We start from the raw sequence: 56,019 nt of genomic DNA, 5'->3' as shown, positions 1-56,019 counted from the left end.
CGTCGTACGCCTCGACCCGCCGGCGGATGCCGGTGAGCCCGGAGCCGTGCGCCTCGTCGGCGTCGCCACGCCCGTCGTCCTCGATGGTCACCAACAGCAGTCCCGGCTCACGGCGCACGGCGACATCCACCTGGCTCGCGCCACTGTGCCGGACGACGTTGGTCAGCGCCTCGGCCACCACGAAGTACGCGGTGGCCTCGACCGAGGCCGCGCAGCGGACGGCCACGTCGACCGCGAGCCGGCAGGGCACCGCGCAACTGCCGGCGAGGCCCGCCAGCGCGCCGGCCAGCCCTCGGTCGTCCAGCACGGGCGGCAGGATGCCCCGCACCACCGTACGCAGTTCGCCGAGCGCCTGTTCCGCAGCGTCCTGCGCCCGCCCGAGGATCTCGTCGGCACGCTCGGGGTCGCGCCGCACGGCTCGCCGCGCTGCTCCCAGCAACACGTTGACCGCGACCAGCCGATTCTGCGTACCGTCGTGCAGCGACCGCTCGATGCGGCGCAGTTCCAGCGCGTGGGCGTCCAGCGCGGCAGCCCGGGTGGCGGTCAGCGCGGCCACCCGCAGCGACAGGTCGATTCCCGGCGGCGGAGGCAGCAGCAATCGGCCCGGCCAGGCCTGGACCCGGGCCAGCGCCGGACCGAATCCGAACGCGGCGACCAGCAGGCCCACCCCGAGCAGGCCCACCAGCAGCGCCTCGGACAGCTCGTCGACACGCCACCAAACGATCCCCGGGGCGCCGTCCTCGGGCGGGACCAGCCGGTACCACAGCGGAAAGGTGATGTCCTGGACGGCGTTGACCGGCAGGGCGAGGCCGACCAGCCCCAACACCAGCCCGATTGTCGAGTGGAGCGTGAGCCAGCCCAGCTCCCGGCGCACGAACGGATCGCGTGCCGCCTCCCGCAGCCCGTCCTGCACCGGCCCCGGCGCGGGTATCGACGTGCCCCAGCGGGACAGCCGACCCCGCTCCCGGTCGGCCACCGAGCGCACCGACCGCAGGGCGCCGGGCACCAGGCGAAGCCCCAGCCCGGTCAGACAGGTCACCGCCACGACCATCACCCAGAGCAACGCGCCCAACGCGAGCAGCGCGGTTCCGAGCCCGCCGACGAGGTGTTCGAGGGCGTCGACCGAGGCGCGCAGCCGGCCCCGCACGTATGCCATCGCCACCCACCTCCCGCGCCAACATAGGTCACGGTGGGCACCCTCGGCAGCGTCCGCGGCGGAAAGTACAGCCTGCTGTACCAGCGGTTGTCGAGCGGGAAGGCTCGTCGCCGGGGGTTACCGCCTCGCCGCCCAGAAGACGTAGACCGCGCCGTACGGCACGGCCTTCGTGGCACCGTCCGTGCAGGCGCCCGCCGGGGCCGCGCCGCCCGAGGTCAAGAGCCGACTGATGTACGCCACATTGCCGAGCATGCCGGTGCCGGTGTGGCTGTCCACCGTCAGCAGCAATTCCGGGATCGTCCCCGCACGCGGGCTCTCCGCCGTCTTCTTGGCGGTGATCAGGGAGTTGTCGCGCTGGGACTGCCAGCTCGGTCCCTTGAAGTGGTGGATCCGACCGCCGGTCCCGAGGAGCTGGGCCTCCGGCACGGAAGCGCCGGTGAACACGCCACCGGTACAGGTGTAGGTCTGCGTTCCCCGGGTGACGACGTACGCGCCGACCGGTCGAGAACCTGCCGGCGGCTTGATCGCTGCGGCGATTCGCGGGATGTCGACCCGGCGGGCGTCGGCGCCGACGGCGGCCGGGGCGGCCACCTCGGCCGCGGACGCCTGATGGGTCACCGCTCCGGCCGCCGCGAGAAGACCGGCCACTCCGACGACCAGGAGTCCCCGGAAACGGGAACGAGACATGCTGGGCATGAGATTCCTCCGATTCAGGCGGGCAGGTTCGCGCCCACCTGAATCTTTTACGGGCGAAATCCGCGCGCCGATCAAAACCGCGTGATATTTGATCGACCGTTCACCCGCAAGGCGTACCGGAAAGGAATTCAGCCGGTGGCGGCCGCCAGCCGCCGGACGGACCCGGCGCGGGCCGCCCAACGCCCGTCCTCGTGGCGTACCGCGATGGGGTGCGCGAAGGCCGCCGAAACCTGCGCGGTCGTGACCGTTTCGTCGGCCGGGCCGGCGGCGACCACGCTGCCGCCGCTGATCAACATCGCGTGGGTGGTCGTGGCCGGAAGTTCCTCGAGGTGGTGGGTGACCATGATCGAGGCGAGGCGGGGGTGGGTCGCGCGGAGAAGGTCGATGGTCTCGAGCAACTGTTCGCGGGCCGCGACGTCGAGACCGGTCGAGGGCTCGTCCAGCAGCAGCAGCCGCGGCTGACTGATGAGAGCCCGGACGATCAGGGCACGACCCCGCTCGCCCTGCGAGAGGGTGGGCCAGCGTTCGTCGGCCCTGTCGACCAGCCCGAACGTGCTCAGCAGGGAATCCGTCCGTTCACGGTCATCCTGGGTCGGCCGCCAGCGTGGCGGCAGGTCCACCGACCCGACGAGCCCGGTCAGGACGACCTCACGGATGGTCAGCGGCGACCGCAGCGGATGGCGGGGGTTCACGTGACCGATCGCCCTGCGCAACTGTTGCAGGTCGACGCGGCCGAGTTGCTGACCGAGGATGCGCACGATTCCCGAGCTCGGATGGGTGAGCGCGCCGCAGAAGCCCAGCAGCGTGCTCTTGCCCGCGCCGTTCGGGCCGAGGAGCGCCCAGTGCTCGCCTTCGCGCACGGTGAGGTCGATGCCGTGCAGGATCTGCTTGCCGTCCCGCCGGAACGTCACGTCGCACAGTTCGACGACGGGGGACGGAGGGAGTGTCTCGGCGGACCTGGCGAGCATGGCCTTCTCTCGGTACGGCAGCGTGCAAGGCACGGCGACGGTCGCCCCTGCACGCTGCCACAGACCGGCCCGCAGGTCAGTGACCGGGGCCACCGCCGCTGAAGTGCTCGCCCGGGTGCGGTCGCCGCCGAGGTAGACCAGGACGGTTCGATGAATCTACACTCGTCTCTGTTAACGCTCACACTCGTCCCAGTGCTGAGGCAGCAACGCCGTGCCGATCCGACGATCGGCGCGAGCCGGGCAACGCCCGGCAGCCGGCGGCTGCTCGGTCCGCCGGCCCCCGAGGTTGCCGGCTGCCCGTGGCGGCCCTACCGATCGGCCAACGCCCTCGGCCAGCTCGACCGATCCAGGGGAGAAGACATGCGAACGAGGGCACGATGGCTCGCGACACTCGCGGCGCTCGGTGTCGTGGTCGCCGGAGTGGTGACACCCATTTCGCCGGCCAGCGCGGAATCCAACGGTGGCGTACGCGTGATGCCTCTCGGTGACTCCATCACCGAGGGCACGCAGGTGCCCGGCGGCTACCGCATCGGGCTCTGGCAGCGTCTCGCCAGTGGCCGGTACACGGTGGACTTCGTCGGATCGCAGTTCAACGGGCCCGCCAGCCTCGGCGACCACGACCACCAGGGGCACCCCGGCTGGCGCATCGACCAGATCGACGCGAACATCGTCAACTGGTTGAACACCCAACGCCCGCAGACCGTCCTGCTGCACATCGGCACCAACGACATCCTGCAGAACTACAACGTGAGCACCGCGCCGAACCGGCTCTCCACGCTGATCGACAAGATCACCACCACCGCGCCCACCGCCGAGGTGTTCGTGGCGCAGCTCATCCCGCTGTCCAACAGCAACCAGGAGAACGCCGCTCGTACGTTCAACGCGGCGATCCCCGGCATCGTGCAGAGCAAGGTCAACGCCGGTAAGCGGGTGCACCTGGTCGACATGCACAGCGCGCTCACCACCGCCGACCTGATCGACGGCGTCCACCCCACCGCCGGCGGTTACGACAAGATGGCCGCCCGCTGGTACAGCGCGTTGCAGTCGGTCCCCGGCAGCATCGGCGACCCGAGCAGCGGCGGCGGCCAGACCACCACCACCCTCGTGGGCACGCTGTCCGGCCGGTGCGTCGACGTCCCCGGCTCCTCCACCACCAACGGCACCCAGATGCAGTTGTGGGACTGCCACGGCCGCACCAACCAGCAGTGGACCTACACGTCCGGCAAGGCCCTGACGGTGTACGGCAACAAGTGTCTCGACGCCGCCGGCTACGGCACCTCGCCGGGCACCCTGGTCACCATCTACGACTGCCACGGCGGCACGAACCAGCAGTGGAACGTCAACGCCAACGGCACCATCACCGGCGTGCAGTCCGGCCTCTGCCTGGACCCCTACAACCAGGGCACCGCCAACGGCACCAAGCTCGTCCTCTGGACCTGCACCGGCCAGACCAACCAGCAGTGGAGCCGTCGATGAAGCGGCTCGATACCGCCAGATGGCTGACGGGGGCACTGGCCGTGGCCCTCGGCCTGGCACTGGCGACGACGACCCGGGACGCGGCGGTCGCGGACAGCCCGTACCAGCGGGGCCCGGACCCCACCCTGGCCAGCGTGGCCGCCACCCGGGGCCCGTTCGCCACGACGCAGGCGACCGTCCCGACCGGCAACGGCTTCAACGGCGGGTACGTCTACTACCCCACCGACACCAGCCTGGGCACCTGGGGCGCGATCGCGATCGTCCCCGGCTACTCCGCCCTGTTCGCCAACGAGGAGGCCTGGATGGGCCCCTGGCTGGCCTCGTTCGGGTTCGTGGTGATCGGCATCGAGACCAACAGCCGCACCGACGGCGCCGACGCCCGCGCCACCCAACTGCTCGCCGCGTTGGACTACCTCACGCGGACCAGCCCGGTCCGCAGCCGGGTCGACCCGAACCGGCTGGGCGTGATGGGCCACTCGGCGGGCGGCGCCGGGACCCTGCTCGCGTCGCTCCGGCGACCCACCCTGAAGACGGCTGTCGGTCTCGCACCGGGCACCCCCGGAAACAACCTGAACATGTCCAGCACCCAGGTGCCCACCATGCTCATCTCCGGCCAGAACGACGGCACGGTCACGCCCTCGTACGTCCAGGGGATCTACAACAGCCTGCCGGCCACCGTCGAACACGCCTGGGCCGAGCTGGCCGGCAACGACCACCTCTCCTTCACCAGGTCGAACCCGACCGAGATGCGGCTCCTGATCCCCTGGTTGAAGACGTTCCTCGACAACGACACGCGCTACACCCAGTTCCTCTGCCCGCTGGCGGACAACCGGGGTGTGTCGCGGTACAGCGCCACCTGTCCCCTGGTGCCACCGGGTGAGCCGACGCCACCGCCCACCACGGGTACGCCCACCACACCGCCCCCGACCACACCGCCCCCGACCACGCCACCACCCACCACGCCGCCACCCACCACGCCGCCACCCACCACGCCGCCTCCCTCGGGTGCCGCCTGCACCGCCACCTACCGCACGGTCAACTCGTGGTCCGGAGGCTTCCAGGGTGAGGTCACCGTGACCGCCGGCACCGCCGCCGTCGACGGGTGGACCGTCCGCTGGACCCTGGGGAACGGCCAGAGCATCAGTCAGGTCTGGAACGGCACCCTGAGCACCAGCGGCTCGGCAGCGACCGTCCGCAACGCGGTGTACAACGGTTCGCTGGCACCGGGCACAACGACGACGTTCGGCTTCCTCGGCTCCGGTACGCCGACCAACCCGTCGCCGACCTGCACCAGCCCCTGAGCAACCGCGCGGGGGACGGCGGTTCTCCGCCTCCCCCGCGTCCTGCGCAGCCGGCCGACAGGGAGTCGCCAACCGGCACGATCAGCGACTCTCATCGCCGAGAGGGACTGGTTCGAGCGCGGGCAGGGGCAGCCAGAAGACAGGGATCATCAGGGCGTAGAAAGCCAGCCCCGCAGCGGGGGCGAACGCGCCGACCGCCGCGCCGAGGAGAGTCAGCAGCGGTCCCGCCAGAAAGCGTCTGCCCACGAGCCTGCCCGCGTGCGCACTGACCCGCGAATTCAACAGCCTCGGTGTACGCAACGCGTACCACCAGAGGGCATTGAAGAAGATCGCGCCCACGCCGAAGGAGCCACCGAAGAACAACACGGCTAGCGGCTCACCCGCTCCGTTGCGGAAGGCTGCGGCGAGTACGGACGCCGCGAACGGCAGGAACGCCACGGTCATCAGCAGCACGGTGTTGAGCAGGAGCAGCCCTCGATCAGCCGCGACGACCTGGTCGAATATGACATGGTGGTTGGCCCAGATCGAGGCGATCAGGAAGAAGCTCAGCACGTACGCCAGGAACGATGGCCACAGCTCGACGAGACCCCGACCCAGGTAGGCGGTGTCCTCCGGCGGGTGGATCTCCAGCACCAGGAGCGTGATGGAGATGGCGAAGACCCCATCACTGAAGAACACGGTCCGGCTGGGGTCTCTGAGAGCGCTGTCCTGCAGCGCAGCCTCGTCCGCCGACCGTGTCCGCCGCCGGAAGTGCCACCTCCTGGACATCAGCCTGTCCAGCAGCCGACCACCAGCGTGCGGAATGGCCGCCCGCTGACAGCCACGCCAAGCCAGGCACGCACAGACGGACAAAGAGCCATAGATGCGACTCTACTGGAGGAATCGCCAACCACCGTCAAGCACGTGGATGCACCAGCCCGTGACCGGTTGGTCAACCTCCGGCACCGGGCGGGGACGGGTGCTCGGGCGGTTTGCCCATGGCGCGAATCGCGTCCGAGGTGGCGATGCCGCCCAGGACGACGACGGCGGTGACGGCCACGGCCAGTGGCGGGACGAGGATCATTGCGGGCGAGACGGCGACCAGCAGGAAGACGCCGATCAGCCGCGAGCGGGACACCCGCGCGAACACCGCGTGTTCGACCAGGGCACGCCCGGCCAGGAAGAGCACCGGTCCACCGAGGATGGCGACGATCCAGGACGCGTCGGTGTGCCCGGACGGATGGGTGATCACGATTTCGTAGCCGACGGCGATGGCAACGGTGCCGACGACCATGAGCATGTGGGCGAGGAACGCCTCCCGGATGAGGTGCGCCGGGTTACGGGCGGCGTCGAGCGCCCCGGGCAGCAGCTGGCCCGCCTTGAAGAGGTACACCCGGAACATCAGCACGGTCGTGGCGAACGAGACGGCGAACGCCGCGGCGGCGCCGCCCTTCTGGAACGACGTGTCGCTGTAGGCCGATCCGGTGGTCAGGATCAGCTCACCGAGCGCGATGATGAAAAACTGTCGGTACCGTTCGGAGATGTACTCCGCCGACACGGGCCACCTCGGTCGGCTGGAGATGTTCCACGGCGCAGGGTAGAAGAGCAGCAACGCCGTGCCGTCGATGGCGATCGCGAGCGCCCACAGCACCGCCCGCGCCGCATCCGGCAGGAGCGCTCCGACGATCCACGGCACGGCGGACATCGAGAACCACAGGAGTACGCCCGCCGCCCGGCTCTGGGCCTCGAGACCCCGCAACGCCGGCACGATGACGAGGCCACGAACGATGTGTACCGCCACGTACGAGCCGGCGAAGACCAGACCCCCGGTACCGAACGCCTGCGGCACCGTAACCGCCATCATCAGGGCGCCGAGCATGGCCGTGTAGACCACAAACTGGACCTGTGGCCGCTCGGAGTTGTAGAGATCGGTGACCCACGCCGTGACGAACCACAGTGACATGAAGGCCATCAGCAACAGCAACGTCTCGCCGACTTCGGCGAGAACCATCCTTCGCTCGGTCAGGTCTTCGACGAGCCGATGAGAGACCCGGTTGAGCGCGAAGACGAACACCAGGTCGAAGAAGAGTTCCAGGAGACTCGGCCGTTGCGGCTGCGCCGACTTGCGAAGCAGCGTTGCTGCGCCTGTCGACATATCGCCGCCCGACTTTGCCCAGATTTATTGCCTATCGGAGATTGATACCACGTGCGAGCGCTGCGGCGCGGGGGTGTCGCCGGACCGGCTGCGGCGCTCGGGTCGCCAGGTCGCCACGAGGGCGGCGGCGAGGAGCAGCTCGGCGATGTCCCCGCCGTAGTACATGAGCTGCGCTCCACCCTGCACCTGTGGGATCGGGGCGTGGATGTCGACCCAGAAACCGCCGTACATCAGTTGCGAGATGACGGCGTGGGTCGCGATTGCGAGACCGAGGTAGACCAGCCGGGTGCGGACCCCGGGCCGCCGGGGCGCGGGGTCGGGGCCGGCGATGACGTAGGCGAAGAGGCAGCCGGAGAGCAGGAAGTGGGTGTGCAGCAGCCAGTGACCGACCGGATCGCCGGCGGCGAGGTGGTAGAGCGGGGTGAAGTAGAGCACGGCGAGGCTGGCGGTGGAGAGCAGGAAAGCCACCGCCGGGTGGGTCAGCACCCGAACCGGAACGCTGTGCAGCAGGGCGGTCAGTTGGCGGGCCCGGGGCGCGGGCAGAGCCCGCAGCACCAGCGTCACCGGGGCGGCGAGCACCAGCGCGAGCGGGGCGTACATGCCGATGAGCAGGTGTTGGGTCATGTGGCCGCGGAAGTCGGTGTGGGCGAAGGGCGCCAGCGGCGGCAGGAGCGCCACGGCCAGCAGGAGCAGCCCGACGGCGAAGCTCGCCGTACGCCAGCGGTTCCAACCCTGCACCGGGTTCCGACGGCGTACCCGCCCCGCCAGGTGCAGATAGAGGCCCGCGCAGGCGAGCAGGACGACGGCGGGCACCACCGTCTCGCCCAGGCCAACCCCCAGCGCCGCACTCTCGTGGTGCGGGTGGGGATCCATCAGACCTCGCGGTCGGAGTCGGCGACCCTGCCACCGCGCTGGAGCAACCAGCCGCCGATCAGCAGCAGCGCGCCGAAGACGAGGAACCCGATGTCCCACCAGAGTTGGTGAGGGCCACCGCGAACATGGTGGATGCCGAGGATCTGATGGTCCACCACGCCCTCGACGAGGTTGAACAACCCCCAGCCCGCGATGATCCAGCCCCAGAGCACGCGGGAGCCCCACACCCTGCGGCGGTCGTGACTGACGCGCGAGTACAGGATGGCCAGGCCAAGCAGCACTGCCAGCCAGCACACGACGTGGAAGATGCCGTCCCAGACGGTGTTCATCTCCAGGCCCGAGACCGTGTGCGGGTTGTAGTACCGCACCCCGATGCGATCCTCGTTCGTGCTGGTGAGCATGTGGTGCCACTGGAAGACCTGGTGCAGGAAGATCCCGTCGGCGAAGCCGCCGAGCCCCAGCCCCAGCACGACTCCGGGCAGTCGGAGGCCGACCCGGCCGAGCTTGCCCTCGTCCGCGGTGGTTGTCATCACCTCTCCGTCCCTCGTACCCGAGGTGGCCCTTTCTCCACGCTAGGGGCAGATAAACGGGATCGAGGCGGAACCGCGGTGATGGACTACGGAGATCTCTTGCTGCGGCACGACCGGGCGCCCGGGAGCTTCCGGACCCCGGCGGGCTGGACGAAGAGTTCCCGCCGGGCTACCGCCGCGCCTCGGGCGTCAAGCTCATACCCTTCGATCCAGACCCACCCGTCGTACGTGATCCGGTCTTCCAGGACACGGATGAGCCGGACGAAGAACGGCCGGGAGAACTGGACGCTGGCCGCCCGCGTGAGGAGCAGGAGGTCACCACTCCTGAATGGGTGCACGACCCACCGCCCGTCGCCAAGCCAGGATCCGCGCTCGGGCCACCGCAGCCCTCGGACACCAGCCGTCCGGGTGGCAGCGACTGCACCTCTGCATCCGGTGGTAGTCGATCACCGTCCAGGAAAGCTCCACCTCGAAGGGCACCGCGCTCACCGCTCACCCTCCGTGCACGGCTCCGCAGGATCGGTTCGATCGAGCGCTTCTCGACGGCGAGGGAGCGGCCAGAGCTTCACGAGGTGGCTCCTACCTGGGCGAATGGCTGACCCTGAGGGTAGTCGATCCTATACAGCCTGTACAGCCCGGCCAGCCTGCCTAGCCCAGGTTACCTGTACCCCACGACCATCCCGTGTAGCGCGTCCATATCGTGTCGATCATGATTGACGAGATGAGCCCGGTCCCCTTCTACATCCAGCTCGCCGATCTCCTCGCCAAGCAGATCGAATCCGGGAAGCTCAAGCCTCGTCAGCCGCTCCCGAGCGAGGCGACGTTGCAGCAGGAGCACGGCGTAGCTCGTGGCACGGTCCGCGCAGCGGTACGGCTGCTGCGGGAACGAGGGCTCGTCGTCACCTTCACCGGGCGCGGGACATTCGTCGCCGAGAAGCCGTAGCCCTTACCCCTCCCGGGCTGCTGGCGGAGATGGGGCAGCCCCAGACACGCACGCCGAGGCCCTGACGACACGCGAACCCGCCCGCGCTGCGTGCGCGGCTCCTGCTGGGCCTACGTGCGGCCCGCTGCCCACGTCGCTCGCGCCCTCACACCGCTCGACAGGTGCCCGCACCTGCCATCCGGCAATGCACTCAGAGATGCACATGTCTGACTGCCCCGGGTAGGGTCGTGCCCGTTGTTTGTTCGATCATTGGGGGGAACGAGTATGAAGCTGCGCAAATTCGCCGCTGTCTTCGCGGCGTTGGTCGGGGTGGCCGCCGCTGGGCTGGTCGGGCCGTCCGCTGCCTACGCTGCGGACAACGGACCGTGGGAGATCTTCCCCGCGAGCGCCGTCGACAAGTGCGTCGAAGTCCAGGGTGGTTCGACCGCGCCGAGCGCGCAGGTCCAGGTCTACACCTGCGCAACCTGGAGCGGGGGCGTCACGCCGCTGCACCAGCGCTGGATCTTCCGGCCCACCTCCGGTGGCTACCAGCGGATCATCAACGGCAAGACAGGCATGTGCGCCAACATCAAGGGCAGCACGGACGCCAACAGCACGAAGATCGTCCAGTACAACTGTGGTGGCAGCACGACGATGAACGACCAGTGGTACCCGCAGTTCGTACGGAAGATCGGCGGCTTCGACTTCTACCAGTTCAAGAGCCGGCTGAACAACACGAAGTGTCTCAACGTGCAGGGCAGCACCACGTCGAACGGCTCCGACCTGATCCTCTACCCGTGCAGCACGGCGGACAACGCCATCTTCTCCTGGGCCCCGGCGGTGCAGGCCTAGGCTGCGACGACGCAGTAGTGGACGCCGAGGGTCAGGCGCGGGACGCCCGCACCTGACCCTCGGCGCGTGGTAGATCGGGGACGGTTGTCGGACGAGCAGCCGAACGCCCGCAAGGGACAGAAATGCGGAGGGCCCGACTTGCGTTTCCGCAGGCCAGGCCCTCTTGATCTTGTGCGCCCGAAGGGACTCGAACCCCTAACCTTCTGATCCGTAGTCCAAAGCTCCGAGCGCATAACCCTACAAATAGAACTCCACCTAAAACTCGTCCGGCCGCAACCCTTTCGGTCCGTTCAAGTCCAAGTGCGCCCTCCCAGGCCCACGCCCTGCGCAAGCAGCCGATCCTGCCGTCCGCTCGATCGGTGGCGACGGGCGCGGCGGCGGTTGGGTCCGCGGCGATCGTGCCGGTGTTGGCGCGCGAGGTGCCCGTGTCGGGAGCACCGCGAGCACTCCTCGTCGCGACGTGGATTCTGGCCTGCACGCTCGCGCCTTCTCGGCAGAGGGATCGTGGAGGGTGGACGGATCTACGTTGATCAGGGCTGGGTGGATGGGACTTCGCTGCCGGCGGGCTGACCGTGCGGGCCACCGTGGGCCTGGGGGATCGCTCGGCGGCCACGTTCCGGGATCGGCCGGGGCGGTGGTGGAGCCGTCGAGGCGCGGACGACGAGCTCGACCGGTTGGTCGGCCGCCGGTGGAAGCTCGACGTCCGGCTTCTCGATGACCTGTACCAGCAGCGCGAGGCCCTGCCGCGCGACCTCGTCGAACGGCTGCCGCACGGTGGTGAGCGGGGGAGTGACGTAGGCGGCGACCGGGATGTCGTCGAACCCGACGACGCTGATGTCCTCGGGCACGCGGCGCCCGGCCTCGAGCTGCGCGCGGATGAGACCGATCGCCATGTCGTCGTTCGCGGCGAACACCGCGGTCACGGTGCCGTCGCCGGCCAGTTCCCGGCCCGCCGCGTAGCCGGACGCGGCCGACCAGTCGCCCTCGACGACCGGCGGCTCGTCCGCGCCGTGGGCTCGCAGCGCCTCGCGCCAGCCGGCGAGACGGTCCCGTGCCGAATACCACCGCTGCGGGCCGGCCAGGTGATGGACGGTCGCGTGCCCCAGCCCCAGCAGGTGCTCGGTCGCGGCCCGCGCGAGCCTGCCCGCGCCGACCCTGGCGGTCACCACCTGCGGCGCGGCGAAGGTGGGCGGCGCGCCGAGGACCAGGACCGGCACGTCGACGCTGATGAGGCCGACGCCCTCGTCGATCGGCTCGGAGATGACGACGCCGTCCACGCCCTGGCCCAGCAGCGACGCCAGGGCGCTCGCGATGCCGCCCGGGTCGCCCTCGATCGTGGCGGCCACCCGCAGCGTGTAGCCCACCTCCCGGACCGCCCGCTCGATGCCCATGAGCCATGACGCCGGCCCGTACAAGGCGCTGCCGAGCGTCACCACGCCGATCGACCGGGTCCGCCCGGAGGCCAGCGCCCGGGCCGCCTGGTTGCGCCGGTAGCCGAGCTCCTCGGCGGCGTCCAGGACCCGCCGGCGCACGTCGGCCGAGACATACGGCTCGTCGTTGAGGACCCTGGACACCGTCTTCTGGGAGACGCCGGCCAGCCGCGCGACGTCCACGCTGCGCGGCGTCGGAGGGCTTTCACCCGGCCTCGCCAGTCGCGTCACGGCACCTCCCATCGCCAGCCATAGTCCTGTATGATTGCGTAGTCATGTCTACGCAGTCAGACACTCACCGTTAAGAGCACGCAACCCGCCCGTGACGCTGGCAAGGCACGTTCCCTGCCAGCACCCTAACTCCAATTTCGAACCGAACAAGTCAGGCCGGGCGCCCGCCGACTTCACCGAAGACCACGGGCTGTCCACACCTTCAGCGTCTCACGCGGCCGGCACCGCAGCGGCGAATCGGTTCGCTATTCGATCGGCACTGCGTCGGTGGGTCGGCGACACGGAATGCCTGAGCGCGATGACCTCGCACTCCGGTAGGGCTGTATCTATCGGCGGCCACCCGAAGCCTGCGAGGCATCAGGAGCAGGAGTTAACCGTCTTGAAACCTTGACTTCACGCTCGACGCACCCATTAATACATACCTATGTATTTGGGCCGCAACCAGCCTTTCCGGCTGGTCGGCGACGCCGGCAAATTTGTCGAATCGGTTCGAGACTCGGCCTTGAAGGCTGTGCCCTGAACCGGTCTTGCGGAGCTGGCGGATGAGTCACAGGAGGCAACCGTGCATGATACGAACGTCCACTGGGGTGGCCGATTGTCGGCGTTGGCCAGAGGGTTGGCCGCGACCGTGGCGCTCGCCCTGCCCCTGACGCTGGGTGGGCTGACCCTGGCGACCCCCGGGTCGGCCCTGGCCGCGCCGGTCGAGACGCAGAGTGTCGCGGCCGCCGGACTTGACGGTGTGGCGGCCGGTAGCGCCGCGATCGCCTCGGTCGATCTGAGCGGGACATGGAACTTCACGCCCGCGGGTCGGGGGGCGACCACGATCGCGGTACCCGGTGGCGGCTGGTACAAGCAGGGCTTCACCACCGTGAACGAGGCGGTGTACTCGCGCAGCATCACCGTGCCGGAATCGGGGCAGCCGCAGTCGACCTGGATCGAGTTCGGCGCCGTCAATCACCAGGCGACACTGTCGGTCGACGGCCGCGTGGTCGCCACCCAGACGACGGCGTTCACCCCGTCGAACTTCGACATCAGCGCATACGCGGCGCCCGGCACCACCCACACGATCACCGTGAACGTGAAGGGCCGCGGCGCGTTGAAGGCATCCAACGGCCGGTACCTGGTGCCCGACGCCGCCACGTGGTCCGAGGCGATACCGCAGGGGATCTTCGGGTCCGCGTTCCTGCGGGTGTACCCGGCGGTGTACGTCAGCGACACATTCGTGCGTACGTCGGTGGCGAACAAGACGCTGACCTACGACGTGACGGTGCGGAACACGTCGGGCAGTTCCCGGTCGGTGACGTTGACCGGGTCGCTGTCGTCCCACAACGGAACGGCTTTCAGCTACCCGGGACTGCCCAGCCGTACGGTCACCGTGGCGGCCAACTCGATCGCGACCGTGACCGTCGGTCCGGTCGCGTGGAACCTCGACAGCACCTCGTACTGGTGGCCCAACGTGCCGTACCGGTCGGGGTACCGGGCGCAGCTGCACGGGCTGACGGTGCATGCCGTCACCGACGACGGCCGGACGAGCGACGCCGAGTACCGGTTCGGGTTCCGGGAGGCCACCCAGAACGGTGACTACTACTACCTCAACGGCGTGCGCGTGAACTTCCGCGGCGACAACCTCCAGGGTGCCGACTATGACCGGATCGACAACGGCGGCAAGGGCGACGCGTACCACACCCTGCCCGGCTTCCTGCCCCCGTCGTCCGGCAACGGCGGCTGGCCGCAGGCGGTGGACAACTACCAGCGGCTGAACTACAACGTGGTGCGCATCCACCAGGAGCCCGGAAGCTCGTACATGTTGGATGTCGCCGACGAGATGGGCCTGATGATCATCGACGAGGTCGCGATTCGCGGCTCCCAGTCCTCGCAGGAGTGGCAGAACTCCGTCGGCCGCGACAACATGATCAACCACGCCCGTGCGCTGGTCCTGCGCGACCGCAACCACCCCGCGATCATCCGCTGGAGTCAGAACAACGAGCCGAACCAGAGCGGCCAGGATTCCGAGCAGTTCGAGAAGGACCTGTACGCGGCGATGAACGGCGCCGACGGCACCCGGCCGATCATTGTCGAGGTGGGCGTCGGCAACAATGTCAGCCTGTATCCCGGGATGACCTACGCCAACTTCGCGGTGATTCCGCACTACGTCGACGGCTTCGGCAGGTACGGGGAGGGCCTGGTCAGCGTGAACGGGCGGCCCGACGGCGAGGGCGAGTTCATCTGGCCGGCATGCAACAACAAGCAGGGCTTCGAGTGGTTCGCCACCGCGACTGCTGCCAAGCGCGGCAAGGGCGCCACCGACCTGCGCCCGTACACGCTGCTGTCCGCTTGGGCCAGCGTGGTGCCGGGCGTGCGGTCCACCGACTTCACCCCGGAGGAGGGCGGTCACCCCATCTACGGCGTGGACAACCTGCCCGATCCGTGGAGCAACGCGCAGATCCAGCGCGTGCAGGCGGCGTTCAACCCGGTGGCCGCGATCGACCTCCCGTACTGGTCCGCCTCCGGTAACTCGGACTCCAACGGCAGCTTCCCGCTGGCGCAGGCGGTGCCCAGCTACGCCCGCAATGCCACGGTGACCCGCAACATCACCGTGTTCAACGACGACTTCACCAACACCTCCGTGGGCTTCACCTGGACCGCCCGGCTCGACAGCCCGACCGGCGCGGTCGTCGCGTCCGGCAACAGCACCCTGACCGTCCCGCTCGGCTCACGGGTCACCCAACCGGTGTCCTTCACCGCCCCCGCCACCGGCAGCCGCGTGTACCTGCAGCTGTCGACCGCCAAGTCCGGCAGCACCGTCTTCACCGATGCGGTCGAGTACCTCAACCTCAGTGGAAGCGGTGGAACCGGGCCGGCAGCAGGCACCTACCGCATCGTCAACCGCAACAGCGGCAAGCCCCTCGCCATCGCCGGCAACTCCACCGCCGACGGCGCCAAGGCGGTCCAGCAGAGCGGCTCCCCCACCTGGACGATCAGCACCACGCAGGACGCGTACACCCTGCGCTACACCGCCTCCGGAAAGATGCTCGACGTCAACGCCGCCAGCACCACGCAGGGCCTGCAGCTACAGCAGTGGTCGGCCAATGGCGGTGCCAACCAGTCGTGGTACCTGCGGCCCACCGGTGACGGCTACTACACCATCGTCAGCCGCAGCAGCGGACTCGTGGCCGACGTCTCCGCCGCCTCGACCAGCGACGGGGCGCAGGTCGTGCAGTGGACCGCCAACGGCGGGACCAACCAGCAGTGGCAGTTCGTACCCGCCTGACCAGTGGCAGAGGTGGTTGACAAGTCCGACCGCCGGTGACCGCCTGACGATCATTGTGAGGTCTACTCGGGCGCGGGGGTTCCCGCGCCCGGGTAGATCATGACCCGATCTCATGCCGCCCATCTTCTTGCCGGATCAATCGGCAATGCAGAACCGAGAGCAGGTCAACGTACAAGCGACCCAAGCATGATTACGAAAAGTGACGACGCCCACCTGACACCCAGTGCCAACCGGGACGATCAACAAAAAACGCCTGACCGCATTTCCGCAGGTCAGACGTCTGATGATCTTGTGCGCCCGAAGGGACTCGAACCCCTAACCTTCTGATCCGTAGTCAGATGCTCTATCCATTGAGCTACGGGCGCTCGTGCTCAGCCAGCATACACACCCGGCTTTCGCGCGGAGACTCCGGGATTCGAACCCGGGAGGGGCTTTAAGACCCCAACCGCATTAGCAGTGCGGCGCCATAGACCAGACTAGGCGAAGTCTCCCTGGTGGCCCGCAGACCACCGCGCCCGAGGATACAGGTCGGCACCCACCGGGAGCAAAACGACTTCCGGGGTACGCCGACCGAGGCACGCCGCCACGGTATTTCCCCGCTGTGCGGCGACGTGATCGGGACTACGCTCCATCGATATGCAGGAGCAGCCGCCCAGCGAACCGACCCACCAAGAGCCTGCTGAGCGTACGCGTCGGCGCCCGGCGCGGGCCACGTTCACGCCGCCGCAGGTGACCGAGCAGTCCGCCGAGACCGCGCCTGCGGCACCGGCGAGCCCGCGTCCCCGCCGGGCCAAGGCGGCACCGGTGATCTTCCAGCCACCTGAGCCGGACCGTCCCCTGCCTGGACAGCCGGCGCCCGCCCCCGCCGCCACGGACAGCGTGACAGTCGAGCCGCCCGCCGCCGAGGACGCGGCGCAGGCCGGCCCGGTGCAGGAACCGACAGGCCAGCCACCGAGGAAGCGGGCTCCCCGACCGCGCAAGACCGCCACCAGCACGGCTGCCGTCGCACCGACACCACCCCCGCCAGCGCCGGCCGTCCCGGATGCGACGCCTGTCACGCCCGAACCGGCCGAGATCACGCCGATCCCTCGCAAGCGCGCCACGCCCACCCGAGCCACGCCCACCCGCGCCACGACCCCGGGCAGGAAGACCCCGGGCAAGGCAACCTCGCGCTCGACGACCCAGGACAAGCCGACTCCGGACCCAGCCACGCCGCCCGGGTCCACCCCGCGCGAGGTAACACCGGAGAAGGCCACCCCGCGCAGTGCCGCCGGGGCGAAGGCGGGAGCACCCGCGGTCGCACCGGCACCCACGCCAGGAGCGACTTCCGCGATCACCCCCCAGCCGGCCGCAGCGGCGGTTTCATCGGCTGACCCAGAGGCGGCTTTCCCTCGTACCCCGGAATCGGACTTGCGGTCCGTGGCCGTTCGCCTACGCGACCACCCCGGCTTCGCTCCGGAGTTGCTGGCGCTGGAGGCGGTCCGGACGCTCGGTCCGGGCGCCGCCGAGTGGGCGCGGCGGCTGCGGGACCGCTACCCGGACGCCTCGGCGGACGGTCTGGCCCGCCTGGCGACCCGGCGGTACGTGCGGGCGGCGGGGGTGGGAGGGGCTGCGGCGGCGCTGGCGGGGCTCTTCGCGCCGTTGGCGGAGCTGCTGTCGGTGCTGTGGACCCAGTCGAACCTGGTGCTGCACCTGGCGGCGGCCTACGGCCGGGACCCGTCGCATCCCGATCGGGCCGAGGAATTGCTGGTGTTGACCCAGGTGCATCCGGACGCGGCGAGCGCGCGGGCGGCGCTGGCCGGTGCGCGGGACCCTGGCGATCCGGTGGAGGGAACGTGGCCGAGGGCTGCGGAGGCCGCGTGGCGGCTGGCCGCGCCGCTCACCGCGCAGGCCGGCGGCTGGGTGGCGCTGCGGTTGGCGTCCCGGCTGGTGCCGGGCGCGGCTGTGGTGGCCGCCACGTTGGGCGACGCGGCGGCGGCCGACCGGCTCGCGGCGCGGGCGATGGCCGCCTACCGAACGGGCCGGCGCTGACCCGTCACAGCCAGTCGAACCACTCCCGGGGCAGCGACGCGTAGCCGACGAAGGCGACCACGTCGAGCACGGTGTGCGCGATGATCAGGGGCATCACCCGACGGGTACGCAGGTAGAAGAGGCTGAACACGACGCCCATCACCGCGTTGCCGACGAACGCGCCGAAGCCCTGGTAGAGGTGGTAGGAGCCGCGCAGCAGCGCGCTGGCCGCGATGATCGCGGCCAGCCGCCACTGGAGCTGGCGCAGCCGGGTGACCAGGTAGCCGACCACGATCACCTCCTCCAGCACGGCGTTCTGCACGGCGGCGAGGATCAGCACCGGGACCGCCCACCAGACGTGCGGCAGCGCCGCCGGCACCAGCGTGGCGTTGAGGCCGAGGTGCGCCGCCACCCAGAACAGGGCCAGGCCGGGCAGGCCGATCAGCGCGGCCAGGCCGGCGCCGCGCGCCAGATCCTGGCCGGGCCGCCGCGCGTCCAGGCCGAGGGTCCGCGCCGGGTCGCCGGGGTCCCGACTGAGCAGGTGTACGGCGAGCAGCACCGGAAGCAGCGCGAACACGATGCCGAGGAGTTGGTACGTCAGGTCCAGCCAGGGGCGGGCCGACGCGGAGGTGTTCAGTGACGCGGTCTGCTTGGACAGCGGCCCCTCGGCGGTCAGCTTCGCGATGATCGAGACCACCGCGTAGACGGCCGACTGGCCAAGGGACAGGCCGAGGACCAGCAACGTTTCGGTCCCCAGCAGCCGGCGGGACACCGGGCGGGTCAGCTCTACGGTCACCGCACCACTGTGCCCGACGGACGGCGTGGCAGGCAGCACCGATCGGTCGGCATGAACCGATCGCACATTCTGTGCGACCGATGTGCACGCTCCGTGGAGATTCTATCGGTGCCCGATCCGCTGTCGTCTGGAGAAGGAGCACCGGTGGACAACGTCGCACGGTTGCTGAAGGAGAGCTGGACCCTGGTCGAGGAGGACCGGGAGCGGCTGACCGGGCACTTCTACGCTCGGGTGTTCCTGCTCGACCCCGCTCTACGGCAGCTCTTCCCGGTGCAGATGACCGGCCAGGGTGACCGCCTGCTGGAAGCGATCATCACGGCGATCCACACCGTGGGCGATCCGGAGAGCTTCGACGAGTTCCTGCGCGCGCTGGGCCGCGACCACCGCAAGTACCACGTCGACGACCGGCACTACGCCACGATGGGCGTCGCGCTGCTCGACGCGCTGCGCAGCACGGCCGGCGACGGCTGGAACCTGGAGTACGACCAGGCGTGGCGGGACGCGTACGCGGCCATCGCGGCGAAGATGGTCGCCGGGGCGGCCGACGACGACAACCCGCCGTTCTGGCACGCCGAGGTGCTGACGCACGAGCGCCACGGCCCGGACATCGCCGTGCTGACCTGCCGAGCCCTGCAACATCCACTGCCCTGGCAGGCGGGCCAGTACGTCAGCCTGGAGCTGCCTCGCTTCCACCCGAGGGTGTGGCGGAACTACTCGGTGGCGAACGCCCCGAACGACGACAACGTGCTGGAGTTCCACGTACGGAGCCCGGGCGCGGGATGGGTGTCCGGCGCGCTGGTCCGGCGGGTGCGGCCCGGGCAGCTGCTGCGCCTGGCGGCGCCGATGGGGTCGATGACCCTGGACCGTTCCTCCGAGCGGGACATCCTCTGCGTGGCCGGCGGCGTCGGGCTAGCGCCGATCAAGGCGCTGGTGGAGGAGTTGGCCACCTACAACCGGACGCGGTGGGTGCACGTCTTCTACGGCGCCCAGCAGGCGTCCGACCTGTACGGGCTGGCCGGTTTTCAGGACCTGGTGGCGGCACACCCGTGGTTGTCGGTCACCGCGGCGTGCAGCGACGACCCGGACTTCGACGGCGAGCTGGGCGACATCGCGGACGTGGTGGCCCGGTACGGCCCGTGGACGACCCACGACTGTTACGTGTCCGGCTCGGCGCAGATGGTCCGGTCGACCCTGCGGGTGCTGGCCGCCGACGAGGTACCACCGCCGAACATCCGCTACGACACGTTCGGCGATCTCTAGACGTTCCTCCCCCCACACCGGGGCGCGTGCCCCTGCCCCCTGGGGCGCGCGCCCCGGTCCCCCTCCCTGAGTCGGCAGCGCCAGGTCTCAGTAGCGCCAGGGGCGCCCGGTCTCGCGGTATTCCTCGACCGGCACCAGCGGCACGCCGGGTGCCATCCGGTCGACGTAGAGCCGGCCCTGTAGGTGGTCGATCTCGTGCGCGACGAGCCGGGCCATGCCGAACTCGAACGACGTGATGATCCGGCTGCCGTCCCACTGGGCGTGTTCGACGTCGAGTCGCAGCGGGCGGGGCACCAGACCTCGATGGTCGAAGAAGGAGAGGCACCCCTCGTACTGCTCGTCGGTCTCCGGGTCGGCGTCGACCACCCGGGGGTTGAGCAGGACGACCGGTTCCGCCGAGCGGTCGGGAGGCCGGACGACGGCGGCGGCCCGGCCGATGCCGAGCTGCGGTGCGGCGATGCCCACTCCCTTGCTGAACGGGTGCAGCTCGTCGAGCCGGGACAGCGCCATGGTGAGGCGCTCCACGATGCCGCGGGCCACCTGCTCCTCGCCGGGCAGGTCGAACTGTCGAACCGGCTGGCGGAGGAGATCGTCGCCGCGCTGCACGATGCCGATCCCGCGCATCCGGTCGCTGGGGCGGACCCGGGTGCTGTCGGTGCCGGCGTCCGGGTCGGTGTCGGGCCGAGCCCGGAAGCGCCACTGCATCCGGTAGCGCGCGTTGAGCGGCGGGTCGTCGGTCTGCCAGCCGAAGATCGCCCGGTCGTCCTCGTCGTGTCGCTGCGGGGCGGTCCGCAGTGGGCCTTCCTCCGCGGAGAGCGAAGTCTCCACGCCCCAGACCTGCGGGTCGAGCGCCGCCGGTAGATCCAGGCGTACGGCGAGGTGCCGGGTGGGCAGCCGGACGGCCCGCTGGAACCAGGGGCCCCACTTCTCGTGTCCGACGCTGTACGCGTACTCGATGCTGGTCCGGTCGCCGGGGTAGAGCGGGAACCGGCGTTCGCTGTTCTCGAAGAGGAGCCAGATCTCCTTGAACGCGTCCCGGTCGTGTTTCGCCCGCCAGTGCATCGGCTCCGGATCGCCGGTGCCGTCGTCGCGTCGGGCCTGTAGTTGCAGTTCGGCGAAGGTGAGCGGGTGCTCCCGGTGGTGCCGGTTGGAGCGACCGGGATCGTTCGGGTAGCGGTCGACCGCCACGCGTACGAGGTAGCGGGTGACCGGGTCCGTGCCCGCGTTGTACAGCTCACGGTGGATGACGCACCGGTAGCCGTTGTCGGTGTGGATGAGGGTGGCCAGTTCCCGCTCCACCACCAGGCCGGTGCCGGGGGGAAGCCACTGGCCGGGCAGCGAGGGCTCGCGCTGCGGATGGCCGGAGCGGGCGTGCCGGAGGTCGTCGTACTCCCGGAAACGCTGCCAGATCGCGCCGCTGGCCTCCAGGACGGCCTCGGCACGGCGGGCGAAGTCCTCGGTCGGGCGGTGTCGACGGCCCTCGACGTGACTCACGTAGGACGGGTCGAAGCCCATCAGCACGGCCAGTTGCTTCTTGGAGAGGCCCCGCCCGGCACGCTGCCGGGCAAGCTCGGCCGCAAAGGACTCGGCAGCCCGTTCGAGGGGTGAGGTCATCGGCTTCCTCGCGGCCGGGAGTATCAGTTTCACGTTCCGTGGCCGGACGCACACTTGACTGGCATGTTCCCGACACACCGCTTGACAGCTCCGGGGCCTCCCCGTCTGCCCGGATACGGCAGCCCCTGTCGCTCGGATTACAGAGACTCGCGTATACCGACGAGCTTGGTTAGGCTAGCCTTAGCTTCGGACGGCATCTGACCGTCCGCCGGGGCACGCTCCCCGGCCACTCGGACGGGGGACGGCTCAGGTGACAGCGGTGATGCCGAGGCGGGACGTGGCCGCCACGCCGCTCGCGCCCGTCACCGCCGCGCTGCGGGCGATGTTCGGCACCGACGACCTCCCCGGGCTCGCCCGGGGCCTGCTCGTCGACGACGAGTTCGGCTGGGCGCCCGCCACCACCCTCATCGACGGCACCCGCCTGCCGGAGCTGCTGCGCGCGGCGAGCGTCCGCTGGGGCGGCACGCCGCACGCCTGCGCCGCGCTGGCCTGGAAGTCGTACAGCTACTGGACGGCGCTGCCGGTCGTGCTCGGTTGGGCCTCGGCCCGCCGGGTGCCGCTGCTCGACCCCTCCGACGTGCTGATCCACTTCGAGGACCACCGCCCGCTGATCACGCTGGGCCTGCGCCACGGCACCACCGTGGCGGTGCTGCCGAGCGACCCGCTGGCGCTGTCCGGCCTGCCGCAGGTACGCGTCGTCGCCGGCGAGGCGGAGCTGCTGGCCGCGCTGCGCGCCTCCCTGCTCGACGCCCACCTCGCCCCGCTGATCGCGGCGATCCAGGCGGAGGTACGGGTGGGCACCAGGACGCTGCTCGGTTCGGTCGCCTCCGGCATCGCGCACGGCATCCTGCGCGCTGCGGACGGGCTGCCCGGCTCGACGGTGGAGAGCATCGACACCCTGCTCGGCGCGCTCGACCTGGCCGACCTTGTCGAGCTGGTCCCCGGCCCCACCGGCGAGCCCAGCGTCCAGCGCCGCACGTGCTGCCTGGCCTTCACACTGCCCAGCCCCAAGGTCTGCCAGGGCTGCTGCGTCCGACAGGGCTGATCAGGCGCGATCCCGTCGTTCAGTCGGTCAACGCTCGGACGTCCCACACCCAGACGCCGCCGGTGAAGGTCGGTTGGATACCGGTCAGCTCGGTCATCCCGCGGCGCAACTCCGTCTCGTGCTCGTGCGGCCCGAGGATCACCACGCCGGCTCGCCAGTAGCGCAGGTCGTCGACCGCCTTGACCCGACTCTGCGGGGTGATCGGCGGCACCGCGCCGGTGCGCCGGATGGTGGCGAAGAAACTGCTGGTGGGCCGGGGCGGCGCGGTGAACAGCGCGACCTTCGGCGGCTGGGCGCTCGGGCGGGTGTCCGGGCCGAGGAAGTAGCCCCGGGCCAGCGGCATGCCCAGCCGGGTCGCGGCCGCCCAACGCAGTGGCTCCGCGTAGTTGGTGTCCGGCAGCGGCAGGGTCACCACACTGCGCCCACCAGCCACGTACGGCCGCCATGCCCCACTGGTCACGAAGGTGGGGACCGGGTCCAGCTGGACCACGGGCAGCGGGGTCGGCAGGATCGGCAGCAGGGCCATCGTCAGCACGGTCGCGGTGGCGAAGCGGATCTGCGGTCGGGCGGCCGGACGCGTACGGGCCAACTCGCGGGCACGCTCGGCGCCGTAGGCGAGCAGCACCCCGACGATCGGAGTGATCGCCAGCGCCCACCGGGTCGGCACCACCGAGTGCAGGATCGGCAGGTTTTCCAGCGCCGCCCAGGGCCCGGGCACGCCGGTGCCGCGCCCGTCGAAGCGGATCTCCCGTCCGAGCGAGAGCACGGTGAAGAGCAGCCCGAGCCCGGCCAGCGCGAGCACCACCGCCGACCGCCGCAGCCACCAGACGAGGGCGACCACCAGCACGAGCAGCGACCAGCCGAAGAAGCTGTTCTCCTCGGTCGGGTTCTTGGCCAGGCCCGCGGCGGTGCGCGGGCTGCCGGCCAGCGACTCCCGGGAGTACGCCACGAACGACGCGAGGTCGCTGGAGTAACCACGGATCAGGCCGGACAGCCCGGAGTAGGCGCCGGGTCCGAAGAACTGCACATACAGCGGGTACGCGAGCAGCAGGCCGGCGACCACGGCGGCGACGGCCAAGCCGGCGAGGAAGGGTCGGATCCGTGACCGCAGAGCGGGGCGAGCGAGGGCCAGCACCCCGACGATCACCCCGATCCCGATGGCGGTCATCAGCAGGATCTCCAGATTGAGGAACGCCTGCCAGACGATCACCAGCGCAAGCAGCACACCGTTACGCAGCCAGTGGCCGGCGTCGGCGAGCCGCAGCGTACGCCAGATGATCAGTGGGACGACGAACTGCGACACGATGTTCGGGTGCCCGTTGGCGTGCGACACCATGGCCGGCGCGAACGCGCAGAAGCCGGCACCCAGCCAGGCCGGCCCCCGGCTCCTGACCAGGACCCGGGAGAGCAGGAAGTACCAGGCCGTGGCAGTGGCGATCATTCCGAGAGTAAGAAAGAGCAGGAATGCGGCACGTGGTCCGAACAGCAGGGTAATTGGCGTCATTGGTAGTGAAATGGATAATACGGACGTATTTGCCATCAGGTTGACGCCGTCCGGCACGTTCATCCGGTCCGAATGGAACGGGTACGCGAATTGCGTGACCACCCGCGCACCGTGCGCCATCATCCATTCGAACTGCGACTGGTCCGAGCGGTTGTCGCGCACTCCACTGCCCGGGTTCCACCAGAGACGCCCGGTGACCCAGAAGCCGAGTACCACGAAGCTCAGCACGGCCGCCGGGTCGGCCCACTTCCCGTTGCGGCGCAACCGATCGCCGCCGCCGGGCTCCTCCACCGGCGATGCGGTGGCCGGGCCGTCGCCGGGAGCGTCCGATTCGGGAGTAGTCATGACAATTCATAGGGTAGTCAGCGTATGACGGTGCCGTGACATGTTTCGGGGTACTGCCGTACTATGTGCCGGGTTCGCCGACCGCCGATCACGTGCCCACCCCCCGACCGCAATTCGGCCAACCGCTCCCCCGTTTCCTTCGCCATCCAAGCGGATGATTCACTCTGTCGGTCCAGGCACGGGTCGAGTTCATATCGTGAGGAATCGACGCATGGCAGAAATCACTGGGGATCAGCGCGTCCAGTCCGAGGTGCTGGAAGGCCTGGCGACGGCCGTCAACCACCGTCGTTGGTTCGTCGAACTGGCGGTGCCGTACCTCGGTGACGACCCCATCGAGATCGGCAGCGGCCTCGGCGACTACGCGCTGGAATGGTCTCAGCGGCTGCCCCGGTTCACCGCCACCGAGGCCGACCCCGACCGGCTCGTGCAACTCAAGGAGCGGCTGTCCGCCCAGCCGGGCATCGACGTCCGGCAGATGCTGCTTCCGCACAGCGACCGGGGCAACTACAGCGCCGCCGTCTCGTACAACGTCCTCGAGCACATCGACGACCACGTGGGCGCGCTGCGGAGCATGCGCGACCTGGTCCGACCCGGCGGTGCGGTGATCATCATCGTGCCGGCGTTCCAGTTCGCCATGAGCCCGGCCGACATCGCCACCGGCCACGTCCGCCGCTACACGAAGAAGACGCTCGGTGCGGCGATGACCGAGGCCGGCCTGACGGTGGAGAAGATCCACTACGCCAACGCGCTCGGGTTGATCGGTTACTTCATGGCCACCAAGGTCTTCCGGCTGATGCCGAAGGAAGGGCCCATGGTCAAGGTCTACGACACCCTGGTCCTGCCCGCCACCAAGGCCGCCGAACAGGTCGTCCGCCCCCCGTTCGGCCAGTCCGTCTTCGCGGTGGCCCGCGTCCCGGCCTGACCCACGCACCCCTCTCTTCGCCGATCTTGCACTTTCGGTCGTCGACACGTCCCTTGTATGGGGTTATGTCGGCGCAGAAAGTGCAAGATCGGCGCGGCCAGGGGCGGTGGTTACTCCTTGGTCTGATGCGTGGGGCGGATTACTGCTCGTGCCAGGGTGTGGAAGGTCAGGTTGAAGCCTACGTAGGCCGGGCTCGCATCCGGGGTCACGTCGAGGCGGTCGACGTCTAGGGCGTGCACCGCGAAGACGTACCGGTGGGGGCGGTCACCGGGCGGCGGCGCCGCACCCCCGTAGCCCTGCGCGCCGTAGTCGTTGCGGACCGAGAACGCGCCCCCGAGATCGGTGCCCGCCGCGCCCCCGGCACCGGTGGGCAGCTGCGTGACGTCGACCGGCACGTTCACCAGCACCCAGTGCCAGAAGCCGCTGCCGGTCGGCGCGTCCGGGTCGTAGCAGGTGACGGTGAAGCTCTTGGTCTCGGCGGGGAAGTCCGACCAGGCCAGCTGCGGGGAGACGTTCTCACCGCCGGCGCTGCCGTGCGCGTGCCGGATGTCCATCGGCTCGCCGTTCTGCACGTCGTCACTGGTGAGCGTGAACGAGGGAACGGTCGGCAGCAGCTCGTACGGGTCCGGGGCGATCGGTCGTTCCAGAGTCATCGGGACGGGTCCTTCCGGAGTGGGCAGATACCTGCCTCTTCATACCCCTTTCCACGCCGTGGAACGACCGATTGGTCGGGGTGTGCCGGATCACGGGGGCGGGCTAAGGTGGTGCCCCTGCAACGTCCCACGGGGGGAATCCTTGCTCAGCATCTGGCGAGACTTTCTGGTCGCCGTCGTCGGCGTCCTGCGCAAGCCGGACGAGCAGGCGCTCGCCGAGGAGCGCCGACGCGCCGTCGAACGACTCGCCGACACGACGATCCGGGAGAGTCGGCCGGACAAGCCCGCAGCCTCCTAGGCGGGATTGAGAACCACCTTGTCAAGATCGGGCATCTGGTCGGTTTCGTGGTAGAACCTGAAAATCACCGGCCCTGCCGTCACATCGACGGGGAAGGTGAAGACCCTCGGCGTCAGCCAATCACCTCCAGCCGCCACCGTGAACGTTCGCGGGCTTGCACCGTTGACACTGACCTTCAGAGGCCGCGAAACGGCACTCTCGTAGGAAACCGACGCGTTCCACCGTCCCGCTACGGCGACAGCGGTGTGGACCACGAGATAATTGCTTCCCCCGAGGTATATGACCTTGGCGCCACCCTCGCAGGTCGGGCACTTCGCCACCAGCGCGCCGTGCAGCTCGTTGCCCGGGTCCTCCGCCTGTACGGCGACCGGACTGACCGCCGGCAACGGGGGCGGAGTGGGCGGCGCCGGTCGTGGCGTGGCACCTGCCACTGCGCGCGGGGTGACCGGTGACGCCGATCCGGCCGTGGTGGGCACGGCCGCAGCCGAAACGGTAGTCGCCGAGGGTGTCGGTGACGCCTCGGGTGCGGCGGACCCCCCGGGGGTGGTGGTTGCCGCCGGCGGGGTGGCGAGGGCCGGACCGGAGGCGATTTGGTCGGACGCGCCGCCGATCACCCAGGGCAGGACGACGGCTCGGCCGGTTGTGTGATGGGAACGTGGGCCGAGGCTGAGCGCGAGGACGGCCAGAAGCGCGCCGAGCAATCCGGCAATGAACGCGAAACGCCGCGGGCCGGACCAACCCCGGACATTCGCCCGACGCACCCCCTCATACCTGTCGCTTCCACCACCCGAACCCGGGCTGGCCCGCCGCGCGTTGATCCGGTCGATCGCTGTTGTTTGCTGTTGCTGGTTCTTGCCAGCTTCCGTGCCCATACCGACGTCCCCCAGACCAGGCCCAGTGCTGGGCATTCGGCTGACAGGACGGACGATGGCACCGGCAGGTTCACGCAGTCTGCGGATAACGACGCCGTCGGAGCTGTTCACGCGTACGCCATCAGGGCGCAAAGAAAGCTCGTTGATGGTTTCGGAGGCACCACCGGCCGCGAACCAGCTCTAGGCGGTGATCGGCGGAGGGTGTGGGATTCGAACCCACGAAGACATCGCTGCCTTACCGGTTTTCAAGACCAGCGCCATCGGCCACTAGGCGAACCCTCCCGGACCACCACCCGCAGGTGCGCGGCCGTGAACAGTCTGCCACGACACGCGCCGGCCGGCTCGGTGTGCCTCCCGGAAAGCGCCGGCCAGGCGGCAGCTCCGCCGTCCACTGTGGCGTTGATCGGCTCGGGTCCCTTGAAACCGGGGCATCCCGCGCGCCGGGATGCCGCGATTTCGCGGAAGCCGAGTTGACCAAGCCGACCACGGTCGGACCGAGCCGCCGCGCCTGGCGGGGGTGCGTCTGCGGCGGAGAGCGCGGCGGGTGAGACTAAAGCCATGCGAGCCATCACCGTTCCGCAGCCCGGTGGACCCGACGCGCTGGTCTGGGCCGAGGTCCCCGACCCCGAGCCCGGCCCGGGCGAGGTGATCGTCAGGGTGCGGGCCAGCGGGGTCAACCGCGCGGACCTGCTGCAACGGCAGGGGCACTATCCGCCGCCGCCGGGCGCGCCCGCGTACCTCGGCCTGGAGTGTTCCGGGGTGATCGACGCGATCGGCCCGGAGGTTACCGGGTGGGCCGTCGGCCAGGAGGTCTGCGCGCTGTTGGCCGGCGGCGGGTACGCCGAGCGCGTCGCGGTACCCGCCGGGCAGTTGCTGCCGGTGCCGGCCGGCGTCGACCTGGTCGACGCCGCGGCGCTGCCGGAGGTGGCCTGCACGGTCTGGTCGAACGTGGTGGGGGTGGGCCGGCTCGACGCTGGCGACACGCTGCTGGTGCACGGCGGGGGCAGTGGGATCGGCACGTTCGCGATCCAGTTCGGGTCGGCGCTCGGTGCGACGGTCCTGGCGACCGCCCGCACGACCAAGCATTCCCGGCTGCGCGAGTTGGGCGCGGCGCACACGATCGACTACGCGGAGCAGGACTTCGTCGAGGAGGTGCGCACGGCCACCGAGGGTCATGGGGCGGACGTCATCCTCGACATCATGGGCGGGTCCTACCTGGGGCGGAACGTCGCCGCGCTGGCGACCGGCGGTCGGCTCGTGGTGATCGGGATGCAGGGTGGCCGCAAGGCCGAGCTGGATCTGGGCGCGTTGTTGACCAAGAGGGCCAGTGTGTCGGCGACCGCGCTGCGGTCACGGCCGCTGGCGGAGAAGGCGGCGATCGTCCGGGGCGTACGCGACGAGGTGTGGCCGTTGGTCGCGGCCGGCGCGGTACGGCCGGTGGTGGACCGGCGGCTGCCGATGGCCGAGGCGGCCGAGGCGCACCGGCTGGTCGAGTCGAGCGATCACGTCGGGAAGGTGCTACTCACCCTCGGGTGAGGCGGGCGGCAGCATGAGGCGGGCGCCCGGGCCCTGTGCGGCGAGGGTGTCGCCCGGGTTGTAGAGCATGCAGCGTTGCATCGACAGGCAGCCGCAGCCGATGCAGCCGTCGAGGTCGTCGCGGAGCTTGGTGAGCAGTCGGATCTTCTCGTCGAGCCGGCTGCGCCAACTCGCCGAAAGTTGCTCCCAGTCCTGCGGGCTGGGGGTGCGGCTGTCGGGCAGCGATTCGAGCGCGTCGCGGATCTCGTCGAGTGAGACGCCGACCTGCTGGGAGATCCGGATGAAGGCGACCCGCCGCAGCTCGGCGCGGGCGTAGCGGCGCTGGTTTCCGCCGGTGCGGTCGGCGCGGATCAGGCCGAGGCGCTCGTAGTAGCGCAGCGCGGACGGTGCCACGCCGGAGCGTACGGACAGCTCACCGATCGTCAACGCGTCCTGCATCACCGGGTCCTCGAATTGAAGTGGACTTCAATTCGAGGTTACCGGCGCTCAGCGCGCGGACGACACCGCGGGACGACGGCGGGCGCGCTCGCGACCGAGGATCCAGATCGCCTCGACGCCGTCCTTCCAGGTGATCTTCTTGCCCTCTTCGCGGCCACGGGCCCGGTAGCTGATCGGCACCTCGTACGGGCGGATGCGGCGGCGCAGCAGCTTGCCGGTCACCTCGGCCTCCATGCCGAAGCCGCGCGAGCGCACCTCCAGCGACCGGTAGAGCTCCACCGGCATCAGCTTGAAACAGGTCTCCAGGTCGCCGATGTACGAGTTGAAGAGGACGTTGGCCGCCATCGTGACGCCCTTGTTGCCCATCACGTACCAGAAGCTGTAGGCGCTGTGGCTGCCGAAGGTGCGATTGCCGTAGACCACCGTGGCCCGCCCGTCGAGCACCGGGGCGAGCAGCTTGGGGATGTCCTGCGGGTCGTACTCCAGGTCGGCGTCGAGAATGACCATGTATTCACCCTCGGCGCTGTCCACAGCCGTCTTGATGGCCGCGCCCTTGCCCGCGTTGCGCTGGTGGGTGATGACCCGCAGGCGCGCGTCGTCGGCGCGACCGAGGACCTCACCGGTGCCGTCGCGGCTGCCGTCGTCGACCACGACCAGCTCGATCTCGCAGGGGTAGTCCACCGCCAATGCCTGCTTGAGGGCATCCGCGATGCGTTCTTCCTCGTTGTAGACCGGCATGAGGATCGAGAGCTTCACGGGAATCTCCACGGTGGCGACAACACGTCGGGCATAGCCTAGCCTGGCTGGTCAGCCCGACGGTGGCCGCCACCGTCGGACAGTCGGCGTGGCGGTCTCAGCCCGATGGTGTTTACTTCCCGCCATGTCGGCTGCCGGCTCCCTGCTCGTGGTGCTCCCCGCCACCTCGGTGCTCCTGCTCACGGTCGCGTCGAAGCCGCGCGGGGTCGATGCGGTGACGCCGACACGGCTCGCCGCGGTGCGTGCCGCGCTGGGCACCGGGGCGTACGCGGTGCTCGTCGTCGAGGTGCTCGGCGCGCTGCACGCGCTGACCAGGCCGGCGTTCGTCGCCGCCTGGCTGCTCTTCCTCCTTGCCTCCGCGACGGCGGTCGGTCTGCGCTGGCGGCGGGACACCCCGGTCGCCCACCTGGCCGCCGTGCCGCCGCGGCCGGTGCCGGTCGGCGCGGCGGTGACCGTCGGCGTCGGCCCGGGCACGCCCACCCCGGCCGCCGACGACGGCCTGGTGGTCGGGCGCGACGCCGCACCGGCCCAGACCGAGGGAGTACGCGCCAGACTGCTCGCCCGGGCAACCGAGAGCTGGCGTACGGCGGGTCGGGGCGAGCGGCTGCTCGCGGGCGGCATCGGCGCTCTGGTGTTGCTGGAACTGCTGATCGCACTGCTGGCCGAGCCGAACAACTTCGACTCGCAGACGTACCACCTGCCGAAGGTCGAGCACTGGGTGGCCCAGGGCGACCTCGACTTCTGGCCCACGGCCATCCACCGGCAGGTGACGATCCCGCCCGGCGCGGAGTACCTGCTGCTGCACCTGCGCCTGCTCACCGGCTCCGACGCGCTGCACAACCTGGTGCAGTGGGCCGCCGGGGTGCTCTGCCTACTGGTGGCCGCGCGGATCACCGCGCAGCTCGGCGGCGGCCGACGGGCCCAGTTGATCACCGCGTTCGTGCTGGCCAGCACCCCGATGGTCGCGCTACAGGCCACCAGCACCCAGACCGACCTGGTCTGCGCGGCGTGGGTGGCGAGTGCGGCGACCCTCGCTGTGGACGGGCTGCGCCGCCGGACCGGCTGGGGAACCGTGCTCGGTCTGGGCGCGGCCACCGGGCTGACCGCGGTGACCAAGACCAGTGGCCTGATCGCGGTGGGCCCGCTGCTGGTGCTCTGGGGTCTGGCGCAGCTCCGGCTGGCCCTGGCCGACCGGGGATCCGCCACCGAGGCGGCCGGCCGGGAAGGGGACGTCGGGTCTGCGGCCGGTCGGGTGGGGGCGGTTCGCGGGGTGTTCCGGGTCGTCGGTGGCTCGGTGCTGGTCCTGGCGGTCGCGGCGCTTGTCGTCGGCCCGTTCCTGGCTCGGGTGACGGCCGAGTTCGGGCACCCGTTGGGCCCACCACGGCTGCGTGAGTCGATCCCCATGGAACGCCACGATCCGGCGTCGATCCTGGTCAACGCGCTGCGGATCGGGCACACGGCCTTCGACACCCCGGTCGCGCCGCTGCGGGTCGCCGGCGCGGACGCGATCATCGGCGGCGCGGAGGCGATCGGCGTCGACCCCCAGGACCGGGCGATCACCTTCGGCCAGGAGGTGTTCCCGGTGCCCGCCTGGTATCCGGACGAGGATCGGGTCGCGTTCCCGATCGCCGGATCGCTGGCGCTACTCGGCGCGCTCGTCGCCCTCGTACGCCCGCGCCGGATCGATCCGGCGCAGGTCGGGCCGCTGCGGGCGTACGCCGTGGTGGTGCTGGCCGCCGTGCTGCTGCACACCTCGATGATCAAGTGGCAGCCGTGGGGCAATCGGCTGATCCTCTACGCCCTCGTGCTCGCCGTTCCGCTCGCCGGCCGGTGGCTGGACGCGCTCCTGCGTCGGGGCAGCGACCGGGCGACGAATCCGGCCGAGGCGGGTCGGGGGCGGCGGTCGGTTGCCGCCGTGGCGACCGTCGTCGTGCTGGCCACCTCGGCGTTGGCCGGAGTGCTCGCACTGTCGTACGGCTTCCCGCGCCGGCTCGTCGGCTCGGGCTCGGTCTTCACCACCTCGGACTGGGACACCCGGTTCCTGCGCCGTCCGGAGTGGGCCGACGAGTTCCGCTGGGCCGCCGCGGCGGTGCGGGACAGCGGTGCCCGCCGGATCGGGTTGGTGGAGCGCAACGACGACTGGGAGTACCCGTGGTGGCTGCTGCTGCGCCAGCCGGACGGCAGCTCGCCGGATCTGGTGTCGTTGCAGTCGGTCCTGCCGGAACGGCCGCCGGCCGACCCGGCCTCGGTGGACGCCATCGTCTGCACCGGCAGCCAGCCGGCCTGCGCCAAGCTGGTGCCGGCCGGGTGGCGGTTGGAGTTCCGCGACTACGTCGGCTACGCCCTACCCCCGGGCCGCTGAGACGACGACATGGAAGGGCCCCGCACGTACGACGTGCGGGGCCCTTCTGCTCACTTGTCGCGCGGGATGAGGACGAGCCGGGCGACGCCCTTGTCACCGTCCTTGGCGCCGGCGACGCCGACCTTCGTGCCGACCTTGACCTCGCTGGGCTGCACCGTCGACCGCTTCTCGACGACGCGCAGGTCGTCACCGAAGGTCCACGTCATCGTGAAGCCGTCCGTGGACTTGACGGTCATCGAGTCACCGTCGACGGCGGTCACCTCGCCACGCTGCACGACCACGGTCTGCGCACCGTTGTCCTTGGTCTGCACCACCGCCTCACCGTGCAGGGTGTTCTTGCGCAGCAGCACGCGGGCCTGGTGGCGCTTGCGCAACTCCTCGCCGCGCTTCTGCTTCCCCTTCTCGGCGGCCGTGGGGGAGGGCCCGGGCGTCGCCGGGGCGGCGACGGTCTGCACGTCCAGGTCGGCGGGGTCGAAGCCCATCGCGGTCAGTGCCTGACCTTCCACGCCCATCGCGGCGGCGACCTCGACGGCCGCGTCCCGCGCGGGCTGGCTGGCCACCTCGGCCGCGCCGCACCCGCTGACGCCGAGCGCCACTGCCGCGAACAGCGCCGTGGTGCCGGTGACGAATCCCCAACGTGGCATGACTCTCCCTCTCGTTCGTGGAGTCCCCAGCCTCTCCCGCGAGCACGAGCGGACCGTCAGGCCGATGTTCGGGTCCGGTAAGGATCACCGGGCAGTTGGACCGTGAAAGCGGCTCCGCCTTCGGGGGCGTGGCCGGCGACGATCTCCCCGCCGAGCCGGCGCACCAGCCCGGCGGCCAGCGCCAACCCCAGCCCGCTGCCCACCTTGCGCACCCCGCGGTACCGCTCGTGCAGCGCCCCCCGCTCGAACGCCACCGCAAGGTCGTCGTCGGTGAAGCCGGGCCCGCCGTCGCGGACCTCCAACACACCGCCGGCCGCCGGGTCCGCACCGACCGGCCGGACCGCGAGCACCACCGGCGCCCCCGGGGGTACGACCCGCAGCGCGTTCTCCAGCAGCCCGTCCAGCACCTGCCGAATCCGACCCGGATCGGTGTACGCGGACACCGGCCGACCCGGCGTCTCCAGGTGGAACGGCACACCCACGGCGGCGCACCGCCCGGACCAGGTCGGCTCGGCGTCGGCGGCCAACCCGGCCAGGTCGACGGGTACCGGTTCCAACGGGAAGTCGGCGGCCTCCAGCCGGGCCAGCGCCAGCAGGTCACCGATCAGCCGGTCGAGGTGCTGGGCCTCGGCCAGCATTGTCCGGCCGGTGTCGGCGCTGCCGTCCGCCTCGATGACCCCGTCGGCGAGCGCCTCGGCGTACCCCCGGATGGCGGTCAGCGGCGTCCGCAGCTCGTGCGACACGGACAGCAGGAACTCGCGCTGTCGGCCCTCGCTGGTGGTCAGCGCGGCGGCCAGGCCGTTCAGTGCCTCGGCCAGATCGGCGACCTCGTCCGGCGGCTCGACCGGCACCCGTACGGCACGGTCCCCGGCGCGCAGCCGGGCGGCGGCGGTGGCCGCGACGCGGATGGGTCGGGCCAGTCGGCGGGCCAGCAGGAGGCCGGCCACCACCCCGGCGGCCAGCCCGGCCAGCAGCGGCAGCCACAGGCTGAGCAGCACCTGCGCCCACAGACCGTTCGACGTGGCGCGGGACAACACCACCCCGTTGCCGCCGGGCAGCGCGCGGCCCTCCACCAGGGCCCGGTGGCCGTTGACCGCCCGGCGGGCCGACACGTTGCGCCCCTGCCCGATCCGCTGCACCACGCGCGGCGGCAGACCCTGCCGGTCGACGGCCCCGCGGCGGATCAGGTACGCGTCGATGTCCTGGTCACGGAGTTGCTGGATGAGCCGCTCCTCGTCGGCGGTGCGCCCCCGGTCCAGCCTGGTGCGCAGCACCTCGGCGGCGAGTCGCGCCTGGGCGGCGAGGGCCTCCTGATCACGTCGCTCCGCGCCACGGATCGCCAACGGCACGGCGACGATCGCCGTGACGAGCACCGACACCAGTGCCACCGCGCACGTGACCAGCACCGCACGGGCGGTCAGTGTCCGGCCGAACCGGCGGCGTCGGGGTGTGGCCGGAGGTCGGGCGCCGATCACCGGCAGTGCCATCGTCGGCGACTCGACGCGTACCGGCTGCTCAGGCATCGACCGCGTACCCGACGCCGCGGTGGGTGCGGATGACACTGGCCGGGCCGAGCTTCGCGCGGACCTGTGCGACGTGCACGTCGACGGTCCGGGTGCCAGCGTGCGCGGCGTACCCCCAGACTCCCGCCAGCAGCTCCTCCCGGGTGAAGACCCGCCCCGGCCGGGCCATGAGATGCGCCAGCAGGTCGAACTCGGTCGAGGTGAGCTGCACCGGTACGCCCCCGGCGGTGACCGTCCGGCGGCCCGGGTCGAGGGTCACCGGGCCGACGACGCGCGGGCGTTCCGCGCCCTCCGGGCCACCGGCGGAGCGGCGCAGGACGGCGCGTACCCGGGCGACCAACTCGCGCGGGCTGAACGGCTTCGTCACGTAGTCGTCGGCGCCCAACTCCAGCCCGACGATCCGGTCGACCTCGTCGTCACGGGCGGTGAGGAAGATGACAGGCGTCCAGTCGCCGGCCTCGCGCAGCCGTCGGCAGATCTCCGTGCCGGGCAGGCCGGGCAGGGCGATGTCCAGGACGCAGGCCACCGGGCGCAGTCGGCGGGCGGCGCTCAGGCCGGCCTCACCGTCGCGTTCGAGGTGGACGCCGAACCCGTCGCGGCCCAGGTAGAGCCGTACCAGGTCGGCGATGGCCGGCTCGTCCTCGACAACGAGGACGAGCCCACGGTGCGGCGGTTCCACGGTCACCGGCCCATGATTGCCGACCCGCTGGCTCGGCGCGATCGGTGCGTGTTCGAGTTCGGTAAAGGCCGGTTCCGGCGTCAGCGTGCGACGGCTGGGCGGAACACGTTGGGCCGTACGGCGGCGGGCGCGTCGCCGATGGTGGCCAGGACCCGTTCGCGGGGCGCCCGCAGGCGGGTCCGGAAGGCGTGGTTGAGCAGCGCGTCGAGTTGCCACACCTGCTTCGGGTGGGTGGTGTGGATGAGGAACCGCTCGCGGATGCCGTCGATCGCGGTCGCGGCCAGCTCGACCGAGTGCAGCCGGGGGTCGGGACTCCAGGTGACGTTGCTCAGCTCGCGCAGCTCGGTGTTGAGGTGCAGGCGAAGCCGGTGCAGCAGCCGGGTCTGCTGGGTCACCACCAGCCGGCGGTGGGTGAGCAGCAGCAGGTAGTCGCCGGTGACCGGACGGTCGGGACGGCTGCAACGGGTGACCAGGATGGTGGCGTCGCCGGAGCCGACGCAGCGGCGGAACACCGGCATGTGCCGGCTGACGGTCTGCACGGCCAGGCCGGCCTCGGTGGCGGCCGGGAGGAACGTTCGGGAGAAGACGTCCATGACCTGCCCAACGACGTCCCCGGCGGGGTGACGTGGGTCACGGAGGATTTTTGGAAGTTCCACGCCATCCCGTCGCACTGCCTGTCCGATTTCCGACCGGGACGGATGCCGGTCAGCTTTCGGGCTGAAGCGGGGTGGCGGCGAACAGCTCGGCCAGCCACCCGGGCACCGCCTCGGCGTACTCCGCGCGGGCCGGATCGGTCGTGTCCAGGGCCCGCCGCCAGGAGAGCGACCGACTCACCGCGCCCAGGTTCATCGCCAGGTCGGCGGCCTCGACGAGGGTTCGACGGTCGTAGCGGTCGGTCCACGCCTCCAGGTAGGCGTCCCGCAGCCGGACCAGGCTGGCGTCGTCGACCGACAGCGCGGTGGCGTACCGGATGGAGCGCAGGGTCACCAGCAGCGTGCCGAACGGGTGCGCCACCGAGGCGTCTCCCCAGTCGAAGTAGCGGTAACCGGCCTCGCTGGCGAAGACGTTGCCGTCGTGCAGGTCGTCGTGCTGCACGGTGGCCCCGATACCGAAGTCCGCGAGCCGGCGACACCGCCGCGCGTACGCCGGAACCTCCGCCCGCAGCCGCTCGTACGTCTCGACGGCGAGCCCGCCCTCCGCCCCGACGCGCAGCGACCCGGAATCGTCGAGCAGGTCGGCGAGCAGCCCGGCCAGCACCTCCGGACGGTGGTCCGGCACGCCGAGGGCGACCAGCTCGTCGACGTGCGGCGCGGTGGCGAGTTGCAGCGCCGCGTACCCGGGCAGGGCCCGCTCCCAGTGCCGCAGGTCGGGGTCGCGGCCCAGCACGTCACGCAGCGAGTCCCCGCCGTCGGGAAGCAACGACCAACCCCGCTGCCGGTCCACCCCGATCGGGGTCAGCACCCGCTCGGGCGTGAGCGAGGCCAGCGTCGCGATCAGGACCGCCTCGTGCGTGGTGCCGGAGTTGTTGGCCTTGAACCAGACCGGCCCGTCGTCGGTCGGCACCCGCCAGACCAGCGACCACGGTCGGACCCGCGGCTCGACCGGCCCACCGGCCCGTCGGCCGGCGCTGGCGAGTTGCTCGTCGACCCAGGACCGGGCCTGCTCCTGCCACTCGTCGGTGGACCAGTCGGGGGCGCGCTCGTCGGCGGTCGTCGTCACGATGGGCACCCTAGGCGGCGGGCCCGACGCGGGGCGAGACCATTTTCGGCCCGCGTCGGATCGGTCAGACCAGCTCGACGATTGTGGCGTTGGCCATGCCGCCGCCCTCGCACATGGTCTGCAGGCCGTAGCGGAGCCCGTTGTCCCGCATGTGCGCGAGCATCGTCGTCATGATCCGGGCACCGGAGCCGCCGAGCGGGTGCCCGAGGGCGATAGCCCCACCACGCGGGTTCAGCCGCTCCGGGTCCGCCTCGGTCTCCGCCAGCCAGGCCAGCGGTACGGGTGCGAACGCCTCGTTCACCTCGTACACCCCGATTTCCTCGATGCCCAGCCCCGCGCGGCGCAGCGCCTTCGCGGTGGCCGGGATGGGCGCGGTGAGCATGGTGACCGGGTCGTCGGCGGCGACCACGGCGGTGTGGATGCGGGCCAACGGGCGCAGGCCGTGCCGGCTCGCCCAGTCGGACGTGGTCACCGCGAGCGCGGCGGCGCCGTCGGAGATCTGCGACGCGGACCCGGCGGTGACCACACCGTCGGTACGGAACGGGGTGGGCAGCTCGGCGAGCCGGTCCAGCGAGGTGTCCCGGCGGATGCCCTCGTCGGCCGCGAACGTGCCACCGCCGTCGAGGGGCACCGCCGTCAGCTCCGCTTCGAACGCCCCGGCGTCCTGCGCGGCGGCGGCCTTCTCGTGGCTGGCGAGGGCGAACTCGTCGAGCTGCGTACGCGACAAGCGCCAGCGCCGCGCGATCAGCTCGGCCCCGACGCCCTGGTTGAACGGCAGCGGCGCGTCGCCCGCGAAGCCCTCCACCCCCCGGTAGCGGGCCCGGAGCTGGTCGCTGAACGGCATGCCCTCCGCCACGCTGGAACCCATCGGCACCCGGGTCATCGACTCCACCCCGCCGGCGACCACCAGATCGGCCTGGCCGGAGAGCACGGTCGCGGCGGCGAAGTGCAGGGCCTGCTGGCTGGAACCGCACTGCCGGTCCACCGTGGTGCCGGGAACCGTCTCCGGCCAGCCGGCGGCGAGCACGGCGTTGCGGGCGATGTTCCACGACTGCTCGCCGACCTGCGACACACAGCCCCAGAAGACGTCGTCGACCTGCGCCGGGTCCAGGCCGGTGCGCTCGGCGAGGGCGCGCAGCACGTGCGCCGAGAGGTCGACCGGGTGGACGTCGGCGAGACCACCCTTGCGCCGCCCGACCGGGGTGCGTACCGCGCCGACGATGACCGCGTCACTCATGTTTACTCCCCGGTAACTTGGGCTGCCCCGATCCTACGTCGTCGGTGGACCGGCCGTCCGCCCCCGGGCATGCTGGGCGGATGGATGAGATCACCCCCAACCGGACGTGGCGGGTGCCGGCGAGCCTGCCGGCGGCGAAGCTGGCCGGCGCGGTCCTGCTGGTAGCCCTCGGCCTGCTCTTCGCCGACGGCGATCCGGTGCGGCTGGTCGTGGCCGGCGTCGCCGCCGCCGCACTGGCCGCCTGGGCGGTACGGGACCTGGTGGCACCGGTCCGGTTGGCGGTGGACCCGGTGGGACTCACCGTCATCCACGGCTTCGCCGGCCGGCGGCTGCTGCCCTGGTCGACGGTCGAGGCGATCAACGTGGACCGCCGGCAACGGCTGGGGTTGACCGGCGAGGTCCTGGAAATCGACGCGGGCGAGTCGCTGCACCTGTTCGGCAGGTACGACCTGACGGCCACCCCGGAAGAGGTGGCCGGGGCGCTGCGGGCCGCGCGCCCGGTCAGTTGAGCAGTTGCGCGGTGCGGAAGACGACCAGGGCGAGCAGGATCAGCAGGATGATCGCGCCACCGGCGACCTGCACCGGCGTGCGCCGCTCCCGTGGCGCGTACGCCAGCACCGCCGCCATCGCCCCGCCGGCCACCAGGCCGCCGAGGTGCCCGGGGATCGAGATGCCCGGCACGGTCAGCGTGAACACCAGGTTGATCACCAGGATGGGGATGACCTGGGAGATGTCCCGACCGAGCCTGCGATGGATGATGATCAGCGCGGCGAACAGGCCGAAGATGGCCGTGGACGCACCTGCCGTGGCCTGGTCCGGTCGGCTGAACAAATAGGCCGCCACGTTTCCACCCAGACCACCGATCAGGTAGAGCGCGCCGAAGCGCAGCGGCCCGAGGTTGGCCTCCAGCCCCCGGCCGAGGATCCACAGCGCCCACATGTTGAGCAGCAGGTGGATCACGCCGTAGTGCAGGAACATCGCGGTGAACAGCCGGTAGTAGTCACCGTCGGCGATGCCGTCCGGGAGGTAACCGGGTGGCGTGAGCCCGTACACCGAACCCCAGGCGGTGAGCGGCGTGCCGTCACCCAGCAGCCCGCCGAGGCCCGACCCGCCCATTAGCGCCGTCCCGGACCGGGCGGAGGCGATCGAGAGCAGGAAGAGCAGCACGTTCAGGGTGATGAGGCCCTTGGTGACGTAGCCGTGCCGGCCGGCGGCACCGCCACCGAAGGCGGTACGCGCCGGCCGGACACTACGACGTCCCTCGTTGACGCACTCCGGGCACTGGTGCCCGACGGACGCCTCCCGCATGCACTCCGGACAGATCGGCCGGTCGCAGCGGGTGCACCGGATGTAGGTCTCCCGACCGGGGTGCCGGTAACAGACCGGGGTGGTCGGCGGGGACTCGCTCACCGGGTCGACCCTCCGTCCGCCACCGCGCCACGCACCGACGCCGGCCGGCGCAGTGCTCCGGAGCGCTCAATCATGCGAGCAAAGGTACCTCGCGCTGCCGTCAGGCAGCAGACCGCTCGATCTCGACCCGCTCGATGACGACGTCCTGCAGCGGACGGTCGCTCGGGCCGGTCGGGGTGTTCGCGATCGAGTCGACGACCTTCACCGACTCCTCGTCGGCGACCTGGCCGAAGATGGTGTGCCGGTTGTTGAGGTGCGGCGTCGGGGACACCGTGATGAAGAACTGCGAACCGTTGGTGCCCGGTCCGGCGTTCGCCATCGCCAGCAGGTACGGACGGTCGAACCGCAGGTCCGGGTGGAACTCGTCGGCGAACTTGTAGCCCGGCCCGCCCCGGCCAGTGCCGGTCGGGTCGCCCATCTGGACCATGAAACCGCTGATCACGCGGTGCGAGATGGTGCCGTCGTAGTACGGCCCACTGCCCGGCTGACCGGTGCGCGGGTCGGTGTACTCCTGGTTGCCCTCGGCCAGGTCGACGAAGTTACGGACGGTCTTCGGCGCGTGGTTCGGGAAGAGCTCCAGCCGGATCGGGCCAGCGTTGGTGTGCAGGGTGGCGTAGACAGCCTCGGCCACGGGTACTCCTCACTTGTTGGTCAGTTCCATGCGGATCCTCCCATGTGCCCGATCTGGCATCGCGGAGGCATCCGAAGGTGGAGGATGACGAAGGAACAACTCCCAGGAGGTAGGACCGTGTTTGGAATCGGGCGGCGTAAGTCCCAGGGCCAGCTCGCCAAGGCAGAGCTGAACCAGAGCATCAGCCACCTGATGCAGGCAGCCAACCACGCCGCCAAGGGCGCGGGCGCGACCGTCGGCCCGCGGGTCCAGGTGGCTCGGGGCTACGTCGGGCCGGCCGCGGTGAAGGTGCGCGACCGTGCGTCGACCGGTTGGGGGACGACACTCACCACGCTGGCACCGCTGGCCGCGGCGGCCCGTGACGGCGCCGCGCAGGCAGGGCCGCTGACCAGGAAGGCCAAGTCGAAGACCATGCGGATCACCGGTAAGAAGAAGCAGCCTCGCCGTCGCGGCTCGATGATGACCGGCCTGCTGGCCGCGGGCGCCATCGCCGGCCTGGCCGGGGCCGTCGCCCTGCGCCGCCGCCGCGAGCAGCAGGAGTGGGCCGAGTACGACCCGACCCGCACCCTGGAGCCGATGCGCAACGAGGTCGACTCGATCGAGGTGCGCACCCCGGCGGCGACCAAGGGGTCGGACGGGTCCGCCATCTCCGGCATGACCGGCGCGGGCAGCTCGGCGGTGGCCGGCGGCGACAGCGCCAGCACCACCGGCCCGGCCACCGCGACCAAGCAGACCAGCGTTCGCCCGACCGACAAGATCCCGTCGGTCGCCGAGGGCGCCAAGGACGTTTCGGGACGCCCGGCCGACGACCTCACCAAGGCCCTGGGCAAGGACACCGCCCGCACCAACGGCCGCCGCTGACCCCGACAGCAACGCACCGAGCGCCGGCAGCGCGGGCCTTCCCCGCGCGCCGGCGCTCTTCGCGTCGCCCTGCGTGTGTCGCCAGCACTCTTTCCGTGCGCTGCCCGCGTCGGCGCCCTGCCGTGCGGGCCGGTCAGAGCCAGCCGTTACGGCGGAACCAGCGGTAGAGGGCCAGCGAGACGCCGAGCATGAGGGCCAGTGCCACCGGATAGCCGTACATCATCTTCAGCTCGGGCATGTTCTCGAAGTTCATGCCCTCGACACCGGCGATCGAGGTCCAGACGGCGGCGATGGCCGCCCACGCGGCGATCTTGCGCATGTCGTTGTTCTGGTCGACGGACACCTGGGCCAGCCGCGCCTGGAGGATCGAGTTCAGCAGGTCGTCGTACGAGTTCACCTGCTCGACCGTGCGGCTCAGGTGGTCCTGCACGTCCCGGAAGTACTTGCGGATCTCCTTGGGTACGTCCCGGTTGACCTGCGAGGTCAGGTTCATCAGCGGCCGCTGCAAGGGGATCACCGCCCGCTTGAACTCCACCAGCTCACGCTTCATCTGGTAGATCCGCTGGATGCGCCCGTGACTGTTGCGGTCGAAGACCTCGGCCTCAAGCTGGTCCAGGTCGTCCTCGAGCTGTTCGGCCACCTCGAGGTAGAGGTCGACCACCCGGTCGGTCACCCCGTACGCCACCGCCCACGGGCCCTGGAGCAGCAGCTCCTGCTTGGTCTCCAGGTCCGCCCGGACCGGGGAGAGCCGGCAGGCGTCACCGTGCCGGACACTGATCAGGAAGTTCGGGCCGATGAAGAGCATCACCTGACCGGTCTCGACCACCTCGGAGGTCTCGGTCAGCTCGGTGTGCTCGCAGTAGCGGGCAGTGCGCAGCACCAGGAAACTGACGTCGCCGAAGCGCTCCAGCTTGGGCCGCTGCTCGGCCTTGACGGCATCCTCGACGGCCAACTCGTGCAGGCCGTACGTCTCCGCGATGGCGGTCATCTCGGCCAGCTCGGGCTGGTGCAGCCCGATCCAGACGAAGCCGTGTTCCTCGCGGCGTGCGGCCTCCAGTGCCTCGGCGTACGTCCAGTCGCCGGGCTGCCGCTTGCCGTCGATGTAGAGCGCACAGTCGACCACCCCGCTGCGCCCGGTGCCGGTGGACGACGGGGTGGGTGGGGAACCGTCGGCGTTGAGCATCCGGGTCACCGCCCGGACCGGGGACGGCCACGCTCGGGGTCGCAGCACCCGAGATGTGTTCAACGGCGCCGTCCGGCCCCGCTCTGCCCGATCCGTCATCGCGACACCTCCCCGCGCTCGCCTGCGGCTTGCAGGCTACGCCGATGGTGGCCACCGGCAGGTGTGACGGCGGTCGCGGGTGCGGCGCCGGGCGGGCCGGGCCGCATCAGGGGGGTGAAGGGACGACACGGCCCACCCGGCGCCCGTGGGGGCGGGGGTTGTGCTGCACGCGTGACCCGGAGGTGGTCGGGGTGACCCCCGCTACACCTTGACGGATGACGCTCGCAGCATTGTGGGGCCGCCGGCCGCCCGCTGGGGAGCCCTGGGACGGCCGGCATCGCCTTTCTGTCGGAAACCCGACAGAAAGATCAGCTTCGGCTGGCCTCGACGGCCTCGGCGAGCCGGCGTACACCCTCGTCGATCCGGTCGGCCGTCACCGCCGAGAAGGCCAGCCGCAGGGCGTGCCGCCCGCCGTCGACGACGAAGTCGCTGCCCTTGACGACGGCTACGCCGCGCTCGGCCGCCGCCGGGGCGAGCCGATCCACCAGCACGTCCTCGGGGAACTCCACCCACAGGAAGTAGCCGCCGTCGGGCTCGACGAACCGGGCCTGCGGCAGGTGCCGGCGCAACGACTCGGCGAGCACCTGGGCCCGCTCGCCGAGCGCCGCCCGGACGGTCTCGATCGAGCGGTCGATGTCGCCGGAGACACAGAACTGGTGCACGATCGCCTGCGACACCATGCCGGGCGAGATGTAGAGGCTCGTGGCGTTCTTGGCGATATCGGCGATCAGATCCGCCGGACCGACCAGGTAGCCGACACGTACACCCGGACAGACCGTCTTCGTGAAGCTCGACGCGTGCACGACGACGTTGCGGGTGTCCATCGAGAGCATCGACGGCAGCGCGTCGCCCCGGAAGCGGATGTCCGCGTACGGGTCGTCCTCGAAGATCGTGAAGTTGTACTCGGCGGCCAGGTCGAGCAGCTCGCGGCGCTTGTTCAGCGACAGCGTCACGCCGGCCGGGTTCTGGTAGTTCGGGATGACGTGGGCGAGCCGCGGGCGCACGCCCGACTCCAGCAGCTTGCGCAGCTCGGCGGTGTCCAGGCCGTCCGGCTGGACGGTGACACCGTGCAGTTCGCTGCCCATCCGCTGGAGGTTGAGCAGCGTGCGGTCGTACGTCGGACGCTCGACGACCACCGCGTCGCCGGGGCGGATCAGGTGGTCGAAGAGGAAGGCGTCGGCCTGGAGCGACCCGTTCGTGACCAGCACCTGGTCGGCCGCGACCCCGTGCTTCTCGGCGATCCACTTGCGCAGCGGAACGTAGCCGACGGAGGTGCCATACGCCGTGACCCCCGCGGGATCGGCGTCGAAGGCACTTACGGCGGCGGCCTTGAGCCCTTCGACATCGACGATGTCCAGCGAGGGGGCCCCACGGGCAAAGGAGATCAACTGCTCGGCGGTCATGGATATTGAGCGTACGGGCGGCGGCGGGGGACGCGCCGACGGCACGGCGATGTCCGCATCCTGAGCCACCGGGACGGGTGACGTTCCCCCTCCGGTCGTCGGCAGATCAGACCGGAAGTGCGAGCGAGTCGTGCTGCGCCGCCCGGGACAAACCGTCAAACTGCACGCCGAGCGAGTCGAGGAGCGCACTCCAGTCGAAGTAGGAGCGCCAGGCGACGATCCTGCCCCGGCGCGCCCGGACCACGTCGGCCATCTCCCAGCTCACTGACCGGCCGGTCGGAGCGACGGTGCCGTACGGCGAGTGCAACGTGCCGGTGTGGGTGCCGCTGAGGCGCAGCTCCACAGCCGCGCCACCGGACGTACGCACCACGCCCAGCGGGTCGATGCGCAGATCCGGAAAGGCCCCCGTCCAGGTACGCAGCAGCGCGGGCAGCTCGATCGGTCGGACCGTGACACCCGGCATGGAGTAGAACGCCTCCGGGGCGTACAGGTCCGGCAGTCGGGCCACGTCCCGCCGCAGGAGCATCGCGTACTGCTGCTCGATCAGGCGCTCCGCGTCACGCATCGGGCCCTCCCTCACGGGCCACGGCACCTCCGCGCCCGTGAGGGATCCTTACCCTTCGATCCGGCCCGGCACACCTGCGCGGGTCAGGTCGCGGCGGCCACCTGGCTCTCCGCCCAGACGCGCATGATGTCCCGCACCGAGATCACTCCGGCCACCTCGCCGCCGTCGAGCACCACCAGGTGCCGGAAACCACCCCGGGCCATCGCGGCGGCCGCCTCGGCGACCGTCCACTCCGGCGCCGCGTAGACGACGTCCCAGGTGAGGTGGGCGCCGGTGCGTTCGGTGTCGCAGTCGAGACCCGCGCCGATGGCCTTCAACACGTCGCGTTCGGTCATGATGCCGACCCCCTCGGACTCGGGATCGATCACGACCGCCGACCCGACACCGCGGGCCGACATCATCCGGGCCGCCTGACGGAGCGTGTGCTCCGGACCGACGACGAGGACCTGGCTGGACATTGCTTCCCGTACCTGCATCACGCATCACCCCTTTGGGACCGTGGCATTCGGTACGGACATGGTCGTCCGTGGATGTTTCCAGGACAAGACCGGACATCGTCGGGATGCGGCGGCGCTCGCTACTGTCGAGGCGTGATCACCGAGCCCCTGCGCTGCGCCGGCGCGTTGCGGTCGATCGGTCGGTGAACACCGTCGAGCTTGCGCCGCACCGGATCGCCGGGCTGCTCGCCCCGGCCGTGGACCGGGTCTTCCGGGCCGGCATGCTCGCCGGCCACGACTGGGGTGGCGCCGAGCTGAGCCAGCGGTACGGCGGACCGGCCGCCACGGGTCTCCTGGTCGAGCTGCGGACCCGCCTGGCAGCGCCGGGCGGTGCCGTCGACGAGCCCGGATTCGCCGCCATCACGCGCTACCGCGACCCCGTCGTCACCCGTCGCACGGTGGACAAGCAGGTCGCGTATGGCACGATCCACCGCCGCCCGGACGGACGACTGTCCGCCACCGAGCGCGGCACCACCTTCCTCGGCGAGCTGTACCAGGTGCACGCCGAGGTCACCGAGGAGCTGTGGGCGGGGCACGACGAACGGGTCGCGCGGCTCGTCGCGGCCCTCGGCCGGCTGCTGACGTACGCCCTGGTGCTCGTCGACGCCGACGACGACCGGGACTGGCCGGCGTTCACCGCGATGGCGCCCCCGCACGAGCCCGACGGCATCCCGCCCGGTGTGTTGCTGCTCAACCGGCTCGGCACGCTGCGCTACCACCGTGCCGACGCGCACGCCGCCGCCTGGACGGCCGCCGGACACACCGGGTCGAGCGTCACCGCCCTGCCCGCCGGCCCCGAGCGGCTCGCCATCGAGCTGGAGACCGACCGTCGGGCCGCCGGCCCGTACGCCGTGCTCTCCGCCGAGGAGCGGTTGACCATGCTGGCCGACCTGGCGGCCCTACCGGGCTGACCGGTTGGCCGGAGTCGCCGGCCCGCCCGGGGCTATCCTCCACCGGTGACAGGAGCAGGACGAGGGAGGATCTCGCGATGATCGGAATGGTGCTCGCGGCCGGAGCAGGGCGCCGGCTGCGCCCGTACACCGACACCCTGCCCAAGGCGTTGGTGCCGGTGGACGGCGAGACCACGATCCTGGACATCGCGCTGGGCAACCTCGCCGAGGTCGGGCTCACCGACATCGTGATCGTGGTCGGCTACGCGGCGGACGCGGTCGTCTCCCGCCAGGCCGACCTGGAGAAGAAGTACGGGGTCACGCTCACCCTGGTGCACAACGACAAGGCCGAGGAGTGGAACAACGCCTACTCGCTCTGGCTGGCCCGGGAGTACTTCGCCCGGGGGGTGCTGCTGGTCAACGGCGACACCGTGCACCCGGTGAGCATCGAGAAGACCCTGCTCGCCGAGCGCGGCCCGGGCATCCTGCTCGCGGTTGACACCCTCAAGGCGCTGGCCGAGGAGGAGATGAAGACCACCTTCGACGCCGCCGGCCAGCTCACCCGCATCACCAAGATCATGGACCCGGGCGAGGCGTACGGGGAGTACATCGGCGCGACGCTCATCGAGCCGCAGGTCGCCGGCGCCCTCGCCGACGCGCTGGAGGCGACCTGGCGGCGGGACCCGAACCTCTACTACGAGGACGGTTACCAGGAGTTCGCCGACCGGGGCGGGGAGGTGCGGGCCGCGCCGATCGGCGACGTCCCGTGGGTCGAGGTCGACAACCACGCCGACCTGGCCCGCGCGCGGGAGATCGCGTGCCGCTACTAGCGCGGAGCGTCCTCACCCCACTGCACATCGACGTGCGACGCGGGGCGGTCGCCGACCTGGCCGCGATCCTGGCCGACGGGCGGATCTCCGCCGGGGGCGACGTGGCGGTGGTGGTCGGCCCCGGTCAGGGTGCCCAGATCGCGGACCTGATCCGGCCGTCCCTGCGGTCCGCCGACGTGTTCACCGTCGCCGGGGCGACCCTGGACGCCGCCGACGATCTCGGCGGCAAGCTCCGGGCCCGCTCGTACGACGCCGTCGTCGGCATCGGCGGCGGCAAGACCATCGACGTCGCCAAGTACGCGGCCACCCGACGAGGGCTGCCGATGGTGTCGGTGGCGACAAGCCTCGCCAACGACGGGATCGGCTCCCCGGTCGCCAGCCTCATCACCGACGGGATCAAGGGCTCCTACGGGGTGCACATCCCGATCGCGGTGATCGTCGACCTCGACTTCGTCGAGAGCGGTCCGGATCGCCACAACCGGGCCGGCATCGGCGACGTGATCAGCAACATCAGCGCGCTCGCCGACTGGGAGCTGTCTCGGCAGGTACGCGGTGAGCCGGTGGACGGGCTGGCCGCCTCGCTCTCCCGAGCGGGCGCCGAGGCGGTGCTCCACCACCCCGGCGACATGAGCGACGACGCGTTCGTCACCGTCCTCGCCGAGGCGTTGATCTCCAGCGGCCTGGCGATGGCCGTCGACGGCACCAGCCGGCCGTGCAGCGGCGGCTGCCACGAGATCATGCACGCGGTCGACTCGCTCTTCCCGGGCACCGCCTCGCACGGCGAACTGGCCGGGTTGGGTGCGCTGTTCTGTACCTGGCTGCGCGGTGACCTGCGCCGCTTCGCCGAGATGTCCGCCTGTCTGGCCCGGCACGGCCTGCCTCGGCTTCCCGCCGAGGTGGCGCTCACCGACGACCAGTTCGTCGAGGCGGTGCAGTTCGCGCCGCGTACCCGCCCGGACCGCTACACGATCCTCGAGCACCTCGCCCTGTCGCCTACCGAGACGCGGGAGCGGCTGGCAGACTACGCCGGTGCAATCCGCGACCAGCTTGGCTGACCCCCGTCCCACCATCGCCGACTTCCACCGCGTCAACCGGGGCGGCGGCCTGTTCAGCGAGTCGATCAGCCAGTGGCTCGGCGCGGTCTTCGCGCTGGTCGCGCAACGCCTCGGGCTGCGCCCGACCGCGCTGACCCTCACCAACCTGGTGCTCGGGCTGGCCACATCGATCTCCGTGGTCGCGCTGGCCGGGCCGGTCGCCGCCGGGGACGTACCGGCCTGGGTGGTCGGCCTGATCGCGCTCGTCGGTTGGCAGGTCGCGTACTCCCTGGACTGCGCCGACGGGCAGCTCGCCCGGGTCACCGGCCAGGGCAGCCCGGCCGGCGCGCGGATCGACATCCTCTGCGACGTGGCCGCGCAGATCGCCCTGGTGGCGGCGCTCGCCGCCACCGCCGTAGCGCAGGAGCCGTCCACCCCGACCTGGCTGGTGGCCACCTTCGCGGGTACCTGGATGGTCAACCTGGTCACCTCGGTCATGCAGGCCGGTCCGAACGCCGCCAGCATGGTCACCTCGACCTCGCTGCCCGTACGCCTCGTGAAGCTGGTCCGCGACTACGGCGCGGTCGTCTTCGTGGCCGCCCTGGTGCTGGCCGTGGCCCCCGCGCTCGTCCTCTGGGTGCTGGTCGCGTTCACCATTGTCAACGGCGGTTTCCTGCTCGCCAGCATCGCCTTCTCCGCCCGCGCCTCCCTGTGAGAACCCTGTGGCGCGACGGTGGACACGGTGTCCACCAGGATCGAACACCCGCTTGCCGGTGACAGGAGACGTCCGGCCGGCGGTACGTCGGGCCGACCGCGGCCACGACGCGACTCTGTCCTAAGTGGATCAAGAAATGCTACAGAATCTATCTACCGGGATGCTTCATCTTTGAGTGGCAGCTGCACGTGTGTGAGCTGTCGAGAATCACAGGAGGATTTGATGAAGCGGAACCGAGTCCTGGGGAGCCTTGTCGCGGCGGTGGTGGCTACTGCCGGCACATTGGTGGCCGCTGCGCCCGCTCAGGCGGCGTACCAGTGCCAACGTGGCGAGGTCTGCTTCTACGAGCACAACGGCGGAACAGGCAGTGTGGCGGTCCTCGCCACGCTCAGCCCGCGCCGTGGGGGCGGTTATCCCAATGCGGTCTTGGACTTCAGGAAGTTGCTGTACACCAACGGTAAGAATCTGAATGACTCTGCCTCGTCCGTGGTGAACGATACCGACTTCTACCTGTCCGTGTACGAGAACGTCGGCGGTGCTTCCCCGGGGAAGTACGTCTACCTCCGGCCGCATTCGGGGGGGACCTTTGTGGACATGAATGACATGGCCTCCGCCGCTGCTCTCTCGTGCGACCCGAAGCAGTCCACCTGCGAGTGACACGGCCCTGTGCGGTCGTACCCTGATTCCGGCCCAGGACCGTTGGCAATTGAGCCAATGCCCTGGGCCGGAGCTGTCGGGTTTGTCGGACCAGGCACTGCCCGGTGTCGATCGCCGCCCGAAACGTCATCTTCGCCGCCGCTGATCCCCGCGAAGCGCAAGATCAGGCAACGGGGGAAAGCCCGGCATAGACGCCGAGGAGGCGCTTCGTGACCACGTCGGGGTGGAAGGTCTGCTCGTACCGCAGGCGGGCCCGCGCGGAGAGCGCGGCGGCACCGGCCCGCGCGACCGGGAGCGCAGCGGCCAGCGCCGCCGGCTCCGGCGGCACCACCCAGCCAGCGGTGCCGGTGACCACGCCGGTTGGCAGCGGTATCGGCCCCTGCCCGGCGACGGCGGAAGCGGTCTCGGCCGGGCCGGTGCCGGCGGGCTCGTGCGGGGCGTCCGCACCCACGAGGTACGGGATGCCGCCCAACGCGGTGCCGAGCACCGGCCGACCGCTGGCCAACGCCTCGATGATCACGGTGGGCAGCACGTCGTGCCACATCGAGGCCGCGATCACCACCGCGCTCGCCTCGACCGCGGCGCGTACCCCGGCACGGTCGAGCTGACCGAGGTAGAGCACGTCGGGTCGCTCGGCGGCGGCGGCCTCGACCAGCGGGCGCAGCTCACCGTCTCCGGCCACGCGCAGCGTGCCCAGGGTGCCCACCGGATGGCGACGCCAGGCATCCAGCAGCAGGTCGACACCCTTCTCGGGCGAGAGCCGGGCCATGTAGAGGAAGCCGTCACCGAGCGGCGCGGGCCGACCCGGATCGGGTACGGAGTTCGGCTTTACCACGATGCGTTCGTCCGGAATGCCGTAGTCGTGGAGGTGGTCGGCGATCGCCGAGGTGAGCGCGACGTACCGGTCCACCGACCGCCAGGTGCCCCGGTGCACGGCCAGGGTGGTCGCCATCAGCGCGCTCTGCGCCGCCGAGTCGCGGTAGCACCGGTGCCTGATCGCTGGCACGCCCAGCGCCCGACCCTTGCAGTCCTGACAGATCACGCCGTCCCGGAAGTAGATCCCCGAGGAGCAGACCTGCCGGTAGTTGTGCACCGTCTGCACCACCGGCACACCGTGCCGGTGCGCGGTCCGCACCACCCAGGGCGAGATCAGGGGGTACGGGTTGTGCAGGTGCAGAACGTCCGGCCGGTGCTCGGTGAGCAGCCGGCCCAGGTCCTGCTGGGCACGAGGCGCCCAGATCGGTGAGATCGGCAGCAGCGCCTTGGCGGCCTTCGACATCGACGGGATCTCGTCCGAGCTGCGGATGAAGGGCAGCACCTCGACCCCAGCGGCCGTGAGCTGGGCGATCTCCGAGTCGACGATCGTGTTCTCACCGGAGGGCTGGGCTTCCCGGTACCGGTTGTGCGCCACCACGATTCTCACGGGAAAGAAGGCTACCGTTGGCTGGTGCCCGAACTACCGGAGGTTGAAGCGCTCGCGGGTTACCTGCGGCAGCGCGCGGTGGGGCGGCGTGTCGACCGGCTGGAGATCGCCGCGATCAGCGCCCTGAAGACGTACGACCCGGCACCCTCCGCGGTCGCCGGGCGGACGGTGGTCGACGCCCGTCGGCACGGCAAGTTCCTCGATGTCGTCATCGAGGGTGACCTGCATCTCGTGGTGCACCTGGCGCGCGCGGGCTGGCTGCACTACCGGGAGGCGTTCCCGTCCTCAACGCCGCTGCGCCCGGGCAAGGGTCCGATCGCCGTCCGGGTCCGGCTCGACGACGGCTCCGGCTTCGACCTCACCGAGGCCGGTACGCAGAAGAAGCTGGCCGCATATCTGGTCACCGATCCGGCGACAGTGCCCGGGGTGGCCAAGCTGGGCCCGGACGCGCTCGCCGCCGACCTGCCCACCTTCGTCGAGCGGCTGCGCAGCCGGCGCGGGCAGGTCAAGGGGGTGTTGACCGACCAGTCGGTGCTGTCCGGGGTGGGCAACGCGTACTCCGACGAGATCCTGCACACCGCGAAGCTCTCTCCGTTCGCGATCACCGACCGGCTCACGGACGCCCAGTTCGCCACCCTGCACGCGGCGACCCGCCAGGTGCTCGGCGACGCGGTTCAGCGGTCCCTCGGTCAGCGCGCGGCGGAACTGAAGGGGGAGAAGCGGTCCGGGCTGAAGGTGCACGCCCGCACCGGGCTGCCCTGCCCGGTCTGTGGGGACACCGTCCGAGAGGTCTCGTTCGCCGACTCGAGCCTGCAGTACTGCGCGACGTGTCAGACGGGCGGCAAGCCGCTTGCTGACCGACGGTTGTCCCGTCTCGTACGGTGAGTAACCCCACATGGCGACTACGGAGCGGAATCGACCCGAGTGAGTCGAACCTCCCGTCCACCGTTCTCGCCACACGCACATCCATCGGTATAGTGGCCCGGTCCCCGGCTTCTGAAATGGTGCGGAGCCGGCCAGATCCCGCCGACACCAGCGGTCGCCAATCTCCTGCGGGGCGGCGACCGGTGGGGACCCGCGTGGGAGACTGGGACGGTGGGCGACCCGGCCCCTCACTGCGAGTGAGTGGCACGTGTCATGCGGGAGGACATGGGTGAGGTGACGGCAAGCCTCCAGCGCCCGGTATCCAACGAAGGCCGGAGCAGACTCGTGCGGCACGTCGACAGCTTCGAGATCCAGCCGCCGACGCCGCCGTCACACAACGGCGTCCCTCGGTCGGCGTGGGCCAGGGCGCGACGCCGCGTCTCCCGGTGGCACCGCCCCTACACCGCGATCCTGCTGCTCCTCGACTTCGGCGCGGCGGCGTTCGCCAGTTGGATCGCGATCCAACTCTTCGACCAGGCCGCCTCCGGTTTCTCCGGCACCAACCAGGACCCGACCTGGTTCCACACCATCTCCTACCTGCTGCTCCCCCTCGGCTGGATGGTCATCCTCTGGAGCAACCGGGCGTACGACCGGCGCTATCTGGGGCTCGGCCCGGACGAGTTCAAGCGGGTGATCCGGGCCGCCGTCACGGTCGCGGCCAGCGTCTCCTTCCTCGCCTTCGCCACCAAGACCGCGCTGTCGCGGTGGACGGTCGGCACGGCGTTGCTCGGAGCGCTGCTCCTGATCCTGTGGGGCCGATTCGTGGCCCGCTGGGCGCTGCACTACATCCGTCGGCGCGCCGGTCAGGCCGCGCACCGGATGGTGCTGGTCGGCACCCTGCCGGAGTGCCTGGAGGTCTACGCGGCGGTCACCCGTAGTCCCGCCGCCGGGCTGATGCCGGTCGCCATCCACATCACCGACGGTTACGCGGCGGCCCGCGGGGTGCCCACGCCGGTGCCGGTGCATGCCGGCCGCGACGTCCTGGCCCTGGTCCGTGAGGTCGGTGGGGACACCATCGCGGTCTGTGGGTCGGCCAGCGCGGAGCCCGGTGAGCTGCGCCGACTGGCCTGGCAGCTCGAAGGCTCCGGGGTTGATCTGGTGGTCGCCCCGCAGCTGACCGACATCGCCGGCCCGCGCGTGCACATCCGGCCGATCGAGGGTCTGCCGCTGCTGCACGTCGAGGAGCCGACGCTCTCCGGGCCGGCGCTGCTGGCCAAGAACCTGATGGACCGGGTCGCCGCCGGCCTCGGCCTGCTGCTGCTGGTCCCGCTCTTCATCTCGATCGCGGTGGCGATCCGGATCTCCGACCCCGGGCCGGTCTTCTTCCGCCAGCCTCGGGTGGGGCACGAGGGGCGCACGTTCCGGGTGTGGAAGTTCCGGACGATGTACGTCGACGCCGAGGACCGGCTGGCCAGCCTCACCGACCAGAACGAGACCGACGGCATGCTGTTCAAGATGAAGCAGGATCCCCGGGTCTTTCCGGTGGGTCGCTTCCTGCGGGCCTCGTCGCTGGACGAGCTGCCGCAGTTGATCAACGTGCTCTGGGGTGAGATGTCGCTGGTCGGGCCACGCCCGCTGCCGGCCGACGACGGCGACTTCCTGGGCGACGTACGACGCCGCCTGCTGGTGCGTCCGGGCATGACCGGGCTGTGGCAGGTCTCCGGCCGCTCCGACCTGTCGTGGGACGAAGCGGTCCGGCTGGACCTCTACTACGTCGACAACTGGTCGCTGGCGTACGACCTGAGCATCCTGTGGCGCACCGTCGGTGTGGTGCTCGCCCGCAAGGGCGCGTACTAGCGCGGAACGCGGCGAGCCGTCAGGATCGCTGCGTGGGTGGCAACCTCTCCGCCGTCATCGGCGTCGTCTCGCTGGTCACCGCGCTGACCGCGGCCCTGCTGGCGGTGCTGCGACTACGCGCCCGGCGCGGCATCGCCACCGCCACCCAGCGGGCCACCTACGAGGTGCTGCACACCGCCGGCCTGGCCGCCGAGCCGCTTCGGGCGGGACTGAGCGCGGCGGGGGCGGCGAAGGCCGTACGCCATCTGCGGGCCCTGGTGGGTGCGGTCGGGCTGGCGCTCACGGACGCCGACGAGGTGCTCGCCCTCGACGGACGCGGCACGCACCACGGCGAGCAACTGCTGGCGGCGGCCCAGCGATCCATCACCTCTGGGCGTTCGACTGTGCTCGGGGAGTCCGACCTGCGCTGCGATCGGGTGGACTGCCCCGTCCGGGGTGCGGTGGTCGCGCCCCTGCACGGCGCTGACGCCCGGGTGGTCGGGGCGCTGGTGGCGATCGCCGACAACGCGCCGGAGCCGGGGCTGGTGCAGGCGACCCTGGAGACCGCGCACTGGGCCGGCAACCAGCTCGCCCTGGCTGAGCTGGACTCCTCCCGGGAGCGGCTGGCTCGGGCTGAGATCCGGGCGTTGCGGGCACAGATCAGCCCGCACTTCATCTACAACGCGTTGACCGCGATCGGCTCGTTCGTCCGCACCGATCCGGAGCGCGCCCGGGAGTTGATCCTGGAGTTCGCGGAGTTCACGAGGTACTCGTTCCGGGCGCACGGGGAGTTCACCACCCTCGCCGAGGAGCTGCGGTCGATCGACCGGTATCTGACGATCGAGCGGGCCCGCTTCGGCGACCGGTTGCAGGTGCGGTTGCAGATCGCGCCGGAGGTACTGCCGGTGACACTGCCGTTCCTGTGTCTCCAGCCGTTGGTGGAGAACGCCGTCCGGCACGGGTTGTCCCGCAAGCCGGGCACGGGCATGGTGAGCATCGAGGCCCGGGACGCGGGCGCCGAATGCCACATCACGGTGGAGGACGACGGGGTGGGTATGGATCCGACCGCGCTGACCGCCGGCATCGCCGAGCTGGCCCGCAGCACCGGCGACCCGGGTGACGACACGGGCCAGCACGTCGGCCTCTCGAACGTCGACGAGCGGCTGCGCTCGGTCTTCGGTGACCGGTTCGGTCTGGTCGTGGAGACCGGGCTGGGGTCCGGCACGCGGGTGAGCGTGCGGGTGCCGAAGTTCCACCCGGGCGTACGGGCCGGTTCGTGACTACCGGGTTCCTCCGGGTGCTGGCGGTGGACGACGAGCCGCCCGCGCTCGACGAGTTGGCGTACCACCTGCGGGCCGATCCCCGGGTGGCCCGCCTGCACACCGCCGGGGACGCCACCGAGGCGCTGCGACTGCTCCGCGACGGTGACGTGGACGTGGTCTTCCTGGATATCCGGATGCCCGGCCTGGACGGCATGGAGCTGGCACGGGTGCTGCGACGGTTCGCTCGGCCGCCGGCGATCGTCTTCGTCACCGCGTACGACGATGGCGCGGTGGACGCCTTCGACCTGGGCGCCACGGACTACGTGCGCAAACCGGTACGCGCCGAGCGGCTGGCCGAGTCGTTGCGGCGGGTGATCGGGTCGCGGGTGGTGCCGTCGCATCCGGCGGCACTGGCCCGGGCCGAGGAGGACCCGACCATTCCGATCGAGCTGGCCGGTACGACCCGGATGCTGCCCCGCTCGGCGGTGCGGTGGGTGGAGGCGCAGGGTGACTACGCCCGGCTGCACACCGCCGAGGGGTCGCACCTGGTGCGGGTCTCACTGGCCACGCTCGCCGAGCGGTGGGCGGATGCCGGCTTCGTGCGGGTGCACCGGTCGTACCTGGTGCAGTTGAAGTTGATCGCAGAGCTGCGCCTGGTCAACTCCGGCTACGTGGTGGTGGTCGACTCCACCGAGCTGCCGGTGAGTCGGCGGCACACCCGGGAGCTGAAGGACAAGCTGGTCAGGGCGGCGAAGCAGGACTGGAGTCGCTGAGGCGGGAATACTCCCACCCTTCCCGTACGCTGTACGATAGTTGATACGACATTCGGGAGGCCGCTCCGTGACCGCAACTCCGTTCGACGCCGAGACCGAGTTCGACCGCCAACTCGACCGCCTGGTGCAACTGGGCTACCCGGCCCTGGCCGGCGTGCCCGAGAGCGCCTTGCGCGACCTGGCCGCCCCGCTGCGATCCCGAGCGGTCGACGGCGCCTCCGGCCTGCCTGCGCCCACCGACGCCCGGGTGCCCTTCCTGCTGGTCGTCACTCGGGACCTGATCGGCGTGGAGCCCCGACTCGAACTCACCACCCTGGCCGGCAAGCGCAAGCCCGGCTTCCTCGACCGCCACTACGCTGAGGGCGACCTGCCGCGCTTCGACCCCATCAAGGAGTTGGAGGTGCCCGCCGGGCCGGTGTACCTCCTCTTCGACGTCGACCGTGGCGAGGAGTTCCGCAACCTCGCCCCGGCCGCGGCGATGGAGGGCATGACCGCCCAGGGTCGACTTCCGCTCACCATCGACGAGGGGCTCGCCTTCATCACGCTGTACCCGGATGCACTGGCCAGCAACAGGTGCTTCTCCCTGGTCGGCTCGCGGTGCGGTGACAAGCGGGTGCCGGCACTGTGGATCAGCCAGGGCGCGCCGAAGCTGGGCTGGTGCTGGTACGGCAACCCGCACACCTGGCTCGGCTCCGCCTCGGCCCGCCCGGAACGCGTCGGACTGGACTGACCCGGGGACCGGCCGAAAGAGGCCTACCGGCAGCACCCCCGAGTTATCCACAGGGCTGATCGGTTCTCCACAGGTTATTCACAATGCCACCCACTGATCTCCACGGTGGCTCCCTACAGTCAGACCCCATGAAAGAACGCCGCGTCCTGGTCGTCGAGGACGAACGCACCATCGCGGAGTCGGTCGCCGCCCGACTCCGCGCCGAGGGCTTCCTCGTGGAGATCGCCGCGGACGGCCCCAGCGCCGTCGAACGGTTCCGGGCCGGACAGCCGGATCTCGTCGTCCTCGACGTGATGCTGCCCG

General features: G+C 70.8%; 54 protein-coding genes and 3 tRNA genes (2 of these 57 running past the window's edge). 25 read left to right on the top strand and 32 right to left on the bottom strand.

Annotated features, from left to right (window positions below):
* The 3 genes from ABZU91_RS16820 to ABZU91_RS16810 form a co-directional block, all read right to left on the bottom strand.
* Positions 1–1,156: the 5' portion of a sensor domain-containing protein gene (locus ABZU91_RS16820; protein WP_355240592.1), read on the bottom strand. 71 nt of this gene lie to the left of the window's left edge; 1,156 of the gene's 1,227 nt are visible here — the first part of the coding sequence; its start codon is at positions 1,154–1,156; the stop codon falls past the left edge of the window.
* Between the two features lie 117 nt (positions 1,157–1,273).
* Positions 1,274–1,843 (bottom strand): DUF3455 domain-containing protein, encoded by a 570-nt coding sequence (locus ABZU91_RS16815; protein ID WP_355240589.1) that lies wholly within the window; start codon positions 1,841–1,843, stop codon positions 1,274–1,276.
* Positions 1,844–1,980: 137 nt separating this feature from the next.
* On the bottom strand, positions 1,981–2,820 hold the full coding sequence (locus ABZU91_RS16810; RefSeq protein ID WP_355240586.1) for an ATP-binding cassette domain-containing protein: 840 nt from the start codon (positions 2,818–2,820) through the stop codon (positions 1,981–1,983).
* Positions 2,821–3,180: 360 nt separating this feature from the next.
* Here ABZU91_RS16810 and ABZU91_RS16805 point away from each other — a divergent pair, with 360 nt between their 5' ends.
* The gene (locus ABZU91_RS16805; protein WP_355240583.1) at positions 3,181–4,296 is read left to right on the top strand and encodes a ricin-type beta-trefoil lectin domain protein; all 1,116 of its coding nucleotides are present in this window, start codon (positions 3,181–3,183) and stop codon (positions 4,294–4,296) included.
* Complete coding sequence (locus ABZU91_RS16800; RefSeq protein ID WP_355240580.1) at positions 4,293–5,597, top strand: cellulose binding domain-containing protein; 1,305 nt, start codon at positions 4,293–4,295, stop codon at positions 5,595–5,597. Before ABZU91_RS16805 ends, ABZU91_RS16800 begins: the two co-directional genes overlap by 4 nt.
* Before the next feature lie 81 nt (positions 5,598–5,678).
* Here ABZU91_RS16800 and ABZU91_RS16795 read toward each other — a convergent pair whose 3' ends face one another.
* The 5 genes from ABZU91_RS16795 to ABZU91_RS16775 all read right to left on the bottom strand — a co-directional run bounded on the left by ABZU91_RS16795 (position 5,679) and on the right by ABZU91_RS16775 (position 9,472).
* Positions 5,679–6,275 carry a TMEM175 family protein gene (locus ABZU91_RS16795; RefSeq protein WP_355240577.1) on the bottom strand — a complete coding sequence of 199 codons (597 nt, stop codon included), beginning with the start codon at positions 6,273–6,275 and terminating at the stop codon, positions 5,679–5,681.
* Positions 6,276–6,528: 253 nt separating this feature from the next.
* Complete coding sequence (locus tag ABZU91_RS16790; protein ID WP_355240574.1) at positions 6,529–7,731, bottom strand: low temperature requirement protein A; 1,203 nt, start codon at positions 7,729–7,731, stop codon at positions 6,529–6,531.
* 24 nt (positions 7,732–7,755) lie between these two features.
* The gene (locus ABZU91_RS16785) at positions 7,756–8,604 is read right to left on the bottom strand and encodes a cytochrome c oxidase assembly protein (protein ID WP_355240571.1); all 849 of its coding nucleotides are present in this window, start codon (positions 8,602–8,604) and stop codon (positions 7,756–7,758) included.
* On the bottom strand, positions 8,604–9,134 hold the full coding sequence (locus ABZU91_RS16780) for a DUF2243 domain-containing protein (protein ID WP_355240568.1): 531 nt from the start codon (positions 9,132–9,134) through the stop codon (positions 8,604–8,606). Before ABZU91_RS16780 ends, ABZU91_RS16785 begins: the two co-directional genes overlap by 1 nt.
* Before the next feature lie 86 nt (positions 9,135–9,220).
* Entirely contained in the window at positions 9,221–9,472 is a 252-nt protein-coding gene (locus ABZU91_RS16775; protein WP_355240565.1) for a hypothetical protein, read from the bottom strand.
* A gap of 371 nt (positions 9,473–9,843) precedes the next feature.
* Between ABZU91_RS16775 and ABZU91_RS16770 the strand changes: the two genes are divergently transcribed.
* Both ABZU91_RS16770 and ABZU91_RS16765 read left to right on the top strand, forming a co-directional pair.
* Entirely contained in the window at positions 9,844–10,077 is a 234-nt protein-coding gene (locus ABZU91_RS16770; RefSeq protein WP_355240562.1) for a GntR family transcriptional regulator, read from the top strand.
* A 264-nt stretch (positions 10,078–10,341) separates the two neighbouring features.
* Positions 10,342–10,908 (top strand): RICIN domain-containing protein, encoded by a 567-nt coding sequence (locus ABZU91_RS16765; RefSeq protein WP_355240559.1) that lies wholly within the window; start codon positions 10,342–10,344, stop codon positions 10,906–10,908.
* A 530-nt stretch (positions 10,909–11,438) separates the two neighbouring features.
* On the opposite strand, the gene ABZU91_RS16760 is transcribed toward ABZU91_RS16765, so the two are convergent.
* Complete coding sequence (locus tag ABZU91_RS16760; RefSeq protein ID WP_355240556.1) at positions 11,439–12,569, bottom strand: LacI family DNA-binding transcriptional regulator; 1,131 nt, start codon at positions 12,567–12,569, stop codon at positions 11,439–11,441.
* A gap of 562 nt (positions 12,570–13,131) precedes the next feature.
* Between ABZU91_RS16760 and ABZU91_RS16755 the strand changes: the two genes are divergently transcribed.
* The gene (locus tag ABZU91_RS16755) at positions 13,132–15,840 is read left to right on the top strand and encodes an RICIN domain-containing protein (protein ID WP_355240553.1); all 2,709 of its coding nucleotides are present in this window, start codon (positions 13,132–13,134) and stop codon (positions 15,838–15,840) included.
* A gap of 292 nt (positions 15,841–16,132) precedes the next feature.
* Here the strand turns inward: ABZU91_RS16755 and ABZU91_RS16750 are convergent.
* A tRNA-Arg gene (locus tag ABZU91_RS16750) sits at positions 16,133–16,205 on the bottom strand.
* Between the two features lie 35 nt (positions 16,206–16,240).
* Positions 16,241–16,331 (bottom strand) — tRNA-Ser (locus ABZU91_RS16745).
* Positions 16,332–17,259: 928 nt separating this feature from the next.
* Between ABZU91_RS16745 and ABZU91_RS16740 the strand changes: the two genes are divergently transcribed.
* Positions 17,260–17,871, top strand: a complete 612-nt coding sequence (locus ABZU91_RS16740; protein WP_355240550.1) for a hypothetical protein — start codon at positions 17,260–17,262, stop codon at positions 17,869–17,871.
* Between the two features lie 4 nt (positions 17,872–17,875).
* On the opposite strand, the gene ABZU91_RS16735 is transcribed toward ABZU91_RS16740, so the two are convergent.
* Positions 17,876–18,646, bottom strand: a complete 771-nt coding sequence (locus tag ABZU91_RS16735; RefSeq protein ID WP_355240547.1) for a CPBP family intramembrane glutamic endopeptidase — start codon at positions 18,644–18,646, stop codon at positions 17,876–17,878.
* Between the two features lie 144 nt (positions 18,647–18,790).
* Between ABZU91_RS16735 and ABZU91_RS16730 the strand changes: the two genes are divergently transcribed.
* On the top strand, positions 18,791–19,906 hold the full coding sequence (locus ABZU91_RS16730; RefSeq protein ID WP_355240544.1) for a globin domain-containing protein: 1,116 nt from the start codon (positions 18,791–18,793) through the stop codon (positions 19,904–19,906).
* An 87-nt stretch (positions 19,907–19,993) separates the two neighbouring features.
* On the opposite strand, the gene ABZU91_RS16725 is transcribed toward ABZU91_RS16730, so the two are convergent.
* Positions 19,994–21,520, bottom strand: coding sequence for a peptide deformylase (locus ABZU91_RS16725; RefSeq protein WP_355240541.1), 1,527 nt, complete (start codon positions 21,518–21,520; stop codon positions 19,994–19,996).
* A 262-nt stretch (positions 21,521–21,782) separates the two neighbouring features.
* Between ABZU91_RS16725 and ABZU91_RS16720 the strand changes: the two genes are divergently transcribed.
* Complete coding sequence (locus ABZU91_RS16720) at positions 21,783–22,565, top strand: IucA/IucC family C-terminal-domain containing protein (RefSeq protein ID WP_355240538.1); 783 nt, start codon at positions 21,783–21,785, stop codon at positions 22,563–22,565.
* A 19-nt stretch (positions 22,566–22,584) separates the two neighbouring features.
* Here ABZU91_RS16720 and ABZU91_RS16715 read toward each other — a convergent pair whose 3' ends face one another.
* Complete coding sequence (locus tag ABZU91_RS16715; RefSeq protein ID WP_355240535.1) at positions 22,585–24,414, bottom strand: hypothetical protein; 1,830 nt, start codon at positions 24,412–24,414, stop codon at positions 22,585–22,587.
* 211 nt (positions 24,415–24,625) lie between these two features.
* Between ABZU91_RS16715 and ABZU91_RS16710 the strand changes: the two genes are divergently transcribed.
* Positions 24,626–25,336: a class I SAM-dependent methyltransferase gene (locus ABZU91_RS16710; RefSeq protein ID WP_355240532.1), complete on the top strand. Its 711-nt coding sequence runs from the start codon at positions 24,626–24,628 to the stop codon at positions 25,334–25,336.
* Between the two features lie 110 nt (positions 25,337–25,446).
* On the opposite strand, the gene ABZU91_RS16705 is transcribed toward ABZU91_RS16710, so the two are convergent.
* Complete coding sequence (locus ABZU91_RS16705) at positions 25,447–25,989, bottom strand: YbhB/YbcL family Raf kinase inhibitor-like protein (protein ID WP_355240529.1); 543 nt, start codon at positions 25,987–25,989, stop codon at positions 25,447–25,449.
* A gap of 142 nt (positions 25,990–26,131) precedes the next feature.
* On the opposite strand from ABZU91_RS16705, the gene ABZU91_RS16700 reads away from it, so the two are divergent.
* Positions 26,132–26,287: a hypothetical protein gene (locus ABZU91_RS16700; protein WP_355240526.1), complete on the top strand. Its 156-nt coding sequence runs from the start codon at positions 26,132–26,134 to the stop codon at positions 26,285–26,287.
* Here the strand turns inward: ABZU91_RS16700 and ABZU91_RS16695 are convergent.
* Both ABZU91_RS16695 and ABZU91_RS16690 read right to left on the bottom strand, forming a co-directional pair.
* Positions 26,284–27,270, bottom strand: coding sequence for a hypothetical protein (locus tag ABZU91_RS16695; protein WP_355240523.1), 987 nt, complete (start codon positions 27,268–27,270; stop codon positions 26,284–26,286). The genes ABZU91_RS16700 and ABZU91_RS16695 overlap by 4 nt on opposite strands.
* Positions 27,271–27,354: 84 nt before the next feature.
* Positions 27,355–27,441 (bottom strand) — tRNA-Ser (locus tag ABZU91_RS16690).
* Positions 27,442–27,717: 276 nt separating this feature from the next.
* Here ABZU91_RS16690 and ABZU91_RS16685 point away from each other — a divergent pair.
* Positions 27,718–28,695, top strand: coding sequence for an NAD(P)H-quinone oxidoreductase (locus ABZU91_RS16685; protein ID WP_355240520.1), 978 nt, complete (start codon positions 27,718–27,720; stop codon positions 28,693–28,695).
* Here ABZU91_RS16685 and soxR read toward each other — a convergent pair.
* On the bottom strand, positions 28,678–29,133 hold the full coding sequence (gene soxR, locus ABZU91_RS16680; RefSeq protein WP_355240517.1) for a redox-sensitive transcriptional activator SoxR: 456 nt from the start codon (positions 29,131–29,133) through the stop codon (positions 28,678–28,680). The two genes, ABZU91_RS16685 and soxR, sit on opposite strands and share 18 nt — an antisense overlap.
* A 48-nt stretch (positions 29,134–29,181) precedes the next feature.
* Positions 29,182–29,889, bottom strand: coding sequence for a glycosyltransferase family 2 protein (locus ABZU91_RS16675; RefSeq protein ID WP_355240514.1), 708 nt, complete (start codon positions 29,887–29,889; stop codon positions 29,182–29,184).
* 124 nt (positions 29,890–30,013) lie between these two features.
* Here ABZU91_RS16675 and ABZU91_RS16670 point away from each other — a divergent pair, with 124 nt between their 5' ends.
* On the top strand, positions 30,014–32,251 hold the full coding sequence (locus ABZU91_RS16670; RefSeq protein ID WP_355240511.1) for a hypothetical protein: 2,238 nt from the start codon (positions 30,014–30,016) through the stop codon (positions 32,249–32,251).
* Positions 32,252–32,301: 50 nt separating this feature from the next.
* Here ABZU91_RS16670 and ABZU91_RS16665 read toward each other — a convergent pair whose 3' ends face one another.
* The 6 genes from ABZU91_RS16665 to ABZU91_RS16640 form a co-directional block, all read right to left on the bottom strand.
* Positions 32,302–32,895: a hypothetical protein gene (locus ABZU91_RS16665; protein WP_355240508.1), complete on the bottom strand. Its 594-nt coding sequence runs from the start codon at positions 32,893–32,895 to the stop codon at positions 32,302–32,304.
* 56 nt (positions 32,896–32,951) lie between these two features.
* On the bottom strand, positions 32,952–34,418 hold the full coding sequence (locus ABZU91_RS16660) for a histidine kinase dimerization/phospho-acceptor domain-containing protein (RefSeq protein ID WP_355240505.1): 1,467 nt from the start codon (positions 34,416–34,418) through the stop codon (positions 32,952–32,954).
* Positions 34,411–35,103 (bottom strand): response regulator transcription factor, encoded by a 693-nt coding sequence (locus tag ABZU91_RS16655; RefSeq protein WP_355240502.1) that lies wholly within the window; start codon positions 35,101–35,103, stop codon positions 34,411–34,413. The genes ABZU91_RS16660 and ABZU91_RS16655 overlap by 8 nt, the downstream gene beginning before the upstream one ends.
* Before the next feature lie 74 nt (positions 35,104–35,177).
* Positions 35,178–35,690 carry a hypothetical protein gene (locus ABZU91_RS16650; RefSeq protein ID WP_355240499.1) on the bottom strand — a complete coding sequence of 171 codons (513 nt, stop codon included), beginning with the start codon at positions 35,688–35,690 and terminating at the stop codon, positions 35,178–35,180.
* A gap of 112 nt (positions 35,691–35,802) precedes the next feature.
* Complete coding sequence (locus ABZU91_RS16645; RefSeq protein ID WP_355240496.1) at positions 35,803–36,816, bottom strand: aminoglycoside phosphotransferase family protein; 1,014 nt, start codon at positions 36,814–36,816, stop codon at positions 35,803–35,805.
* 64 nt (positions 36,817–36,880) lie between these two features.
* A complete protein-coding gene (locus tag ABZU91_RS16640; protein ID WP_355240493.1) occupies positions 36,881–38,053 on the bottom strand; it encodes an acetyl-CoA C-acyltransferase in 1,173 nt (390 codons plus the stop codon).
* Positions 38,054–38,133: 80 nt separating this feature from the next.
* Between ABZU91_RS16640 and ABZU91_RS16635 the strand changes: the two genes are divergently transcribed.
* The gene (locus ABZU91_RS16635; RefSeq protein ID WP_355240490.1) at positions 38,134–38,562 is read left to right on the top strand and encodes a PH domain-containing protein; all 429 of its coding nucleotides are present in this window, start codon (positions 38,134–38,136) and stop codon (positions 38,560–38,562) included.
* Here the strand turns inward: ABZU91_RS16635 and ABZU91_RS16630 are convergent.
* Both ABZU91_RS16630 and ABZU91_RS16625 read right to left on the bottom strand, forming a co-directional pair.
* Positions 38,555–39,463 (bottom strand): rhomboid family intramembrane serine protease, encoded by a 909-nt coding sequence (locus tag ABZU91_RS16630; RefSeq protein WP_355240487.1) that lies wholly within the window; start codon positions 39,461–39,463, stop codon positions 38,555–38,557. The two genes, ABZU91_RS16635 and ABZU91_RS16630, sit on opposite strands and share 8 nt — an antisense overlap.
* 100 nt (positions 39,464–39,563) lie before the next feature.
* Entirely contained in the window at positions 39,564–40,094 is a 531-nt protein-coding gene (locus tag ABZU91_RS16625) for a peptidylprolyl isomerase (RefSeq protein ID WP_355240484.1), read from the bottom strand.
* Between the two features lie 84 nt (positions 40,095–40,178).
* Here ABZU91_RS16625 and ABZU91_RS16620 point away from each other — a divergent pair, with 84 nt between their 5' ends.
* Positions 40,179–40,955, top strand: a complete 777-nt coding sequence (locus tag ABZU91_RS16620; protein WP_355240478.1) for a hypothetical protein — start codon at positions 40,179–40,181, stop codon at positions 40,953–40,955.
* Positions 40,956–41,088: 133 nt separating this feature from the next.
* Here ABZU91_RS16620 and corA read toward each other — a convergent pair whose 3' ends face one another.
* The 4 genes from corA to ABZU91_RS16600 all read right to left on the bottom strand — a co-directional run bounded on the left by corA (position 41,089) and on the right by ABZU91_RS16600 (position 44,681).
* Positions 41,089–42,237 (bottom strand): magnesium/cobalt transporter CorA, encoded by a 1,149-nt coding sequence (gene corA, locus ABZU91_RS16615; RefSeq protein WP_355240475.1) that lies wholly within the window; start codon positions 42,235–42,237, stop codon positions 41,089–41,091.
* Between the two features lie 308 nt (positions 42,238–42,545).
* Positions 42,546–43,640, bottom strand: a complete 1,095-nt coding sequence (locus tag ABZU91_RS16610) for a PLP-dependent aminotransferase family protein (protein ID WP_355240472.1) — start codon at positions 43,638–43,640, stop codon at positions 42,546–42,548.
* A gap of 106 nt (positions 43,641–43,746) precedes the next feature.
* Positions 43,747–44,205, bottom strand: coding sequence for an ester cyclase (locus ABZU91_RS16605; RefSeq protein WP_355240469.1), 459 nt, complete (start codon positions 44,203–44,205; stop codon positions 43,747–43,749).
* An 83-nt stretch (positions 44,206–44,288) separates the two neighbouring features.
* Positions 44,289–44,681: a CBS domain-containing protein gene (locus ABZU91_RS16600; RefSeq protein WP_355240708.1), complete on the bottom strand. Its 393-nt coding sequence runs from the start codon at positions 44,679–44,681 to the stop codon at positions 44,289–44,291.
* Between the two features lie 164 nt (positions 44,682–44,845).
* Between ABZU91_RS16600 and ABZU91_RS16595 the strand changes: the two genes are divergently transcribed.
* The 5 genes from ABZU91_RS16595 to ABZU91_RS16575 all read left to right on the top strand — a co-directional run bounded on the left by ABZU91_RS16595 (position 44,846) and on the right by ABZU91_RS16575 (position 48,828).
* Positions 44,846–45,613 (top strand): hypothetical protein, encoded by a 768-nt coding sequence (locus tag ABZU91_RS16595; RefSeq protein WP_355240466.1) that lies wholly within the window; start codon positions 44,846–44,848, stop codon positions 45,611–45,613.
* Positions 45,614–45,690: 77 nt separating this feature from the next.
* Entirely contained in the window at positions 45,691–46,422 is a 732-nt protein-coding gene (locus ABZU91_RS16590) for a phosphocholine cytidylyltransferase family protein (protein WP_355240463.1), read from the top strand.
* Positions 46,410–47,477 carry an iron-containing alcohol dehydrogenase family protein gene (locus tag ABZU91_RS16585; protein ID WP_355240460.1) on the top strand — a complete coding sequence of 356 codons (1,068 nt, stop codon included), beginning with the start codon at positions 46,410–46,412 and terminating at the stop codon, positions 47,475–47,477. The genes ABZU91_RS16590 and ABZU91_RS16585 overlap by 13 nt, the downstream gene beginning before the upstream one ends.
* Positions 47,452–48,171 carry a CDP-alcohol phosphatidyltransferase family protein gene (locus ABZU91_RS16580; protein ID WP_355240457.1) on the top strand — a complete coding sequence of 240 codons (720 nt, stop codon included), beginning with the start codon at positions 47,452–47,454 and terminating at the stop codon, positions 48,169–48,171. The genes ABZU91_RS16585 and ABZU91_RS16580 overlap by 26 nt, the downstream gene beginning before the upstream one ends.
* A gap of 222 nt (positions 48,172–48,393) precedes the next feature.
* Positions 48,394–48,828: a peptidase inhibitor family I36 protein gene (locus ABZU91_RS16575; protein WP_355240454.1), complete on the top strand. Its 435-nt coding sequence runs from the start codon at positions 48,394–48,396 to the stop codon at positions 48,826–48,828.
* A 163-nt stretch (positions 48,829–48,991) separates the two neighbouring features.
* On the opposite strand, the gene ABZU91_RS16570 is transcribed toward ABZU91_RS16575, so the two are convergent.
* Complete coding sequence (locus ABZU91_RS16570) at positions 48,992–50,251, bottom strand: glycosyltransferase (protein WP_355240451.1); 1,260 nt, start codon at positions 50,249–50,251, stop codon at positions 48,992–48,994.
* 24 nt (positions 50,252–50,275) lie between these two features.
* On the opposite strand from ABZU91_RS16570, the gene ABZU91_RS16565 reads away from it, so the two are divergent.
* The 6 genes from ABZU91_RS16565 to ABZU91_RS16540 form a co-directional block, all read left to right on the top strand.
* Positions 50,276–51,136 (top strand): DNA-formamidopyrimidine glycosylase family protein, encoded by an 861-nt coding sequence (locus tag ABZU91_RS16565; protein ID WP_355240448.1) that lies wholly within the window; start codon positions 50,276–50,278, stop codon positions 51,134–51,136.
* Positions 51,137–51,400: 264 nt separating this feature from the next.
* Positions 51,401–52,972, top strand: coding sequence for a sugar transferase (locus tag ABZU91_RS16560; protein ID WP_355240705.1), 1,572 nt, complete (start codon positions 51,401–51,403; stop codon positions 52,970–52,972).
* A gap of 32 nt (positions 52,973–53,004) precedes the next feature.
* Positions 53,005–54,231 (top strand): histidine kinase, encoded by a 1,227-nt coding sequence (locus ABZU91_RS16555; RefSeq protein WP_355240445.1) that lies wholly within the window; start codon positions 53,005–53,007, stop codon positions 54,229–54,231.
* The gene (locus tag ABZU91_RS16550) at positions 54,228–54,986 is read left to right on the top strand and encodes a LytTR family DNA-binding domain-containing protein (protein ID WP_053651534.1); all 759 of its coding nucleotides are present in this window, start codon (positions 54,228–54,230) and stop codon (positions 54,984–54,986) included. The genes ABZU91_RS16555 and ABZU91_RS16550 overlap by 4 nt, the downstream gene beginning before the upstream one ends.
* Before the next feature lie 67 nt (positions 54,987–55,053).
* Complete coding sequence (locus ABZU91_RS16545) at positions 55,054–55,716, top strand: DUF5701 family protein (protein ID WP_355240441.1); 663 nt, start codon at positions 55,054–55,056, stop codon at positions 55,714–55,716.
* A gap of 128 nt (positions 55,717–55,844) precedes the next feature.
* Positions 55,845–56,019, top strand: partial view of a response regulator transcription factor gene (locus ABZU91_RS16540; RefSeq protein WP_355240438.1) — the start only. The gene runs 503 nt beyond the window's last position; the window shows 175 of its 678 coding nt (coding positions 1–175); it begins with the start codon at positions 55,845–55,847; the stop codon falls past the right edge of the window.

Origin of the sequence: Micromonospora sp. NPDC005174, assembly GCF_040608495.1 — a bacterium.
GTDB lineage: Bacteria > Actinomycetota > Actinomycetes > Mycobacteriales > Micromonosporaceae > Micromonospora.
The sequence above is the reverse complement of the archived record's forward strand: the minus strand, read 5'-3'. Positions and strand labels throughout refer to the sequence as shown.

Coding starts and splice junctions, on each gene's coding strand:
- ABZU91_RS16815 (WP_355240589.1), bottom strand. CDS start 1,843: ATGTCTCGTTCCCGTTTCCGGGGACTCCTGGTCGTCGGAGTGGCCGGT.
- ABZU91_RS16715 (WP_355240535.1), bottom strand. CDS start 24,414: ATGACTACTCCCGAATCGGACGCTCCCGGCGACGGCCCGGCCACCGCA.
- ABZU91_RS16650 (WP_355240499.1), bottom strand. CDS start 35,690: ATGGACGTCTTCTCCCGAACGTTCCTCCCGGCCGCCACCGAGGCCGGC.
- ABZU91_RS16770 (WP_355240562.1), top strand. CDS start 9,844: ATGATTGACGAGATGAGCCCGGTCCCCTTCTACATCCAGCTCGCCGAT.
- ABZU91_RS16610 (WP_355240472.1), bottom strand. CDS start 43,640: ATGACCGCCGAGCAGTTGATCTCCTTTGCCCGTGGGGCCCCCTCGCTG.
- ABZU91_RS16800 (WP_355240580.1), top strand. CDS start 4,293: ATGAAGCGGCTCGATACCGCCAGATGGCTGACGGGGGCACTGGCCGTG.
- ABZU91_RS16725 (WP_355240541.1), bottom strand. CDS start 21,520: ATGACCTCACCCCTCGAACGGGCTGCCGAGTCCTTTGCGGCCGAGCTT.
- ABZU91_RS16575 (WP_355240454.1), top strand. CDS start 48,394: ATGAAGCGGAACCGAGTCCTGGGGAGCCTTGTCGCGGCGGTGGTGGCT.
- ABZU91_RS16765 (WP_355240559.1), top strand. CDS start 10,342: ATGAAGCTGCGCAAATTCGCCGCTGTCTTCGCGGCGTTGGTCGGGGTG.
- soxR (WP_355240517.1), bottom strand. CDS start 29,133: ATGCAGGACGCGTTGACGATCGGTGAGCTGTCCGTACGCTCCGGCGTG.
- ABZU91_RS16665 (WP_355240508.1), bottom strand. CDS start 32,895: ATGCCACGTTGGGGATTCGTCACCGGCACCACGGCGCTGTTCGCGGCA.
- ABZU91_RS16780 (WP_355240568.1), bottom strand. CDS start 9,134: ATGACAACCACCGCGGACGAGGGCAAGCTCGGCCGGGTCGGCCTCCGA.
- ABZU91_RS16560 (WP_355240705.1), top strand. CDS start 51,401: ATGGGTGAGGTGACGGCAAGCCTCCAGCGCCCGGTATCCAACGAAGGC.
- ABZU91_RS16790 (WP_355240574.1), bottom strand. CDS start 7,731: ATGTCGACAGGCGCAGCAACGCTGCTTCGCAAGTCGGCGCAGCCGCAA.
- ABZU91_RS16600 (WP_355240708.1), bottom strand. CDS start 44,681: ATGCAGGTACGGGAAGCAATGTCCAGCCAGGTCCTCGTCGTCGGTCCG.
- ABZU91_RS16640 (WP_355240493.1), bottom strand. CDS start 38,053: ATGAGTGACGCGGTCATCGTCGGCGCGGTACGCACCCCGGTCGGGCGG.
- ABZU91_RS16720 (WP_355240538.1), top strand. CDS start 21,783: ATGCCGAGGCGGGACGTGGCCGCCACGCCGCTCGCGCCCGTCACCGCC.
- ABZU91_RS16605 (WP_355240469.1), bottom strand. CDS start 44,205: ATGCGTGACGCGGAGCGCCTGATCGAGCAGCAGTACGCGATGCTCCTG.
- ABZU91_RS16810 (WP_355240586.1), bottom strand. CDS start 2,820: ATGCTCGCCAGGTCCGCCGAGACACTCCCTCCGTCCCCCGTCGTCGAA.
- ABZU91_RS16590 (WP_355240463.1), top strand. CDS start 45,691: ATGATCGGAATGGTGCTCGCGGCCGGAGCAGGGCGCCGGCTGCGCCCG.
- ABZU91_RS16705 (WP_355240529.1), bottom strand. CDS start 25,989: ATGACTCTGGAACGACCGATCGCCCCGGACCCGTACGAGCTGCTGCCG.
- ABZU91_RS16670 (WP_355240511.1), top strand. CDS start 30,014: ATGTCGGCTGCCGGCTCCCTGCTCGTGGTGCTCCCCGCCACCTCGGTG.
- ABZU91_RS16805 (WP_355240583.1), top strand. CDS start 3,181: ATGCGAACGAGGGCACGATGGCTCGCGACACTCGCGGCGCTCGGTGTC.
- ABZU91_RS16635 (WP_355240490.1), top strand. CDS start 38,134: ATGGATGAGATCACCCCCAACCGGACGTGGCGGGTGCCGGCGAGCCTG.
- corA (WP_355240475.1), bottom strand. CDS start 42,237: ATGACGGATCGGGCAGAGCGGGGCCGGACGGCGCCGTTGAACACATCT.
- ABZU91_RS16685 (WP_355240520.1), top strand. CDS start 27,718: ATGCGAGCCATCACCGTTCCGCAGCCCGGTGGACCCGACGCGCTGGTC.
- ABZU91_RS16785 (WP_355240571.1), bottom strand. CDS start 8,604: ATGGATCCCCACCCGCACCACGAGAGTGCGGCGCTGGGGGTTGGCCTG.
- ABZU91_RS16710 (WP_355240532.1), top strand. CDS start 24,626: ATGGCAGAAATCACTGGGGATCAGCGCGTCCAGTCCGAGGTGCTGGAA.
- ABZU91_RS16660 (WP_355240505.1), bottom strand. CDS start 34,418: ATGCCTGAGCAGCCGGTACGCGTCGAGTCGCCGACGATGGCACTGCCG.
- ABZU91_RS16620 (WP_355240478.1), top strand. CDS start 40,179: ATGACGAAGGAACAACTCCCAGGAGGTAGGACCGTGTTTGGAATCGGG.